This window comes from Pseudomonas putida (assembly GCF_001941965.1).
GTDB lineage: Bacteria > Pseudomonadota > Gammaproteobacteria > Pseudomonadales > Pseudomonadaceae > Aquipseudomonas > Aquipseudomonas putida_L.
Map to the genome: position 1 here is coordinate 284,272 of NZ_MKZO01000012.1, position 57,421 is coordinate 341,692.

At 64.1% G+C, this 57,421-nt stretch carries 53 protein-coding genes (2 of these 53 running past the window's edge); 5 read left to right on the forward strand and 48 right to left on the reverse strand.

Annotated elements, in window-relative coordinates; translation table 11 throughout:
- The 44 genes from PSEMO_RS08355 to flgB form a co-directional block, all read right to left on the reverse strand.
- Positions 1–701, reverse strand: partial view of an ATP-binding SpoIIE family protein phosphatase gene (locus tag PSEMO_RS08355; protein ID WP_075802642.1) — the 5' portion only. It extends 1,003 nt beyond the left edge of the window; 701 of the gene's 1,704 nt are visible here — the first part of the coding sequence; its start codon is at positions 699–701; its stop codon lies off the left edge, out of view.
- A gap of 8 nt (positions 702–709) precedes the next feature.
- A complete protein-coding gene (locus tag PSEMO_RS08360) occupies positions 710–1,015 on the reverse strand; it encodes an STAS domain-containing protein (protein WP_075802643.1) in 306 nt (101 codons plus the stop codon).
- A gap of 94 nt (positions 1,016–1,109) precedes the next feature.
- A complete protein-coding gene (fliJ, locus tag PSEMO_RS08365) occupies positions 1,110–1,562 on the reverse strand; it encodes a flagellar export protein FliJ (RefSeq protein ID WP_075802644.1) in 453 nt (150 codons plus the stop codon).
- Positions 1,563–1,568: 6 nt separating this feature from the next.
- Positions 1,569–2,927, reverse strand: a complete 1,359-nt coding sequence (gene fliI / locus PSEMO_RS08370) for a flagellar protein export ATPase FliI (RefSeq protein WP_075802645.1) — start codon at positions 2,925–2,927, stop codon at positions 1,569–1,571.
- A complete protein-coding gene (fliH, locus tag PSEMO_RS08375) occupies positions 2,917–3,708 on the reverse strand; it encodes a flagellar assembly protein FliH (RefSeq protein WP_075802646.1) in 792 nt (263 codons plus the stop codon). The genes fliI and fliH overlap by 11 nt, the downstream gene beginning before the upstream one ends.
- A 107-nt stretch (positions 3,709–3,815) precedes the next feature.
- Entirely contained in the window at positions 3,816–4,835 is a 1,020-nt protein-coding gene (gene fliG / locus PSEMO_RS08380) for a flagellar motor switch protein FliG (RefSeq protein ID WP_075802647.1), read from the reverse strand.
- Entirely contained in the window at positions 4,828–6,609 is a 1,782-nt protein-coding gene (gene fliF / locus PSEMO_RS08385; protein ID WP_075802648.1) for a flagellar basal-body MS-ring/collar protein FliF, read from the reverse strand. Before fliF ends, fliG begins: the two co-directional genes overlap by 8 nt.
- A gap of 15 nt (positions 6,610–6,624) precedes the next feature.
- Positions 6,625–6,954: a flagellar hook-basal body complex protein FliE gene (gene fliE, locus PSEMO_RS08390; protein ID WP_075802649.1), complete on the reverse strand. Its 330-nt coding sequence runs from the start codon at positions 6,952–6,954 to the stop codon at positions 6,625–6,627.
- Between the two features lie 118 nt (positions 6,955–7,072).
- Positions 7,073–8,470, reverse strand: a complete 1,398-nt coding sequence (locus tag PSEMO_RS08395) for a sigma-54-dependent transcriptional regulator (protein WP_075802650.1) — start codon at positions 8,468–8,470, stop codon at positions 7,073–7,075.
- Positions 8,467–9,660 (reverse strand): sensor histidine kinase, encoded by a 1,194-nt coding sequence (locus PSEMO_RS08400; RefSeq protein ID WP_075802651.1) that lies wholly within the window; start codon positions 9,658–9,660, stop codon positions 8,467–8,469. The genes PSEMO_RS08395 and PSEMO_RS08400 overlap by 4 nt, the downstream gene beginning before the upstream one ends.
- Positions 9,661–9,841: 181 nt before the next feature.
- Positions 9,842–11,317, reverse strand: coding sequence for a sigma-54 dependent transcriptional regulator (locus PSEMO_RS08405; RefSeq protein ID WP_075802652.1), 1,476 nt, complete (start codon positions 11,315–11,317; stop codon positions 9,842–9,844).
- Between the two features lie 169 nt (positions 11,318–11,486).
- Positions 11,487–11,783, reverse strand: coding sequence for a flagellar protein FliT (gene fliT / locus PSEMO_RS08410; protein WP_075802653.1), 297 nt, complete (start codon positions 11,781–11,783; stop codon positions 11,487–11,489).
- A 23-nt stretch (positions 11,784–11,806) separates the two neighbouring features.
- Positions 11,807–12,190: a flagellar export chaperone FliS gene (gene fliS, locus PSEMO_RS08415; protein ID WP_075802780.1), complete on the reverse strand. Its 384-nt coding sequence runs from the start codon at positions 12,188–12,190 to the stop codon at positions 11,807–11,809.
- Positions 12,191–12,315: 125 nt separating this feature from the next.
- A complete protein-coding gene (gene fliD / locus PSEMO_RS08420) occupies positions 12,316–13,722 on the reverse strand; it encodes a flagellar filament capping protein FliD (RefSeq protein WP_075802654.1) in 1,407 nt (468 codons plus the stop codon).
- Between the two features lie 79 nt (positions 13,723–13,801).
- The gene (locus PSEMO_RS08425; protein ID WP_075802655.1) at positions 13,802–14,173 is read right to left on the reverse strand and encodes a flagellar protein FlaG; all 372 of its coding nucleotides are present in this window, start codon (positions 14,171–14,173) and stop codon (positions 13,802–13,804) included.
- A gap of 67 nt (positions 14,174–14,240) precedes the next feature.
- A complete protein-coding gene (locus PSEMO_RS08430; protein ID WP_075802656.1) occupies positions 14,241–15,095 on the reverse strand; it encodes a flagellin domain-containing protein in 855 nt (284 codons plus the stop codon).
- A 218-nt stretch (positions 15,096–15,313) separates the two neighbouring features.
- A complete protein-coding gene (locus PSEMO_RS08435; RefSeq protein WP_075802657.1) occupies positions 15,314–15,574 on the reverse strand; it encodes a hypothetical protein in 261 nt (86 codons plus the stop codon).
- On the reverse strand, positions 15,571–16,860 hold the full coding sequence (locus PSEMO_RS08440) for a motility associated factor glycosyltransferase family protein (RefSeq protein WP_075802781.1): 1,290 nt from the start codon (positions 16,858–16,860) through the stop codon (positions 15,571–15,573). The genes PSEMO_RS08435 and PSEMO_RS08440 overlap by 4 nt, the downstream gene beginning before the upstream one ends.
- 55 nt (positions 16,861–16,915) lie before the next feature.
- On the reverse strand, positions 16,916–17,842 hold the full coding sequence (locus tag PSEMO_RS08445; protein WP_075802658.1) for a ketoacyl-ACP synthase III: 927 nt from the start codon (positions 17,840–17,842) through the stop codon (positions 16,916–16,918).
- 517 nt (positions 17,843–18,359) lie between these two features.
- On the reverse strand, positions 18,360–19,412 hold the full coding sequence (pseI, locus tag PSEMO_RS08450; protein WP_075802659.1) for a pseudaminic acid synthase: 1,053 nt from the start codon (positions 19,410–19,412) through the stop codon (positions 18,360–18,362).
- Between the two features lie 80 nt (positions 19,413–19,492).
- Positions 19,493–20,533: a UDP-2,4-diacetamido-2,4,6-trideoxy-beta-L-altropyranose hydrolase gene (gene pseG, locus PSEMO_RS08455; RefSeq protein ID WP_075802660.1), complete on the reverse strand. Its 1,041-nt coding sequence runs from the start codon at positions 20,531–20,533 to the stop codon at positions 19,493–19,495.
- On the reverse strand, positions 20,530–21,246 hold the full coding sequence (pseF, locus tag PSEMO_RS08460; protein WP_075802661.1) for a pseudaminic acid cytidylyltransferase: 717 nt from the start codon (positions 21,244–21,246) through the stop codon (positions 20,530–20,532). The genes pseG and pseF overlap by 4 nt, the downstream gene beginning before the upstream one ends.
- Positions 21,243–22,397, reverse strand: a complete 1,155-nt coding sequence (gene pseC, locus PSEMO_RS08465; RefSeq protein WP_075802662.1) for a UDP-4-amino-4,6-dideoxy-N-acetyl-beta-L-altrosamine transaminase — start codon at positions 22,395–22,397, stop codon at positions 21,243–21,245. Before pseC ends, pseF begins: the two co-directional genes overlap by 4 nt.
- Entirely contained in the window at positions 22,394–23,395 is a 1,002-nt protein-coding gene (pseB, locus tag PSEMO_RS08470; protein ID WP_075802663.1) for a UDP-N-acetylglucosamine 4,6-dehydratase (inverting), read from the reverse strand. Before pseB ends, pseC begins: the two co-directional genes overlap by 4 nt.
- Positions 23,396–23,605: 210 nt before the next feature.
- Complete coding sequence (locus tag PSEMO_RS08475; protein WP_075802664.1) at positions 23,606–26,491, reverse strand: TIGR00180 family glycosyltransferase; 2,886 nt, start codon at positions 26,489–26,491, stop codon at positions 23,606–23,608.
- A 42-nt stretch (positions 26,492–26,533) separates the two neighbouring features.
- The gene (locus PSEMO_RS08480; RefSeq protein ID WP_075802665.1) at positions 26,534–27,265 is read right to left on the reverse strand and encodes a cephalosporin hydroxylase family protein; all 732 of its coding nucleotides are present in this window, start codon (positions 27,263–27,265) and stop codon (positions 26,534–26,536) included.
- Positions 27,266–27,275: 10 nt separating this feature from the next.
- Complete coding sequence (locus PSEMO_RS08485; RefSeq protein ID WP_178391980.1) at positions 27,276–28,145, reverse strand: NAD-dependent epimerase/dehydratase family protein; 870 nt, start codon at positions 28,143–28,145, stop codon at positions 27,276–27,278.
- 5 nt (positions 28,146–28,150) lie between these two features.
- Positions 28,151–29,374 carry a class I SAM-dependent methyltransferase gene (locus PSEMO_RS08490; protein WP_075802667.1) on the reverse strand — a complete coding sequence of 408 codons (1,224 nt, stop codon included), beginning with the start codon at positions 29,372–29,374 and terminating at the stop codon, positions 28,151–28,153.
- Positions 29,371–29,931 carry a dTDP-4-dehydrorhamnose 3,5-epimerase family protein gene (locus PSEMO_RS08495; RefSeq protein WP_075802668.1) on the reverse strand — a complete coding sequence of 187 codons (561 nt, stop codon included), beginning with the start codon at positions 29,929–29,931 and terminating at the stop codon, positions 29,371–29,373. The genes PSEMO_RS08490 and PSEMO_RS08495 overlap by 4 nt, the downstream gene beginning before the upstream one ends.
- A complete protein-coding gene (rfbG, locus tag PSEMO_RS08500; protein ID WP_075802669.1) occupies positions 29,928–31,010 on the reverse strand; it encodes a CDP-glucose 4,6-dehydratase in 1,083 nt (360 codons plus the stop codon). Before rfbG ends, PSEMO_RS08495 begins: the two co-directional genes overlap by 4 nt.
- Complete coding sequence (gene rfbF, locus PSEMO_RS08505; RefSeq protein WP_075802670.1) at positions 30,992–31,765, reverse strand: glucose-1-phosphate cytidylyltransferase; 774 nt, start codon at positions 31,763–31,765, stop codon at positions 30,992–30,994. The genes rfbG and rfbF overlap by 19 nt, the downstream gene beginning before the upstream one ends.
- A 497-nt stretch (positions 31,766–32,262) precedes the next feature.
- A complete protein-coding gene (locus PSEMO_RS08510; protein WP_075802782.1) occupies positions 32,263–35,850 on the reverse strand; it encodes a glycosyltransferase in 3,588 nt (1,195 codons plus the stop codon).
- 115 nt (positions 35,851–35,965) lie between these two features.
- On the reverse strand, positions 35,966–37,537 hold the full coding sequence (locus tag PSEMO_RS08515; RefSeq protein WP_075802671.1) for a flagellar hook-associated protein 3: 1,572 nt from the start codon (positions 37,535–37,537) through the stop codon (positions 35,966–35,968).
- Positions 37,538–37,551: 14 nt separating this feature from the next.
- Positions 37,552–39,600: a flagellar hook-associated protein FlgK gene (gene flgK / locus PSEMO_RS08520; protein WP_075802672.1), complete on the reverse strand. Its 2,049-nt coding sequence runs from the start codon at positions 39,598–39,600 to the stop codon at positions 37,552–37,554.
- A gap of 10 nt (positions 39,601–39,610) precedes the next feature.
- Positions 39,611–40,813, reverse strand: a complete 1,203-nt coding sequence (gene flgJ / locus PSEMO_RS08525; RefSeq protein WP_075802673.1) for a flagellar assembly peptidoglycan hydrolase FlgJ — start codon at positions 40,811–40,813, stop codon at positions 39,611–39,613.
- A 12-nt stretch (positions 40,814–40,825) separates the two neighbouring features.
- A complete protein-coding gene (locus PSEMO_RS08530) occupies positions 40,826–41,935 on the reverse strand; it encodes a flagellar basal body P-ring protein FlgI (RefSeq protein ID WP_075802674.1) in 1,110 nt (369 codons plus the stop codon).
- A 12-nt stretch (positions 41,936–41,947) separates the two neighbouring features.
- Positions 41,948–42,643 (reverse strand): flagellar basal body L-ring protein FlgH, encoded by a 696-nt coding sequence (gene flgH / locus PSEMO_RS08535; protein WP_075802675.1) that lies wholly within the window; start codon positions 42,641–42,643, stop codon positions 41,948–41,950.
- Positions 42,644–42,695: 52 nt separating this feature from the next.
- Complete coding sequence (gene flgG, locus PSEMO_RS08540) at positions 42,696–43,481, reverse strand: flagellar basal-body rod protein FlgG (RefSeq protein ID WP_075802676.1); 786 nt, start codon at positions 43,479–43,481, stop codon at positions 42,696–42,698.
- 46 nt (positions 43,482–43,527) lie between these two features.
- Positions 43,528–44,268, reverse strand: coding sequence for a flagellar basal body rod protein FlgF (locus PSEMO_RS08545; protein ID WP_075802677.1), 741 nt, complete (start codon positions 44,266–44,268; stop codon positions 43,528–43,530).
- Between the two features lie 319 nt (positions 44,269–44,587).
- Positions 44,588–44,770 (reverse strand): hypothetical protein, encoded by a 183-nt coding sequence (locus PSEMO_RS08550; protein WP_075802678.1) that lies wholly within the window; start codon positions 44,768–44,770, stop codon positions 44,588–44,590.
- Between the two features lie 74 nt (positions 44,771–44,844).
- The gene (gene flgE, locus PSEMO_RS08555; protein WP_075802679.1) at positions 44,845–46,167 is read right to left on the reverse strand and encodes a flagellar hook protein FlgE; all 1,323 of its coding nucleotides are present in this window, start codon (positions 46,165–46,167) and stop codon (positions 44,845–44,847) included.
- Between the two features lie 27 nt (positions 46,168–46,194).
- Complete coding sequence (gene flgD / locus PSEMO_RS08560) at positions 46,195–46,917, reverse strand: flagellar hook assembly protein FlgD (RefSeq protein WP_075802680.1); 723 nt, start codon at positions 46,915–46,917, stop codon at positions 46,195–46,197.
- A gap of 15 nt (positions 46,918–46,932) precedes the next feature.
- On the reverse strand, positions 46,933–47,373 hold the full coding sequence (gene flgC / locus PSEMO_RS08565) for a flagellar basal body rod protein FlgC (RefSeq protein ID WP_009402938.1): 441 nt from the start codon (positions 47,371–47,373) through the stop codon (positions 46,933–46,935).
- A gap of 3 nt (positions 47,374–47,376) precedes the next feature.
- A complete protein-coding gene (flgB, locus tag PSEMO_RS08570; RefSeq protein ID WP_075802681.1) occupies positions 47,377–47,787 on the reverse strand; it encodes a flagellar basal body rod protein FlgB in 411 nt (136 codons plus the stop codon).
- 337 nt (positions 47,788–48,124) lie between these two features.
- Here flgB and PSEMO_RS08575 point away from each other — a divergent pair, with 337 nt between their 5' ends.
- A complete protein-coding gene (locus tag PSEMO_RS08575; protein ID WP_075802682.1) occupies positions 48,125–50,722 on the forward strand; it encodes an autotransporter family protein in 2,598 nt (865 codons plus the stop codon).
- A 184-nt stretch (positions 50,723–50,906) separates the two neighbouring features.
- Here the strand turns inward: PSEMO_RS08575 and cheR are convergent, their stop codons facing one another.
- Positions 50,907–51,734 carry a protein-glutamate O-methyltransferase CheR gene (gene cheR / locus PSEMO_RS08580; protein ID WP_075802683.1) on the reverse strand — a complete coding sequence of 276 codons (828 nt, stop codon included), beginning with the start codon at positions 51,732–51,734 and terminating at the stop codon, positions 50,907–50,909.
- 52 nt (positions 51,735–51,786) lie between these two features.
- The gene (locus PSEMO_RS08585) at positions 51,787–52,719 is read right to left on the reverse strand and encodes a chemotaxis protein CheV (RefSeq protein ID WP_075802684.1); all 933 of its coding nucleotides are present in this window, start codon (positions 52,717–52,719) and stop codon (positions 51,787–51,789) included.
- Positions 52,720–52,787: 68 nt separating this feature from the next.
- Here PSEMO_RS08585 and flgA point away from each other — a divergent pair, with 68 nt between their 5' ends.
- The 4 genes from flgA (at position 52,788) to PSEMO_RS08605 (ending at position 55,370) form a co-directional block, all read left to right on the forward strand.
- Positions 52,788–53,540, forward strand: a complete 753-nt coding sequence (gene flgA / locus PSEMO_RS08590) for a flagellar basal body P-ring formation chaperone FlgA (RefSeq protein ID WP_075802685.1) — start codon at positions 52,788–52,790, stop codon at positions 53,538–53,540.
- Positions 53,541–53,720: 180 nt separating this feature from the next.
- A complete protein-coding gene (gene flgM / locus PSEMO_RS08595) occupies positions 53,721–54,038 on the forward strand; it encodes a flagellar biosynthesis anti-sigma factor FlgM (protein ID WP_075802686.1) in 318 nt (105 codons plus the stop codon).
- A 45-nt stretch (positions 54,039–54,083) separates the two neighbouring features.
- The gene (locus tag PSEMO_RS08600) at positions 54,084–54,551 is read left to right on the forward strand and encodes a flagella synthesis protein FlgN (protein ID WP_075802687.1); all 468 of its coding nucleotides are present in this window, start codon (positions 54,084–54,086) and stop codon (positions 54,549–54,551) included.
- Positions 54,552–54,626: 75 nt separating this feature from the next.
- Positions 54,627–55,370, forward strand: coding sequence for a flagellar brake protein (locus tag PSEMO_RS08605; RefSeq protein ID WP_075802688.1), 744 nt, complete (start codon positions 54,627–54,629; stop codon positions 55,368–55,370).
- Between the two features lie 114 nt (positions 55,371–55,484).
- Here the strand turns inward: PSEMO_RS08605 and PSEMO_RS08610 are convergent, their stop codons facing one another.
- Positions 55,485–56,801 (reverse strand): MFS transporter, encoded by a 1,317-nt coding sequence (locus tag PSEMO_RS08610; RefSeq protein ID WP_075802689.1) that lies wholly within the window; start codon positions 56,799–56,801, stop codon positions 55,485–55,487.
- 151 nt (positions 56,802–56,952) lie between these two features.
- A protein-coding gene (locus PSEMO_RS08615; RefSeq protein ID WP_178391981.1) for a glutamine synthetase family protein crosses the window boundary here: on the reverse strand, positions 56,953–57,421 show its 3' end. The gene runs 773 nt beyond the window's last position; the window shows 469 of its 1,242 coding nt (coding positions 774–1,242); its start codon lies beyond the right edge, outside the window — the gene reads right to left on this strand; the stop codon is at positions 56,953–56,955.

The window sequence follows — 57,421 nt, forward strand, 5'->3', positions numbered from 1 at the left end:
GCCGGCAGGCCGTAGCCCTTGGCGGTCATGCCGTGGAACACCTCGGCCAGGGGCATGGCCCCCACCGCCGCCGGCAGGCCATGGCCGGTGAAATCGCCGAGCAGTACATGCATCTCCCCGGTCGGGGTATAGGCAGCCAGCAACAGGTCGCCGTTGAACAGCGCATAGGGCGATTGCAGGTAGCGGATATTCGGCGAGCCGAGGCAGCCGGCATGGGCGATCTGGTCGAACACCGCCTTGGCCACGCGCTGTTCGTTAAGCAGATGATTGTGATGCAAGGCGATCTGGTCGCGCTGCTCCAGCACCGTGGCCTGCAAGCGCCGCAGACGATCCATGGCCTTGATCTTGGCAGCCAGCACCACCGGGCTGTAGGGCTTGGCGAGAAAGTCGTCGCCGCCCGCCTCCAGGCAGCGTACCAGGGCGGCGTCTTCGGTCAGGGAGGTGAGGAAGATGATCGGCACCAGCTCTTCGCCGGCCAGCGCCTTGATTTGCCGCGCCGCCTCGAAACCGTCCATCACCGGCATGACCGCGTCCAGCAACACCAGTTGCGGGCGCTGCTCGGCGAACAGGGCCACGGCCAGCTTGCCGTTCTCCGCGGTCAGCACCTTGTGCCCCTGCTTGCGCACGATGGTCGCCAGCAACAGGCGGTCGGTGGCGCCATCCTCGGCGATCAGCACAGTCAGGGTATGCCCGTCGCTCATGCTGGCGCTCAAGTGATATCGAAGAGTTTTTCGAAGTTGGAGATCGCCAGGATCTTGCGCACATCGGAGTTGGTGTTGATCACCCGGATATCGGAATTGTCGCCGCCGGCATGGTCGCGCAGCAGCAGGAGCATGCCCAGGGCCGAGCTGTCGAGGTAGGTCGCGTCGCGAAGGTCGACATCGAAGCTGTCGGGGCGCACCGACGTGCGCTCGTAGGATTCGCGAAATTCCTGATGCTTGCCGAAATCGAAACGGCCCTTGATGCGGATCGTCAGCTTTTTCCCGTCCTGGGACAACTCGGTTTCAACAGCCATGTCGGCGCTTCCTTCGAAGGTGGCGAGTGCGGTCCTCTAGAAGGTTTAGCAGGCACTGCCAAGGGCGGCAAGGCGCGCCGACCAGTGCGCGGGGTCAGAAGCGGTCGTGCCGTGGCAGACGCTGCGAGAGCTCGTCGAGCAGCTTCTGCTCGCGCTTGTCCTCGAGCATCCGGGCTTCCTCGATATAGCGCTGGACCAGCTTGCGCAGGCCCTCGACCCGGGCATAGGCCTCCTGCCAGGTGCCACGGGCGCTGTTGAGATTGTTCTGGTGCCAGACCAGGCTCTGGTGCTGCTGCGCCACCGCCGTGTCGAGCTGGCCGAGAAAGCGCTGGAAACCCACCAGCCACTTGCCCGACACGCCCTGGCTGCCGCGCTGCATCCATTGCTGCTGGTAATCGCTGCGGAACTGGTCGAGTTCGGCGAGCTTGGCCTGGGCCTGGTTGACCTGCTGCTGGAAGTGCCCGAGGCGCTGGGCGGCCTTGCGCTCGGCGTCCTCGGCCATTTCCACTACCGGGGCCAGGCGGGCAGCACGACTGGGCTGGGCCATGGTCTATCAGCCCGCGGTCAGCGGGGTGAACACCGCTGCCAGTTGCTCGCGGCTCTGCTCCTGGCTGACGTTTTCGTTCAGCCCCTGGCGCAGGTAATGCACGAGGCGCGGTTGCAGGGAAATGGCCAGGTCGGTTTCCTTGTCGCCGCCGGCGACATAGGCGCCGACGCTGATCAGGTCGCGGCTCTGCGACAGGCGCGACCACAGCTGCTTGAACGACTGGGCCTGGGTCATCTGCTCGGGCGTGACCACCTGCGGCATGACCCGGCTGATGGACGCCTCGATGTCGATGGCCGGGTAATGCCCCTCCTCCGCCAGGCGCCGCGACAGGACGATATGGCCGTCGAGCACACCCCGCGCCGAGTCGGCGATCGGGTCCTGCTGGTCATCACCCTCGGACAGCACGGTATAGAAAGCGGTGATCGAACCACCACCGGCCTCGCCGTTACCGGCGCGCTCCACCAGCTTGGGCAGCTTGGCGAACACCGAAGGCGGATAACCCTTGGTCGCCGGCGGCTCGCCGATGGCCAGGGCGATTTCCCGCTGGGCCTGGGCAAACCGGGTCAGGGAGTCCATCAGCAACAGGACATTCTTGCCCTTGTCGCGGAAATACTCGGCGATCCGCGTGCAGTACATCGCCGCACGCAGGCGCATCAGCGGCGCATCATCCGCCGGCGAGGCCACCACCACCGAGCGCTTGAGGCCCTCGGTGCCGAGGATGTGCTCGATGAACTCCTTTACCTCGCGACCCCGTTCGCCGATCAGCCCGACCACGATGATGTCGGCCTCGGTAAAGCGGGTCATCATCCCCAGCAACACCGATTTACCCACACCGGTACCGGCGAACAGGCCGAGACGCTGGCCGCGGCCGACGGTGAGCAGGCCGTTGATGCTGCGGATGCCGACGTCGAGCGGCTGGCTGATGGGATCACGGTTCAGCGGGTTGATGGTCGGGCCGTCCATCGGCACCCAGTCCTCGGCCTTCATCCCGCCCTTGCCGTCGAGGGCGCGGCCGGCACCGTCCAGCACCCGGCCGAGCATGCTCATGCCCATGGGCAGGCGGCCGCTGTCATCCAGCGGCACCACCCGCGCCCCCGGGGCGATCCCGGCGACGCTGCCCACCGGCATCAGGAACACCTTGCCGCCGGCAAAGCCCATGACTTCGGCCTCGACTTCCACCGGGTGGTAGCTGTCGTCGTTGATGACCATGCAGCGGCTGCCAATGGCGGCGCGCAGGCCCTCGGCCTCCAGGGTCAGGCCGACCATGCGCAGCAGGCGGCCTTCCACCACCGGCTGGCCGGGCAGGCGGATGGCGTCGGCGTAGGTGCCCAGACGCTTGGCAAAACTGGTGCGATCAAGGCGCATCGCTGGTTTCCGTTTCCCCTGCCGGCACCTTGGGCGGGTCCTGCAGTTCGATATGCAGGTCCGGCTCGGCCGGGTGCAGGCCCTGGTCATGCAGTTGGTCGAACAGTTGCTTCACTGCCTTTTCGACACGGGTTTCCATGGTCGCGTCGATACGACTGTGGGCGGTTTCGATCCAGCAGCCACCCGGCTGCAGGGAATCGTCTTCGAGCAGGCGCCAGTTTTCCTCATGGCGGGCACGCAGGGCCTTGGCCAGTTCGAAATCCTGGGGATTGAGGTGAATGCGGATGTTCTCGGCGCCCATGGGCAGCAGTTTCAGGGCTTCACGCAGGACATGGGTGATCTGGCTGGAATCGGTTTTCAGCTCGCGACCGATGACTTCCCGGGCAATGTGGTTGACCAGGTGCACCAGGTGCTTCTCGATCTGCGCATCCTGCTCGGCAATAGGCTCCAGCAGATGCCCCATCAACTGCTCCAGGCTTTGCAGGCGGGCATTCAGGGCCACCTCGGCTTCCTGCCGGACCTTGAGCTGGGTGCTGTGGAAACCCTCGCGCTCGCCGGTGGCGAAGCCTTCGTTGTAGGCCTCCTGGCGGATGCTTTCGAGCTCTTCGAGGGTCAGTGGCTGGACTTCCTCCAGCGGGACTTCCTCGACCACTTCTTCCGGCTCGGGCTCGGGTTCCGGCGCAGGCTCCGGCTCCGGGTCGAAACTGGGCAGCGCCCAGCGATCGAACCCCTCGAGGTCGCGGGCGCGGATCAGTTCACTGAGATGTTCGTTGGTCGACATGATTCCATGCGCTCAAAAGTCGGTTTACGGATGATCCAAGCCCAGGCGGGCCACGGCAAGGGCTGCCTGGCAATCGGCGCCGGCCCGCAAGGGCCGGCGCCGATGCATCAGATCATCTCTTCGGCACCTTTGCCGCCCAGCACGATCTCGCCGGCTTCGGCCATGCGGCGGGCGATGGTGAGGATTTCCTTCTGCGCGGTCTCGACGTCGCTGACACGAACCGGGCCCTTGGCCTCCAGGTCGTCGCGCAGCAGCTCCGAGGCACGCTTGGACATGTTCTTGAAGATCTTGTCCTTGACCTTCTCGTCGGCGCCCTTGAGCGACACCACCAGCACATCGGAAGACACTTCGCGCAACAGCGCCTGGATACCGCGGTCGTCGACATCGGCCAGGTTGTTGAAGACGAACATGAGGTCTTCGATCTGCTCGGAGAGGTCGCCGTCGATCTCGCGGATCGAGTCCATGAGCTGGCCTTCGACCGAACTGTCGAGGAAGTTCATGATGTCTGCAGCGCGCTTGATACCGCCCAGGGTGGTACGGGCGGCATTCGAGTTGCCGGAGAACTGCTTCTCGAGGATCTGGTTGAGTTCCTTCAGCGCCGCCGGCTGCACGGTGTTCAGCGACGAGACGCGCAGGATGATGTCCAGGCGCACCTTGTGGTCGAAGTTGCCGAGGACTTCACCGGCCTGGTCCGGATCGAGGTACGCGACGACGATCGCCTGGATCTGCGGGTGCTCGTAACGAATCACGTCGGCGACGGCGCGGGGTTCCATCCACTTCAGGCTGTCCAGGCCGCTGGTGTTGCCACCCAGCAGGATCCGGTCGATCAGGCCGTTGGCCTTGTCCTCGCCGAGGGCCTGGGTCAGCATCTTGCGGATGTAGCCATCGGAGCCGACGCCCAGGCTGGTCTGGTCGCCGACGATCTCGACGAACTCGCTCATCACCTGCTCGACCTGCTCGCGATGGACGTTGCCCATCTGCGCCATGGCCACGCCTACGCGCTGGACCTCTTTCGGCCCCATGTGCCGCAGTACCTGCGCGGCGTCGGTCTCGCCCAGCGACAGCAACAGGATGGCTGCCTTGTCGACGCGGGTGAGCTTGGAAGTCAGGGCTCGATTGTCACTCATCGGCGTTGATCCACTCTTTCACGACCTGGGCCACGCGACCCGGGTCTTCTGCCACCAGACTCTTGATAGCGTTGAGCTGGGCGTCATAACCCTCGCTCGGACTAGGCAAGAGGATGCTTTGCGGACCACCCAGGCTGACACGGTCGCTCGGCATATCGCCGTCCAGACCGATCATGCCACCCAGCTCCATGTCGCTGTCGCTGCCACTCGACTGCCTGCCGCCGCCGGTGATGTTGTTGAGCACCGGACGCAGCACGCCGAACACCAGCACGAGGATGAACAGCACGCCGAGCACTTGCTTGACGATGTCCCAGAACCACGGCTGCGAATAGAACGGGATCTCGGCGATGGCCTCGCCACGGTCGGCGGCGAACGGCACGTTGATCACGCTGACGCTGTCGCCACGGCTGGCATCGAAGCCCACCGCGTCCTGGACCAGGCGGGTGAAGCGCGACAGGTCCTCGGCGCTCCACGGCACCGTGGTGGTGTTGCCGTTGGCCGGGTCGATCTTGACCTGGTCATCGACCACCACCGCCACCGACAGGCGGGTCAGGCGACCCTGCTGCTGGCGGGTGTGGCTGATGGAGCGGTCAAGCTCGAAGTTCTTGGTCGACTGCACGCGCTTGTCCGACGGATACGGCGCGAGCATCGGCTGGCCGGTGGCCGGGTCCATGACCTGCTGGCCATTGGCGTCGAGCAGTGGCTGGCCGGGCTGGATCGCTGCAGTTGCACCCGCAGCACCACCGGTGGTCTGCGGCGCAGTGGCCGGACCTGGCGGCTGATTGCTCAGGGCGCCCGGCACACCTTGCGGGCCGGAACTGCTGGAACGCTGTTCGTTGACCGACTGCTCGCTGCGCAGGGCCGGCTGGTCCGGGTTGAACTGCTCGGCGGTGGATTCGACGGCACTGAAGTCCACGTCGGCGGACACTTCGGCCTTGTAGCGGTCGTTGCCCAGCACCGGCTGCAGGATGTTGTGCACCCGTTGGGTCATCAGCCCTTCCATGCGCCGGGTGTAGTCGAACTGCTTGCCGGCGACGGTGAGCTCGGTGTTTTCCAGCTGGCTGGAGAGCAGGTTGCCCTTCTGGTCGACCACGGTGACCTGGGACTTGTCCAGTTCGGGAACGCTGGTCGCCACCAGGTTGACGATGGCCATGACCTGGCCGGCTTCGAGGGCGCGACCTGGATACAGCTCGACCAGAACCGAGGCACTCGGCTTGCGCTCGTCGCGCACGAACACCGAGCTTTTCGGGATGGCCAGGTGCACGCGGGCAGCCTTGACGTTGCTCAGGGAGGACACGGTACGCGCCAGCTCGCCTTCCAGGCCGCGACGGTAGCGGGTGGCTTCCATGAACTGGCTGGTGCCGAGACCCTGTTCCTTGTCGAGGATCTCGAAGCCGACGTTGCCGTCGCTCGGTGCCACACCGGCGGCGGCCAGCTTCAGGCGGGCACGGGAAATGTCCTCGGCCTTGACCAGCAATGCACCGGAATTGGGCTCGACGTTGTAGGGGATGTCTGCGGCGGCCAGGGTTTCCATGACCTGCTTGGTGTCCATGCCGGAGAGGCTGCCGTACAGCGGACGGTAGTCCGGCTGCTGCGACCAGAGGACCACGGCGAAGCCGATGGCCACGCTGGCGGCCAGGCCGACCAGCAGGCCGATCTGGCGCAGCATGGGCATCTGCGAAATGTTTTCCAGGAACGACATGCCGAACAGCGGCGGTTTGGGCGCTGGCGGGCTGCCCTTGGCGGGCACGTTATCGACGACTGCATCGGCCATGAATCAAATCCCGCCTTAAACCGGCATCTGCATGATGTCTTGATACGACTGGACCAGCTTGTTGCGCACCTGCGTCAGGGCCTGGAACGAGACGCTGGCTTTCTGCGAGGCGATCATCACGTCGGTCAGGTCGACGCCGCTCTTGCCGATTTCGAAGGCATTGGCCAGTTGGGTGGAGGCCTGCTGGGTCTCGCTGACCTTGTTGATCGCCTGGCCGAGCATATCGGCGAAGTTGCTCTGCCCCAGTTCCGCTGGCGCCTGCACGGCCTTCGGTGCCGACATGGCTTCCGCCTGCATGGCACGCATGTCCAGCATCAACCGATTGAATTCAACACCTTGGCTCATGAACTTCTCTCTCCGGGGGCCCGCATTTTTTTGACACTCACGCTGCGGCTGGTACAGGACATAGCAACAAGAGTGCCAGCTAGGCCCGACGATTATGCAAAACGATCAGCGACATCCTTCAAAGCCCCGTGGCATAAAGGCTGGCCTCGACATCCAGGCCCGCATCACGCATTTGTGCCAATTTGTAACGCAAGGTCCGCGGGCTGATGCCCAAACGCTCCGCGGCCTCCTTGCGGCGACCACGCTCGGCGCGAAGGGTGTCGATGATCATCTGGAATTCATGCCGGCGCAAGTCGTCTCCGAGCCCGCCAGCGTCCTCCGTTGCCGCCACCGCCGGCATCGCCGCAGGCCGCGCAGGCTGTGACGTTGGCGCCAGCGCGGGAAGCACACCGGCGAGGCAGAAATCCGCTGCCGCGATCACCCCGCCCTGCTGCAGGATCAGCGCCCGCTGGATCGCATTGTCCAGCTCGCGCACGTTGCCCGGCCATGGATAACCCTGCAGGCAGGCCTTGGCTTCATCGGAGAGCCTAACCGGTGCGTGCTTCATTTTATTGACGTGGCGCAAGAGCAGGCGCTCGGCCAATGGCAAAATATCGGCGCTCCGTTCTCTCAACGGCCGCCAGGCCAGGGGGAACACCGACAGGCGATAGAACAGGTCTTCACGGAAACGCCCTGCCGCCACTTCGCCAGCCAGGTCGCGGTTGGTGGTGGCGACCACCCGGATATCCAGGGGTATCGGCTTGCGCCCGCCGACCCGCTCCACTTCCCTCTCCTGCAGAACCCGCAGCAGCTTGGCCTGCAGGCCCAGGGGCATCTCGGAAATCTCGTCCAGCAGCAACGTGCCACCGTCGGCCTGCTCGAACTTGCCCGCCTGGGCGGCGATAGCCCCGGTGAACGAACCCTTTTCATGGCCGAACAGCGTGGCTTCGAGCATGTTGTCGGGGATCGCCGCGCAATTGATGGCGACGAAGGCCTGCTCGGCCCGTGGCGACTGCTGGTGAATGTAGCGGGCAAGGACTTCCTTGCCGGTGCCCGACTCGCCGGAAATCAACACCGTGGAATCACTGCGGGCGACCCGCGCGGCCAGTTCCAGCAACTGCGCGCTGGCCGGCTCCCGGGCTACCGGACCTTCGGCATCAGCGCCACTGGCAGCGCCGAGGGCGTGGCGGGCGACCAGCTCCAGCAGCGCCTTCGGCTCGAACGGCTTGACCAGGTAATCGGCGGCACCCTGACGGATCGCATCCACTGCCCGCTCTACGGCCGCGTGGGCGGTCATCAGCAGTACCGGCAAGTGCGGCTGGCTGGCACGCAGCCGGGCAAGCAACTGGTGGCCGTCCATGCCCGGCATGTTGACGTCGCTGACCACCAGGCTGAAGGACTCGCCGGCCACCATCTCCAGCGCTTGCTCGGCGGAGCCCGCAGCACGCCAGGTGAAACCGCCCAGTTCCAGGGTGTCACCCAGCGCCTCGCGTAGCGCACGGTCGTCCTCGACCAGCAGCACCTTGATCCGGCTCATGCGTCACCGCCAATCAGCGGCAGGCTGACGATGGCGCAGGTGCCGCGCCCCTTGCGCGAACGCAGGTGCAACTCGCCCTGATGGGCCCGGGCCACCGCCGTGACCACCGCCAGGCCAAGCCCGGTGCCGGTGGCCTTGGTGGTCAGAAACGGTTCGCCGAGCCGGCGCAGCAGGTCGGTGTCGATACCACTGCCGGCATCGCTGATGCACAGGCGCAACGTGGTACCACGACGGTACAGGTGGATCTTCAGACGGGCGCAACCGGCGCTGGCCTGCAAGGCGTTTTCCAGCAGATTGAGCAGCGCGCCAACCAGGGTGTCGCGGTTGCACAGCAACTCGCCCAGGTGACTGTCGCACTGCCAGCGCACATTGTGCCCATGAACCTGGGTCTGCGCCGCCTGCTGCAGGGCCTGGAACAACGCTTTCGGGGTCAGGCGGTCGGTCAGCGGCAGCTCGCCACGGGCGAACACCAGCATGTCGCGGACCTGGTGCTCCAGCTCGTGCAGGCGCTCCTTGAGGCTGCCGGCGAAACGCTGGCGGGTCTCCAGCGGCAGGTCCTGCTCGCTCAGATGACTGGCGTAGAGCATGGCGGTGGAGAGCGGCGTGCGGATCTGGTGGGCCAGCGACGCGACCATCCGGCCCAGGGTCGACAGGCGTTCGTGGCGGGCCAGTTGGTCCTGCAGACGGCGGGTTTCGGTCAGATCGTTGAGCAGCACCAACTGCCCCGGCTCGGCATCCAGCGAGCGCGTTGAAATCGACAGCCGGCGCCCATCGCGCAGGGAGATCTCGTGACCGTCATCTTCGCGGGGGGCAAAACTGCGGGCGATCACCTGCCGCCACAGCTCGCCGACCAGGGGCTCGCCCAGCAGCTCGCAGGCCGCCGGGTTGGCTTCACGCACCAGCCCGTGGCCATCGATCACGATGACGCCGCCAGGCAACAGGGCCAGCAGGTTCTGCAGACGGTTGGCCAGGCGCTCCTTCTCTGCCAGCTCGGTCATGCGCTGGGCACTGACCACTGCCAGCTCACCCTTGAGCTCGGTGACCCGGGCTTCGAGCAGGTTGTAGGACTGGCTGAGCTGGCTGGACATCTGGTCGAACAGGGCAAACGCCTGCTCCAGGCCGACACGGCTCTGCTGCTCGGCAGCGTCCGCGCGTTGCGGCTCGGGGGAATTGATGGCGGCGTGGGGCATCGTGCTCTCTCGCATGGCTTACCGTCATAAAACGGTATGTTGAGAGCGGTATAGCAATAGCCATGCCGGAAACTTTTCCGGCATACCCGCCGAAACCGACAAGGCCCGCAGATGCGGGCCTTTACCGGACAAAAAACAAGGGTTTTATGACAGCGAACGAACGGGCCGCCAACAGCAGGCGTCAATCCTCCGCCTGCTCATCCCCTTCGCGGCGGCTCATGCCGTACTTGCGCATCTTTTCCACCAGGGTGGTGCGACGGATGCGCAGGCGCTCGGCGGCGCGGGCGACGATGCCGTTGGCGTCGTCCAGCGCCTGCTGGATCAAGCCCTGCTCCAGGCTACCGAGGTAGTCCTTCAGGTCGAGGCCCTCGGGCGGCAGCATGGCGTTGGTCGGGAAGCTCGGCGCATGACCGTTGATCACCACCCGCTCTTCCAGGTCGGAACGCAGGCTGTCCACCAGTTGCTCGTCTTCATCGTCCACGTAGCGGAATTTCTTCGGCAGCTCGGCCACGCCGATCACGCCATAGGGATGCATGATCGCCATGCGCTCCACCAGGTTGGCCAGTTCACGGACGTTGCCCGGCCAGCCGTGGCGGCACAGCGACATGATCGCCGCCGAGTTGAAACGGATCGAGCCGCGTTTCTCGTGCTCCATGCGCGAAATCAGTTCGTTCATCAGCAGCGGGATGTCTTCCACGCGCTCACGCAGTGGCGCCATCTCGATGGGGAATACGTTGAGGCGGTAGTACAGGTCTTCGCGGAACGAACCCACCTCGATCATGCTTTCGAGGTTCTTGTGGGTCGCGGCGATGATGCGCACATCGATGCTCTGGGTCTTGTTGCTGCCGACCCGCTCGAAGGTGCGCTCCTGCAGCACGCGCAGCAGCTTGACCTGCATCGGCAGCGGCATGTCGCCGATCTCGTCGAGGAACAGGGTGCCGCCGTTGGCCAGCTCGAAACGCCCGGCACGGCTGGTAATGGCGCCGGTGAAGGCACCCTTCTCGTGGCCGAACAGCTCGCTTTCCAGCAGCTCTGCCGGAATCGCCCCGCAGTTGACCGGGACGAACGGCGCTTCGCGGCGCTTGGAGTGGTAGTGCAGGTTGCGCGCCACCACTTCCTTGCCGGTGCCGGACTCGCCGAGGATCAGCACGCTGGCGTCGGTGTCGGCGACCTGCTGCATCATCTGGCGCACGTGCTGGATGGCCCGGCTGGTACCGACCAGGCTGCGGAACAGGTTGGGCTCGCGCTGCCGGCCGCGCTCGCGGGCCTGGTCGTACATCTCGCGATAGACCTGGGCACGGTGCAGCGAATCCAGCAGGTTGCTGTAGCTCGGCGGCATTTCCAGGCTGGAAAGCACACGACGACGCAGCTCTTCCGGAAGTTCGAGCGAAGAAAATTCGCCAAAAAGCAGAACCGGAAGGAACTCATCCCAGGCAGCCACTGTCTTAAGCAAGCCCAGAACCCCGGACGGCGCATCGACAGTACCGATCAGGACACACAGGACTTCACGACTGGACGATAACGACCCGACAACCTGCTCCCAGTCATGACTGGAGCACGGCAGATTTTCTTCCCCAAGAAAATTCAACACCACCGCCAGGTCACGGCGGCGAGCACTATCGTCATCGATCAGGAGAATTTTGGTTTCACGCCACATGCAATAGCAACTTCCCTAGTCAACTCGAGGCCCTTCGAAGGGCATGCTCGACATCATTCCGACTGAACGGTCAGTGTTCCGACGTCTGAAATTAGAAAACAGCCACTAGTTAAGTCAAAAAACGCTTAATAGTCAAATTTATGGCGCGCGACTGATTTTCGATCAACCGTCAGCGGTACAGATGGTATACCTTTGTCGCCTGTTGCGCCTGTTTGATCTTTGACATCTCGTCGGCAATCGCCTGACGCTCTTCCGTCGCCACGTCGATCAATTGCCGGTAAACGCCCAGCAGGTCCTGCAGGTTGTCCCGCAGCGCCTCCTCGTCGAGCACTTCGGCATTCATCACTTCGTCCATGCAGGCGCGGCAAGCCTGGTCCAGCTCGCCCACCGCTTCCCAGTCGCGATTGGCCAATGCGCCAACCAGTGCCTCCCGGGTTTCCTCGATTCGCTTGAGTACCGCACTCATCACGAAATCCTCATCGCAACTGGTTATTGTGGAGCGACCGCGTCCCAGCCTTCCTTGACCGTGGTCAACAGATCGGTCACTTCATCGAGGGCAGCGATATCGTTCTTCATGTTGGCGTCGCTCAGGCGACGGGTCATGTACAGGTAGAGCGAGTCGAGACGCTCGAGTTCCGGAGTCATGTTGTCGCGATCCAGGCCTTCGCGCAGGCCACCGATGATGCCGATGGCCTTGCCGATAGCGATGCCCTTGCCGGCCAGGTCCTTGCGCTCCAGGGAGCCCTTGGCCTGGGCGACGCGGTCCAGGCCGCCTTCCATGAGCATCTGCACCAAGCGGTGCGGACTGGCTTCGGAGGTCTGCGCCTGGGCGCTGATCTTCTGGTACTGACGAAGGGCCAACATCGGATTCATGTTCATACCTCAACACAATTGCTGTATGACCGGGCTATCGACCCGGCGTCAAAAAACTTTAGGAACCATGAAAAAAGCCCGACATGCGGGGAAGGCACTGTCGGGCTTTTGGCGTCAGCAGAAAATCAGGAGTTCTTCTGCTGCGCAGCCATGGCACTGAAGATGGACGTGATGTTATCACGCTGGGCGTTCAGCTGACCCACCAGGGTATCCATGGTGTTGTACTTCTTGGTCAACGACGCCGTCATCGAGGTGATCCGCGCATCCAGGCTGGACTGCTGGGTCGCCAGGTTCTTCTTGGTGCTCTCGAGGATCTTCGAGCGGTCCGCCAGCACGCCATCGGTAGCGGTGAAGGGCTCCAGCGCTGTCGTCAGGCGCTTGGACAAGCCATTGTCACCGGAGAACAGGCTCTGGATTTCGCCACCCAGCTTCTGGGTATCCAGGGCCGCGGTGAACTTGGTGCTGTCGAGCTCCAGCAGGCCGGTACTCTGCACGGTGTTGATACCGAGCTGCGACAGGACCTTGAGCGAACCGTTGCCACCGGTGCTGGTCGTCACCAGTTCGTTGCGAACCGCCGTCAGCATCCCGCGGACCATCGAGTCGCCAGCCAGTGCGGGTGCGGTACCCAGGGTGCCGTCGGCATTCTTCGGCGTCTGGCTCAGGCCATTGATGGTGGTCACCAACGCGTTGTAGGCGTCGACGAAGCTCTGCACCGACTTCTTCAGGCCATCGTTGTTGGTGGTGACATTGACCGTGGCCTTGGAGTTTTCGGCAATCAGCTCGAAGGTCATGCCACTGACGGCATTCTCGACCTTGTTGGATTTGCTGGTCAGCGGCATGCCGTCAATCTTGAACTCGGCATCCTGGGCCAGGGCGGAAATGTATCCGGCGCCGGTACCCGCCATCGCGGTAGTGCCGTTGATTTCCAGCTCGCTGATGCCGCTGACGGAGATGTCCGAGCCCGCACCGGTGTTGGTCGAGGTCAGGACCAGACGCGAGCCGGTGCCATCGTTGATGATGTTGGCGGTGATGCCCTTGGCGGTCAGGGTGCTGTTGATCGAGTCACGCACCGACTGCAGGGTGGCGCCAGCGGCGATCTCGACCTTGAACTTTTCACCATTGACGCCCTGCGATATCTCCAGCGTGCCTTCGCTGATCGCTGCGGTGTTGTCGGCAAAACGCTGGCTGGCCACCTTGGAGGCTGTCGCCAGCTTCTGCACTTCGACGGAGTAGCTGCCATTCACCGCGAACTGGTTCGCCGTGGCCTTGACGTTCTTGTCGTCGGAGGAGGTCGCCGAATAGCCGATGAATTGCGGCGTAGTGGTGCTACCGAGCTTCTCCAGCGCAGTCTTGAAGGTCGCCAGCGCACTCTTCAGGCTGCCGACCGCCGAGATGGAGGCGGTGTTGGCCTTGGTCTGGCGATCGAGCTGGTTCTGCTTTGGCGTTTTTTCGGCGTCAACCAGGGCTTTGACGATCGCAGTGGTATCCAGACCACTGCCAAGGCCCAGGGCCGGTAGAATTGGACTTGCCATCACTCTCTCCTTTTCGGCTCACGCCAAACGCTTGACCATTACCGCACGAAGCGAAAATGTATCAATTTTCGTACCGCTTTCAGACTTTTTCGTCGAAAAGCAGACTGTTGACGTCCTGCAGGCTCTTCGCCAGCTCCAGGGCGGTTTCGGATGGAATCTGCCGAATCACTTCGCCACTGTCACGGGCGACCACCTTGACGACGGTCGTTCCGGTGGACTCGTCCACCGAAAATTCCAGGTTGCGCTGCAACGACTGGACATAATCCTGTAGACCCTTCACCGCGTCCTGAAGATCGGTGTCGGACCTTTTCTGATCCTGCTTGTCCACAGCCGCAAGGCTTGGCTTGCTGTAGACCTTGTCGGACGCACCCTGTTCAGCAGTTTTCTCCTGCTGGGCCGCAGCTGCCGCCGGAGCCGGGTAAGACGCGTTCAATCTGACGCTCATGTCCATCGTCCATCACCTCCAAAGTAAAAAGCGAGGGAATGCTCGCGCACGCCCTCGCTCTTCATCGTAGCTGTTACTGAAGCAGTTTCAGTACGGCGGATGGCAGTTGGTTGGCCTGGGCCAGAACTGCGGTCGAAGCTTGTTGCAGGGTCTGCTGCTTGGTCAGCTGAGCGGTTTCCGAGGCGAAGTCGGTATCCTGAACACGGCCCATGGCGGCAGCCGAGTTCTCGTTCATGCTCTGCAGGTTGTTGATGGTGGACTGGAAGCGGTTCTGGATAGCACCCAGCTCGGACTTCTTGTCGTCAACTTTTTGCAGTGCAGCGTCGATCGCGGTGATCGCGCCGTCAACAGCGGTGTGGACTGCGGAGTCCGAAGTACCGGAGATCGCCAGGGCGCCGGTACCAACAGCCAGGGCGGTCGCCACGAAGCTGGAGGTCATCGAAACGCTGAGGATCTGGCTGGTACCGGTCATCGCACCGACCTGGAACTCCATGGTGCCAGCGGAACCGTTCAGCAGTTGCTTGCTGGTGCCGTAGGTGGTGGAGGTAGCGATACGGGTGATTTCGTCGGACTTGGCCGCGAACTCTTTGTTCAGAGCAGCACGTTCAGTGGTGCCGTTCGAGTCGTTACGCGATTGCAGAGCCAGCTCACGCATACGCTGCAGGATGTTGGTGATTTCCGACAGAGCGCCTTCAGCGGTCTGGGTGATCGAGTTACCGTCGTTGGCGTTCTTGATCGCAACGGTGGTACCGGTGACCATGGTTTGCAGCTTGTTGGCGATCTGCTGACCAGCGGCGTCGTCTTTGGCGCTGTTGATACGCAGGCCGGACGACAGGCGGGACATCGAGGTGCTCAGTGCGTCGGAAGCTTTGTTCAGGTTCTTCTGCACGCCCAGCGAAGTGGTGTTGGTGTTAACGGTTAAAGCCATGACGAATTCCTCGTTGGATGGATACTTCGGCTTCCGGCCCTGGCATCCGCCGGGTGTGGCCTAGAGAACCTACGTAATGTTTATCGCCGGCTTCGAGGAATGCTTTAGGGATTTTTCAAAAAAAAATGCCATCACGCCGCCACCCCTTGTAATTCAGGCATTTGCCGGGAGAAAGCGCAGCGGCAAGGCTAAAGCCGGATGTGATGGCCATCACAGTTTCAGCGTGAAGCTGCCTGATCGATCAGCTTCACCAACTCATGCTCGAGGCTGTCGGCCAGACCGATCCAGTCCTGGCGCTGCTGGGCGGCGAGCATTTCCCCGAGCAGCGCGGCGAATTGCGCCTGCACGGCCCCGGGCGCCCCGGTGAACAGCCCGGGAGCCGCTTCGAACAGCTCGACCATGGCCACCGCCGCCTCGACATCCCTGCCCAGGCGAAACAATCCGGCACATTGGCGAGCGTTGTGCTGCAAGGTACTCATTGGCAGAACTCCCCATCGAACGTGGTACCGGCGATCAGCGCTCCGGCGCGGCTGGTGTTATGGAAGGTCACCTCGGGATGACGGGCGATAAAGCGCTCCAGCTCGATCAGGTAGCCGCGGAAATTCAGCTGGGTGCGCACCCGCTGGCCGCTGCCATCCAGCACCCAGTGCCGGGCCACGGACACCTGCGGTCCGAGCACGCCGTCATCCCAGCCGGTATGGGTGCGATTGCCGGGGAAGGCGAAATCGGCGCCGAACAGGGTGATGCGGCGCATGCCCATCTTCACTGCCAGGTCCGCCGCCGGATGAATGACGCTACCGCCGACGAACAGATGGCCTCGCGGGATATCGCCACGCACCCGATCGTACAGGGCGCTGTAGGAATAGGCGGCATAGCGAGGGCCACGCCAGCCCGCGACGGTCTCGACATCGAGCATCGGCATGTACACCAGCGCCGTATTCACCGAAGCCTCGGGCGGCAGGTGGTGCAGGCGGATCTTGTGGTCGACGCTGACCACGATATCCGGCTCGATACCCGCCGCCAGCAGCGGTTTGTAGGCGGTGTCCACGGCGATGAACAGCGGACGCCCGGGCTGCCCGTGAATACGCTTGAGGGCCGCCAGGTGACCTTGCAGGGTCGGCCCGGTAGCGATGACGAAGGCAGCCTGCCCTGCCCGGCTGCCGAACAGTTCGGCAACATCCCGGTCGGCCCGCAGCAGCGGCAGGCTCTTGTCCAGCAACTCCACCAGATGGGGATCGGTCACGTCGAAATGGGTGTTGTTGAAGGTCAGGTGGGTTTCGCTGACCAGGCGATCGCGGATCTTCGCGTTGAAGTCATCAGCCAGCACCAGCTCCGCCGGCAGGGCGAAATACGGCAAGGCGATTTCACCGGCATCACCAGCGTAGACCAGTTCGACCCGCGGGTCGGCCAGCCATTGCCCGTGGTCGAGCAGGTGCAGGACCAGGGCGAACAGGGCGCCATTGAGGATATGGACCTGCAGGCGCTGCAGATCGGAGCGCTGCAGCAGGGCGTCCTGCAGGTCGCCCAGGCCGGTACCGTAAAGGTTGAGACACGCGCTCCGTGGCAGGCTGTCGGCCTGGAACTGCGCTTCGGCCAGGCGATCATGCCGGCTGCTGAGCTGGATGCCGTCGACGCTCAGGGTCGAGCCCTGCCCTTCGACCAGCACCGCCTCGATAGCGCCGTGATCCTCCCGCGCGAGGCGCTCGAACAGCGCCGGCCAGCGGGCCTGGATAATCTGGGCGTTGCGCTGGAAAAACTCGCTCATGATGAGCATCCCTTGCCTGCGAAACGCCCGAGATTACCTCGGGATGCGCATCAGGTCACGGGCGATGGAGAATCGCCGAACCCCACGACAGGCCAACGCCGAAGCCGCTCACCGCTACCCGCTTCCAGGGGCTGTCCAGGGCGTGCTTCTCCAGCAGCAGCGGAATGCTCGACGACACGGTATTGCCAGTCTCGACCATGTCCTTGACGAACTTCTCCGGCTTGTCTTCGAAGCGCCGCGCCACGGCATCGACGATTGCCGCACTGCCCTGGTGGATGCAGAAGGCGTCGATATCGTCTGCCGCCAGGCCGGATTGCTCCAGCAGTTCGTGCAGATGCGCCGGCACCTTGAGCAGGGCGAAGTTGAACACCTGGCGACCGTTCATGAAGAACACGCCGTCGCTGACCTTCAGGTGCGGCGCGCCGGAACCGTCGGTGCCGAACGCCGACTTGCCCAGGGCCCAGACCGGGTCTTCGCCCATCCAGGTGGCGGTGGCGGCGTCGCCGAAGAGCATGGTGGTGTTGCGGTCTTCCGGATCGACGATCTTCGAGTACGGGTCGGCGGTGACCAGCAGGCCGTTCTTCAGGCCGGTGGCCTCCATGAAGCCTTTCAGCGCGTAGATGCCGTAGACGTAGCCGGAGCAGCCCAGGGAAATATCGAAGGCCGCGACATGGGTCGGCAGGCCAAGCTTGTCCTGGACGATGGCGGCGGTGTGCGGCAGGCCTTCGGCGTCGCCGTTCTGGGTGACCACGATCAGGGCGTCGATGGAGTCGCGGGACAGGCCGGGGTTGGCGGCGAACAGGGCGTTGACCGCTTCGACGCACAGGTCCGAAGTTTCCTGTTCGTCGGATTTGCGAGGCAGGAAGGCCGAGCCGATCTTGCCGAGGATGAATTCCTCATCCTTGCCGAATTTCGCGCCTTGTGCGTAGTTGTCCAGGCCGGCGGCCGGAACGTAGCTCGCAATGCTTTTTATGCCAATCATCATGGCTTCCCAATAAAAAACTGCTGAAGATCGCCGCTCGCATGATTCGAGGGGCGCCAGAAAACAGGGATTTCCGCCATCCGCTGAACTGGATGGCAGAGGCAGCGACGGTGACACGGCCCGTCACGCCCGGTAACGATAGAGACACAGATGCCCGTCATGACCGATAGGTCACGGATTTTCACAGACAATGGGACATTTTCCTAGGGCCCGGGCTGGATTGCGGGCCCTGTGGGGGCGGGTTTACCTGCGATTGCAGTGGTGAACTCGCTACAGCAATCGCGGGTGAACCCGCTCCCACAGGTTTCTCGGCCAGCCGTAGGGTTTGCGCCCGACACGGTCACTGTGGGAGCGGGTTTACCCGCGATTGCGGTGGTGAATTCACTAAAGCAATCGCTGGCAAGCCAGCTCCCACAGGGTTCTCGGCCAGCCGTAGGGTTTGCGGCCGACACGGTCACTGTGGGAGCTGGCTTGCCAGCGATAGCGGTGGTAAGGCCAACATCACTCTCGCAGTGCGCTACTCGACCAACGACCAATCCAGCGCCGTGCCACGCTTCAGCGGCCCCCGGGCCTTGCGCCCGAGCAGGGAATCGAGGTGCTTGGGCGCCAGGCCCAGCCCCGGACGAATGGCGCGCACATTGATCGCATCGAACACCTCGCCAGCGGCCATGTCGCGCACCACGTAGAGCGACCGGCGGAAGCGCTTCGACGCCTGTTCGGCCTGGGTCGCGCCATAGCGCACCTGGCCCAGGGACTGCCAGGCCCTCTCGCTCTCCACCACCAGGCTGGCCAGCTCCGCCGGCTCCAGGGAGAACGCGGCATCCACCCCGCCTTCAGCCCGATTCAAAGTGAAGTGCTTTTCCACCACGCTGGCTCCCAGCGCCACCGCCGCCACCGAAGCCCCGACCCCAAGGGTGTGATCGGACAAGCCCACCTCGCAGCCAAACAGCTCGCGCAGATGGGGAATGGTCCGCACATTGCTGTTCTCCGGGCTGGCCGGATAGGTGCTGGTGCACTTGAGCAGGACCAGATCACGGCAACCCGCCTCCCGTGCCGCGCGCACCGTCTCGTCCAGTTCGGCAAGGCTGGCCATGCCGGTGGAGATGATCATCGGCTTGCCCGTGGCCGCCACCTTGCGGATCAGCGGCAGGTCGGTGTTCTCGAAGCTGGCGATCTTGTAGGCCGGTACGTCGAGGCTTTCCAGGAAGTCCACCGCGCTCTCGTCGAACGGCGTGGAAAACGCCAGCATGCCCAACTCGCGGGCGCGGCGGAAAATCGGCGCGTGCCATTCCCAGGGGGTATGCGCCTTCTCGTACAACGAATACAGCGAGGAACCGGCCCACAGGCTGGCAGGGTCCTCGATGAAGAACTCACCATGGCTCAGGTCCAGGGTCATGGTGTCGGCAGTGTAGGTCTGCAGCTTCAGGGCATGGGCTCCGGCCCGCGCCGCCGCCTCGACGATCTCCAGGGCGCGGTCCAGCGACTGGTTGTGATTTCCACTCATCTCGGCGATCACGAAAGGCGCGGCATCGACGCCGATACGCCGACCACCCAGGTCAAAACTGCTCATGCTGCGAATCCTTCAATAACCGTTCGAAATGACACTCGGACTGCGTAGACCCGGCGCCACGAAAAAGCCCGAGGGAGACCTCATTGTCCGCCAGCAACTGCATCGCCCACGCCCTGCCCCGCCAGTGCCACGGCTACCCGTCGGGCACCCAGCCCATCCACCAGCTCGCGACTGCGGGCAGTGAACTGCTCGCGCAACGGCAGGTTGTCCAGCAGCAGGGCAATGGCCTGGCGCAACGCCTCGACGTCGACCTGCCCGGCAGCGCCCAGATACAGATGCACACCGGCCCGGGCCAGGGCCTCGGCATTGGCCACCTGGTTGTCGGCGACGCTCACGCACAGGCTGGGCACCCCTAGGGCGGCACGTTCCCAGGTGGTCCCGCCGCCCGCTCCGACGAACAGCGTGGCCTGGGCCATGCGCTGCGGCAGGTCCTCGACGAAGGGCAGCAAGGTCCAGCCCGGACGCTGCCCGACCAGGGCCTGCAAGACCGGCAGGTCCGGACTGGACTGCCCGGCGATGCACTGCACCTGGATATCATCGATAGCCAGCAGTGCCTGAAGGGTTTTCAGGGTCATGCCGGCCTGGTCGAAACCGCCAAAGCTGACCAGCACCCGGCGCGCAGTATCGGCCTGCGCCGCCCTGCCCTGGCAAAACGCCGGGCGCAGCAGGGCGTAGCGAGGCCCTGCCAGCAGGCGACAGGCAGAAGGCAGCAGCGGCTGGTACAGCGCCGCGCTGGCCGTGAAATTCTGGTCCAGCAGCAGATCGCAATCGTGGGCGCGATCGGCCAGGTCATCGATCACCATGACCCGCCGCGCCCATTGCCGCGCCGCGCTTTCCCAACGGACATCGAGGCCGTAATGGTCGACGATGACCCAGTCGAACAGCGTTCCGGCCGGCAACAACACAGCCAATGCAGCGATCTCGTCATCGGCCTCCGCCGGCAAGGCCAGCACCTCATGCCCCTCTGCGGCGATCCGGGCCATCTGATGTCCCGGCACATCACGGCAGGCAAAGGTCAGCGCAGCCCCCTGGCCCGCCAGTTGCTGCGCCAGGGTCAGGCAGCGCGCCACATGCCCGATGCCGATCACGGCACCGGAATCGGCCCGAACCAGCACCTTCACCCCCGCAACTCCCCGGCGGCGAGCAGCGCGGCATACAGGAACTCGGCGCGGCGCCAGTCCTCCTCGGTGTCGATGTCCTGCACCAGATGACGCGGCAGGATCACCGGCAGGCTGCACTCGGAAAAGATCACCTCCCCGCGCAACCAGGCTTCGGCACGCCCCCAGTAGAACTGGCCGGCGTCCTGGAAGGCGGCCGGCAGGTCCTGGGAGCGGGTCTGCCGATACTGCGGGTATAGCGCCGTGAGCGCGCCGCCCTCGGTCAGGCCGAGGGCGCGCTGCACCGGGAAGCCGAAGCCGCACACGGAAAATGCGAAGGAATGTCCGGGGTGGCTGCGCAACAGCTCGAAGCCCTCGCGCAGATAGCGCGCCTGCAACAGTGGCGCAGTGGCATAGATGCAGCAGGCCAGCTCGGCATGGAAACCCTGCTCCTGCAAGGCGCCCAGGGCATGCACGATCACCGCCGCAGTGCTGGCGTGATCGTCGGCCAACTGCGCCGGGCGCATGAACGGCACCTCGGCCCCCAGGGCCCGGGCCAGACCGGCGATCTCGTCATCATCGGTGCTGACGATCACCCGCTCGAACAGACCGCTGTCCAGGGCGGTGCGAATCGAATGGCGGATGATCGGCTCGCCATGGAACGGCTTGAGGTTCTTCCGGGCGATACGCTTGCTGCCGCCCCGGGCCGGGATGATCGCGACCGCGCCGCGGTTCATGCCAGCACCCGGCGCAACGTCTCGACGACCTGGTCCTGCTGGGCCTCGGTCAGGTCCGGGAACAGCGGCAGGCTGATGGCCTGGCGGTAATAGCGCTCGGCTTCGGGGAAGTCGCCATCCTTGAAACCGAGGTCACGGTAATAGGGCTGCAGATGGATCGGGATGTAGTGCAGGTTGACGCCGATGCCCGCGTCACGCAGGCCCTGGAAAATCTCGCGATGCCGTGCCTCCAGCCCCTCGTGCAGGCGCACCACGTACAGGTGCCAGGCCGAAACGGCCTGCTCCTGCGCAGCAGGCAATTGCAGTGGCAGGTCGCTCAACAGCTGCTGGTAGCGGGCCGCCAGCTGGCGACGCCGGCCAAGGAAATCATCCAGCCGCTGCAACTGCGACAGCCCCAGGGCTGCCTGGATATCGCACATGCGGTAGTTGAAGCCCAGCTCGGTCTGCTGGTAGTACCAGCCGCCGTGGCTCGCCTCGGTCATGCGCGCCGGGTCGCGGGTGATGCCGTGACTGCGCAGGTCGCGCAGGCGCTGGGCCATCTCCGGCGAATTGCACAGCACCATGCCACCCTCGCCGCTGGTGATGATTTTCACCGGATGAAAACTGAACACCGTCAGGTCGGCATAACGACCACTGCCCACCGGCTCGCCGGCATAGCTGGCGCCAAACGCATGGGCGGCGTCCTCGATGACCCGGAAGCCATACTCCCGGGCCAGCCGGGCGATCTCGCGCATAGCGCAGCTCTGCCCTGAAAACGCCACTGCCACCAGCACCTTGGGCAGGCGTCCGGCGGCCCGCGCACGCTCCAGCTTGTCGGCCAGGGCGCGGACGTCGAGGTTCCAGGTCAGTGAATCGATATCGACGAAATCCACGTCGGCGCCGCAATAGCGCGCGCAGTTGGCCGAGGCAACGAAGCTGTTGGGGCTGGTCCAGAGCAGATCGCCCTCGCCCAGCCCGGCAGCCAGGCAAGCCAGGTGCAGGCCGGCGGTGGCATTGCACACTGCGACGGCGTGGACCGCGTGGCAGCGCTCGGCCACGGCGCGCTCGAAGCGTTCCAGGGTCGGGCCCTGGGTCAGCCAGTCGGAACGCAACACCTCGACCACCGCGTCGATATCGGCCTGGTCGACGTTCTGCCGGCCATAGGGAATCATACCGGCAGCCGCGCGTGCAGCTCGGCGATCCCTTCGACGGACAGGAACTCCGGGTTGGTATCGGAGCGGTACTCGAAGTCCTCGGCCACCCGCCGGCCCTGCTCGCCCACACCATCGATGGCGAAATCGGCATCGACATTGTTGAAGCGGATCGACGGCTGGATGGTGAAGTGGTCGGCGAATTCCAGGGTCATCCGTGCATCGTCCAGAGGGATCATCAGCTCGTGCAGCTTCTCGCCCGGGCGAATGCCCACCACCTTGTGCGGCAGCTCCGGGGCCATGCCACTAGCGAGGTCGACAATGCGGATCGACGGAATCTTCGGTACGAAGACCTCCCCGCCGTGCATGCGCGCGAAGCTGTCGAGAACGAACTGCACGCCATGGTCGAGGGTGATCCAGAAGCGGGTCATGCGCGGGTCGGTGATCGGCAGCTCGTCGGCGCCCTCGCCGATCAGCTTGCTGAAGAACGGCACCACCGAACCTCGCGAGCCGGCCACGTTGCCATAGCGGACCACGGCAAAGCGGGTCTGCTGGCTGCCGGCGACATTGTTGGCGGCGACGAACAGCTTGTCCGACAGCAGTTTGGTCGCGCCGTACAGATTGATCGGGCTGGCGGCCTTGTCGGTGGACAGGGCGACGACCTTTTCCACGCCATTCTCGATGGCGGCGGCAATGATGTTCTCCGCGCCGTTGACGTTGGTGCGGATGCATTCGGTGGGGTTGTATTCGGCGGCGGGCACCTGCTTCAGCGCAGCGGCGTGGACCACGTAGTCGATGCCGCGCATGGCCTGGCGCAGACGCTCGGCGTCGCGCACATCGCCAAGGAACCAGCGCATGCAGGGGGCGGTGAAGCTCTGCTGCATCTCGTACTGCTTGAGCTCGTCGCGGGAAAACACCACCACGCGGCGCGGCGTGTACTGACTCAGCAGACGCGTGATGAACGCGCGACCGAAGGAGCCGGTACCGCCGGAGATGAAGATGGACTTGTCGTCGAACATGCCTGGATCCTGGAACTCGCCGTGGGTGGGGTCGGGAAACCAACGGATTTCTGACCCCGGCCCTGTTTAGGCAAGCTCGAAGCAAGATGCAGGCCAGTGGCGGCCTCATCGCTGGCAATGCCAGCTCCCACGGCGTAATCCCTGAGGGAGCGAGCTTGTCGGAGCGCCGAACCGTCGCGAAGGGCCGCACGGCGGCCCCCCAGCGGCGCCCTAGCCGATCAGGGCCGTCCAGTCGAACGTCGCCTTCGCTGGCTCCAGGCGCCGCCCGTGCGCCGCACTGCCCCACAGGCCGGCCCACTTGCTGCGCAAGGCCGCGAGGGCAGCCTCGTCTTCCGGCAACTGCCCCGGATGCACCACCTGCACCTGCGGCGTCCACACCGTCAGCAGACCGGCTTCAGCCACCTTCAGGCACAGGTCGACATCGGCCCAGGCATTGGCGAAGTCGCCTTCGTCCAGGCCGCCCAGGGCACGGAAGACTTCGGTACGAACCATCAGGCAGACTCCCGATACCGCCGGGTAGCCCTGCTCGACCAAGGCCTGGCCAAGATAGCCGCCCTCGTCCTTGCCCAGCCCGACATGGGCCGCCTGCACCCGACCATCGGCGCCGAGCATCAAGCCGCCCTGGCTGACCTTGCCGGCAGCATCCAGCAGCTTGGCACCGACCACACCGACTTCCGGCCGCTGCGCCTGGTTGAGCAACAGCTCCAGCCAGTTGGCGTTGACCACTTCGGCATCGGCATCCAGCAGCACCAGGTACTCACCCGCGGCCTCGGCACTGGCGGCGTTGATCAGGGCCGCCTCGCTCAGGCGCTGCGGGCTTTGCAGGACACGCACGCGCCCGCCGAGTTGCTGCAGTTGCTCCAGCCATTGAAGGTGCTCAGGCGCCTGGCTGGCGTTGTCCGCGATCAGCACTTCATAACGCAAGTAGCGGGTGCGCTGGAGAATGCTTTCCAGGCAACGCTGCAGCACCGCCTGGTTATCCTCGCTGCGCAGGATGATCGACACCTGCGGACGCTCCAGGTGGCGGTAGTCGATGCGCAGGGCACCCGGCTGCGGCGTGCTGACCTGGGCCTTGTAGCCACGGGCCGAGAGGTGCCGGGCCAGGGCCTGGCGCGCGTGATCGTTGTGTTCCAGTTCCGGGGTACGGCTGATCAGCACGGGCTCGTCGAGGTGGGCCAGGCCGTTCAGGCCACCCTTCTCGACCAGGCGCAGGAGCAGTTCGTATTCCAGGGCCTGGCTGAACTCGCTGGCGTAGCCACCGGCCTCCACCAGCACTTCGCGGCGCACCAGCCAGTGCCGCGCCATCAGCGCCGGCAGGCTTTGCAAAAGGTCCAGGTTGATCCCCGGGCGCAGCATTTCGCGCCAGGCACCACCGGCCACCTGCTGGATTTCATCCACGGCCACCGCGCGGCACTCTGGCGCGTCCAGCAATTCCAGGCCGGCACGCAGCAGGCCGGTAGCGGTGAACTCATCACCGGCCTCGGCCAGCATCAGCCAGTCGCAGGCGGTCTGGCGGGCGATCTGGTTGAGCTTGTCGACATAGTCGTCCTCGCTGACCCGCACGAAGTGCAAGGTGTTCTGCAAGGTCGTCGTCGCTGGCAGAGGCCCGGTGGTGAAGACGATGATGCGGAACGAACGGCTGATGCCGGACAGCAGGCTGTCGAAGGTCGCTTGCAGCTTGCTTTCGTCATTCTTCAGGTTGAGCAGGAGGATGCCGATCTGCGGCCCGCCCTGGTGCTGTTGCAGGTGCGCCAGGGCCGCCTCGCGGCTGGCTTCGTCAGGCTGGCGTGCCTGCAGCCAGTCGAGCAGGCGCCCGGACGGCTGGGCAGCGAGCAACTTCCGCCCGCCGTCGCTGTGCACGGCTTCCAGGCGACGTATCCATGCCTGCAGGATGGCAACGGCCTCGGATTCGTCCTGCTCATCCAGCAGGCCGGCGAGACGCTTGACCGCGGCAAGGTTGAACGGTGCCAGTTGCACCGCTTCGCGAGCCCGGGCGAGCTGGCTGCGCGGGGTGTCGTCGACCCGCCCTTCCAGCAGGCGCTCCTGCTTGAGCCAGATCGATTCCAGCTCCTCCAGTTGCAGGCGCCCCGCCGGCATGGCGTGCAGGAGAAACTCGATGTCATCCAGGTGATCGAAGAACGGCTTGTTGTAGAACGGCAGTTCGACGTACTGGTTGGCCAGGAACGAACGCTTCGGCGTTGCGCCCGGCGCGCTGATGGTGGACGAGAACAGTTGCTCGGCGGTCAGCGAGCGGCCGGCAGCCAGGCCTTCGTACATGAGCGCGAAGCACTGGTGGGCGAAGGCGCGCAAGTCCTCGTGCTCGCCCTTGAGCGGGGTGTCCAGCCCGGCCAGCACACTGGCGAACTTCTCGCGGCCGGCCACCGACTCGGGGTCCGGCATGGCCAGGGCGAAGGTCACTTCGGTGTTGTGCTCGGAGGCCCCGTAGTTGGCCTCGCGCACCACGTAGGGAATCGCCAGCATGCGCGCCTTGGCGCTGGCCAGCAGGAAGTACACATGGCTGACTTCCAGCCACTCGAAACTCAGTTCGTCGGGAATCTGCCGGGCCCAGTCCTGCAGCAGCGCGGTGCGGGTCACGGCGTAGAACGGCGGGATGAAGGCATAGAGGTAATCGAGCACGCGCTGGCGCGGGTCGTCGCTGCCGAAGTCCTCGCGTTCGAGCTTCTTGTCACGGCGGTAGTAGCTGGTGAACCGGCCGGTCGCCAGGTACATCAGGTTGTAGCCGTGGCACATGCCGTAGTCCGGGTTCGCCTCGAGGAAGTCCAGGGACTGCCCGATGCCATCGGCCAGGATGAAATCGTCATCGGCCGCGAGGACCACGTAGGGCGTTGTGACCAGGCCCAGGCCATGCTTGATCTTGGCCTGGAAGCCGCGGTAGTTGAACTGCGGCAGGTGCCGGTAATCGACGTTCGGGAAGCGCGCGGCGATATCGCTGGCAGGCTCGGGCGACGAATCCAGGACCAGCAGCGTGCCGGGGAAGTCCTGGTAGTACTGCAGGGCACGACGCAGGAAGGCCGGGCGCTTGTGGGTCAGCATGACCAGGGTGAACTGGGGATTCGGGGCAGTGCTTGCGTGCATGGGGGTACCTGACAGGGAATTCTCGGTAAAGGTCGAAGGGCTTCAGCGCACCCGGCGCAGATAACCGTCCCGCGCCACGGTGATCAGCAGCTTGTCCTGCATCTGCTGGTCGATCTCGAAGTCGCTGGTTTCCTTCAGGTAGGCCCAGACCGCGGTTTTCGGGTTGTCACCGACGCCCCATGGACGATCCGGGAAGGCATCGGCCGGCATGTCCTCGACCACGGTGTCCATGACCACGCAGTAGCTGCCCTGCGACACCAGCGGCGCGTAGGCGCGCAGCTCGGCGAGCACGTGCTCGTGGGTGTGGTTGGAGTCCAGTACCACGATGACCTTCTTGCCCTCGGCCAGCGCGCGCACCTGCTCGATGATCGCCGGGTCGATGCTGGAACCCTGGATCATGCTGACGCGCTTGAACATCGGGTGGCTCTCGATGGCCTCGCGGTTGTGCGGGCGGATATCCAGGTCGATGCCCAGCACTTCGCCGTGGCCCTGCAATTCCAGCAGCGAGGCGTAGTAGAGGATCGAACCGCCGTGGGCGATGCCGCACTCGATGACCAGGTCCGGCTTGACCTGCCAGATGATTTCCTGCATCGCCAGCATGTCCTGGGGCAGCTGGATGATCGGCCGGCCCATCCAGGAGAAGTGGTAGGTGTACTTGTGTTTGGCCGACTTGTTGTAGAAGTCCTGGGCCAGATCCTTGAGCTGCTCGTCCTGGCCCTGGGCGGCGATTCCGGCCTGGCATTCGGCTTCGAAGGCTTTGATAACGTCAGTCATGATGCAGTCTCTATGGAAAGTCTTTGGAAAGCGTTGCGTCTGCCAGCAACGCCTGCAGGCGCCGGGCATCACCCCAGAACGCCATCGGCTCGTGGGTCGGATAAGGGTAGTGACCGAGGTTCAGGGCAATCGCCGAATGCCGGGCGGCGCAATGGCGCTCCACCAGGCTACGAACCGCTATCGGCTGGCCGCTGCAAATGTTGACCACGCCGCTGAAATCCGCGTGCTGCAACAGGGTCGCGAGATGGCCGGCGGCGGTCTCGATCGGCAGGAAGTCCCGCAGTTGCTCGCCACCGGACATGTCGAAGCGTTCCTGCCCGCCATCGATGGCCCGGTCCAGCGCCGCCAGCAAGCTGTTGGGGTTTTGCCCCTCGCCGTACAGGTAGAACAGGCGCGCCCACTGCAAGCGGAACGGCAACTGCTGGCGCAGGGTGTCGAGGAACAGGTGCAGGCTGTGCTTGGCCAGGCCGTAGGCGTTGGCAGGCCGGCAGTGCAGATCCTCGCCCAGCGGACCGCTCTGCATGCCGTACTCGAAGCAGGTACCGGTGACCTGCACCCGCCCTACCCCGGCCTCGACGGCACGCTTGATGAAGGCGTAGTCGGCCATCAGGTTGTGTTCAAGGTGGAACAGGCCCTGGTAGTTGGGCAGGCCCGGCCAGGCCAGGTGGACCAGGGCGTCGATACCCTCGCACAGGGCGGCGACATCGGTGGCCGGGTCATGGATATCGGCCGCGACGAACTCGACCCGGTCGAACCACGGCAGGGCCCGCGCCGGTTCTTCACGCCGGGCGACTGCACGTACCTGGCAGCCCCGGTCCAGCAATGCGGCGACCAGATGCCGGCCGACGAAGCCGGTGGCGCCGGTGACCAGCACATTCAGAGCGCTCACAGGACGGTCAGCTCTGGCACGGCGATCACGAAGCGTCCGCCCCACTCACGCACCAATGCCTGTTGCTCGCTGACTTCCTTGAGCAGGTTCCACGGCAGCACCAGCACGTAGTCAGGCTGCTCGATGGCCAGGCGCTCCGGCGCCACCACCGGAATGCGGCTGCCCGGGAGGAACTTGCCCTGCTTGTGCGGGTTGGCGTCGGCGACCCAGGCCAGCAGGTCTTCGCGTACACCGGCGTAGTTGAGCAGGGTATTGCCCTTGGCTGCGGCACCGTAGCCGACCACGCGCTTGCCCTCGGCTTTGGCCTGAAGCAGGAAGCGCAGCAAACCGTGCTTGATCCGCTCGGCCGCCGGAGCCAGGGTCGAGTAGAAGTCGGCACGGGTCACGCCGATCCTGTCTTCCATCTCCAGCAAGGCCTGAACCGCCGGCAGCAGGGTTTGCGGACCGCCGTCACGCTGGACGAAGACCCGCAACGAGCCACCATGGGTCGGCAGTTCCTGGACGTCGAAGATTTCCAGGCCGTTGCGCTGGCACAGGGTGCGCACCGCGGTCAGCGACAGGTAGGAATAATGCTCGTGGTACAGGGTGTCGAACTGGTTCTCGGCCATCAGGCTGAGCAGATGGGGGAACTCGAAGGTGGCCACGCCGGTGGGCTTGAGCAGCGTGGCAAAACCACGGAGGAAATCGTTGGTATCCGGCACATGGGCGAGCACGTTGTTGGCCGCCATCAGGTCGGCGCTCCAGCCCTCCGCCACCAGTTGCGCGGCGCTCTGCTCGCCGAAGAACACCTCGCGGATCTCCAGGCCCTTGTCCCGCGCCGCCTGGGCGGTGCTGCGGGTTGGCTCGACACCGAGGCAGGGAATGCCGCGCCCGGCCACGTACTGCAACAAGTAGCCATCGTTGGCGGCAATCTCCACCACCCGGCTGTGCCCGTCCAGGCCGAAGCGCGCGCTCATCTCCTCGACGTACTGGCGGGCATGGGCCAGCCAGGAACTGGAGTAGGAGCTGAAATAGGCGTAGTCGGCATCGAACAGCGTGTCGGCGCGGGTGTAGTCCTCGGTCTGCACCAGCCAGCACTGCTGGCAGACGCCGACCTTGAGCGGCACCCAGGCCTCGGCGGCGGCCAACTGGTCGGCACGCAGGTAGGCGTTGGAAGGCGGCGCGGTGCCCAGGTCAATCAGGGGCAGGCTCAGCGCTGCGCCACAGCCACGGCAATTCATGCAGGCACTCCGGTGAAATGATGATCCAGCAAGGGATGGCTTTCATCCCGGGCCGACAGATTCTTGACAGGCAGCGGCCAGGCAATCGCCAGGCGCGGGTCGTGCACCGACAGCCCGCCCTCGCGACCCGGCGCATAGTCGGCGCTGTGCAGGTAGAGCAGCTCGGCCTCCTCGCTCAGCACCTGGAAGCCGTGGGCGAAACCGGCGGGGATCAGCAGGCTGCGACCGTCACCTTCCTTGAGGTGTTCGGCATGCCAGTGCAGGAAGGTCGGCGAGCCGGCGCGCAGGTCCACCGCCACATCCCAGACCTCGCCACGCAGGCAGGTGATCAGCTTGGCTTCCGGCTGCTCGCCCTGCTGGTAGTGCAGGCCGCGGACCGAGCCTGCGCCGAGGGTGCGCGAGTGGTTGATCTGGCGGATATGGAACGGCGTACCGAGGCCGTCCAGGCTGCCTTCGCAGAACAGCCGGGAAAACTGCCCGCGGGCATCGCCATGGCGCTTGTGCTGCACGTTGAACAGGCCGGCCAGCGGCAGGGCCTGGAGTTGCAGGTCGCTCACGACAGCTCCGCGTACAGGTTCAACTGATCGAGGGTGACCGCGCGCAGGTCGTCGCCGCGCTTCCACGCCAGATGCCATTGCAGGGTGTGCTCCAGGCATTCGCGCAGCGACCAGCGGGTGCGCCAGCCGAGCAATTGCCGGGCGCGGCCGCTGTCCAGGCGCAGCACGCCGGCTTCATGCAGGTCGCTTGGCTCGACGCGCATGCCCGGCGAATCCGGCCACTGCCGCGACAGGTGGGAGACCACATCGCCGACGCTGCACATATCGCCTTCGGCCGGACCGAAGTTCCACGCCCCGGAGAACGCCGGGCCTTCGGTGTACAAGCGGTGCGCCAGCAACAGGTAACCGGCCAGCGGCTCCAGGGCGTGCTGCCAGGGGCGCACGGCCTGTGGATAACGCAGGGTCACCGGGTGCCCGGCATCCCAGGCCTTGAGGACGTCGGGAATCAGCCGTTCGGCAGCGAAATCGCCACCGCCGAGCACGTTGCCGGCCCGCGCCGTGGCCAGGGCCAGACCGTGCTCGCCGTGGCTGGCCGGCGGGAAGAAGGATGCGGTATAGGACTGCGCCAGCAGCTCGCAACAGGCCTTGCTGCTGCTGTACGGATCGTGGCCACCCAGCGCCTCGTTCTCACGGTATGGCCATGGCCATTCCTGGTTGGCGTAGACCTTGTCGGTGGTGACCAGCACCACCGCACGCACGCCGCCGACCTGGCGGATCGCTTCGAGCAGGTTGAGGGTGCCCATCACGTTGCTGGAATAGGTGCCCAGCGGGTCGCGATAAGCCTCGCGTACCAGCGGTTGGGCGGCCAGGTGCAGGACGATTTCCGGCTGCGCCTCGGCGACCACTTCGAGCAGGGCGCCGAGGTCGCGCAGGTCGCCGCGGGCGTCCTTGATATCGCGACCGACCTGGGCCAGTTCATAGAGGTTCGGGCCCGCTTGCGGATCGAGGGCGAAGCCGGTGACTTCGGCGCCCATCTCGCGCAGCCAGAGGGCCAGCCAACTGCCCTTGAAACCGGTATGGCCGGTCAGCAGGACGCGCTTGCCTTCCCAGAAATCGGCGTTCAGTCCCACTGTTTCCATGGAGCCTCCCCACTCTGCCAGAGTTGTTCGAGATGGTTCTTGTCGCGCAGGGTATCCATCGGATGCCAGAAGCCATCGTGCTGGAAGGCGTTCAACTGGTCTTCGGACGCCAGTTGCGCCAGGGGCTCGGACTCCCAGGAGGTCTGGTCGTCGGCGATATAGGGCAGCACTTTGGGCGAGAGGACGAAGAAGCCGCCATTGATCCAGCCGCCGTCGCCGCGGGGTTTCTCGATGAAGCCGGTGACCTTGTCGCCGTCACGCTGCAGGGCGCCGTAGCGGCCGGGCGGCTGCACGGCGGTGACCGTGGCGAGCTTGCCGTGGGCCATGTGGAAGTCCACCAGGGCACCGATATTCAGGTCGGAAACGCCGTCACCGTAGGTGAAGCAGAAGGCCTTTTCGTCCTCGACATAGCGAGCGGCGCGGCGCAGGCGGCCACCGGTCATGGTTTCCTCGCCGGTGTCGATCAGGGTCACGCGCCACGGCTCGCTGTAGTTCTGGTGGACGTCCATGCGATTGGCACGCATGTCGAAGGTGACGTCGGAGGTATGCAGGAAGTAGTTGGCGAAGAAATCCTTGATCGCGTAGCCCTTGTAGCCGAGGCAGATCACGAAGTCGTGGATCCCGTGGGCCGAGTACTGCTTCATGATGTGCCAGAGAATTGGCTTCCCGCCGATTTCGATCATCGGCTTCGGCTTCAGGTGCGACTCCTCGCTGATGCGGGTGCCCAGTCCACCGGCCAGAATTACTGCCTTCATGTCCTTCCCTCTCGTCGCGCCAGGCTACAGCGCGGGATTTATGGCGATGGGAGGGGGACTTGCAGGAAACGCGCCAGATTTGTAGCGACTTTTCGGGCCTCATCGCTGGCAAGCCAGCTCCCACAGCTCAACCGCGCCAGGCACAAATCCTGCGGCTGACTGAGGAACCTGTGGGAGCTGGCTTGCAAGCGATGAGGCCGGCACAGGCAATGCAAGTGCCCGCTCAGGCCAATCGCTGGCAACGCCAGCTCCCACAAGGTCCGTGTCGGGCGCAAATCCTATGGTCGACTCAGCTCCCACAAGGTCCGCGCCGGGCGCAAATCCTGTGGCCGACTCAGTAACCTGTGGGAGCCGGCGTTGCCGGCGATGAGGCCGGCACAGGCGATGCAAGTGTCAGCTCGGGCCAATCGCTGGCAAGCCAGCTCCCACAAGGTCCGTGTCGGGCACAAATCCTGTGACCGGCTCAGTACGGCAATAAGGCCATCAACAGCACCCCATCACCCCGGCATCCAGCCGTCATACCAGACCTGCACATGCTCCGGCCGCAACACATAGTTGCGCATCACCTCGTCATGCAACTGGTCACCCATGCGGTAGCTGGCCTCGGGGTCGGCCAGGTGCATGCGGATCGCCTCCAGCCATTCCTCGGTGGAGTTGCTCTTGACCCGCGTACACGGCAGGTAGCCCCGATAGGCCGCGGTGTCGGTGACGATCACCGGATAGCCGCAGGCACCATACTCCAGCAGCCGCAGGTTGCTCTTGCAGTCGTTGAAGATGTGGAATTCCAGCGGCGCCAGCGCCAGGTCCAGGTTGAGGCTGGACAGCTTGGCCGGATAGGCACCCAGGCCCACCGGCGCGTGGAACTCATGGATATACGGACGCAACGCCGGCGGGCACATGCCGAAAAAGACCCACTCCACTTCGTTGGCCAGGGTCTTGATCACCTCGGCAATCACTTCCAGGTCACCGGTGTGGCTGGTCCCGCCACCCCAGCCGACCCGCGGCTTGCTGGACGTGCGGCGCTGGGCACGGCGCCCGACCCAAAGCTCCTCGGCGAGCATGTTGGGCAGTACGCGGATGTCCTTGTGGGTATCGCTCAAGGCGTCGGCCAGCGGCTCGGTCGAGACGACGAGACGGTCACAACGGGCGATACCGCGACGCAACGAGCCTTCGAGATCGCGCGGGGTGTGCTTGAGGTGGCCGTTCTTCTTCGGCACCTTGATCACGTAGTCGTCCAGCTCGTAGATCACGAAGCCCTTGGAATACGTCTTGAGCCGCTCGATCTCCTTGATGAAGCCTTCGGTGTAGCGCCCCTGCAGAATCGCCACGTCCGGCGCGCTGCGGGCCAGCTCGACGTTGCTGGGAATCTCGAAGTATTGCTGCTGGGTCACCCAGCCCGCCGCTTCCAGCTCGGTCAGCGGCTTGATCACCCGGTAATGCCCGACCGCGGTCTTGTTCATCGGCAAGGCGAGGATATGCGGCAGCGAACGGCCGACGAAAGGCATCCAGCCCTCCCTGAGCCCCGGCTCCAGGCGGAAAGCCGATTCCTTCAGCGACAGGTTGACGTTGTACGCCGGGTCGCGGGCAATCATCGGCATCCACGCCTGCTGGAAGGCCTGGTGCTGCTCGACCAGTTGCACCTGGCGCTGCGCCTCCTCCTCCGCGTCCGGGGCCGGCCCGGCCGGGCGGTCCAGGACCAGGCGCGCGCGGGGCGTCCAGACACTGAGATAACCGGCCTGACGCATGCGCAGGCCCAGGTCGACATCGCTGAACGCGATGCTGAAGGCGGCGTCATCGAGGCCGCCCAGTTCGAGGAACAGTTGCCTGCGCACCAGCAGGCAGTCGGCACCCAAGGCGGAATAGCTCTGCGCCACCTGCAACCGTTGCATATAGCCGCCGGCCTCGGTCGGCTCGCCCATGAACGGCGAATGGACCGCGCCGCGCAGGCCGAGAATGCCGCCGGCATTGACCACCAGGCCGTGGGCGTTGATCAGTTCGCCGCCGACCATGCCGACCTCCGGGCGCTGGCCATGGGCAAGCAGTTCGTCCAGCCAGTGGCCATCGGTGACCACGGTGAAGACGTCGAGCATCAGCAGGTAGTCGCCCGCAGCTTCCCGGGCAGCCAGGTTCTGCTGGGCCGCGAAGGAGGTTTGCGCCTCCAGCGTCAACACCCGCAGGCGCGCCCCCATCTGCGCCATGGCCGCCAGCCAGGCACGGGATTCCTCGCGCTGGCTGGCATTGTCGATCACCAGCACCTCGTAGTTGGCGTACGCGGTGTTGCCGAACACGCTTTCCAGGCAGCGTTCGAGCGCTGCGACCTGGTCGCGGAAGCTGAACACCAGGGTCACCAGTGGCCGGGTCGGGTGCAGGTAGCGAATCTGGTTGATCGCACTGCCCGCCTCGTTTTCCAGGCGGTAATCGCGGCCCAGGCGCCGCAGATGCGCGTCCAGCACCCGAGGGTTTTCCGCAATCACCGCCGGCGAGGACAACCATGCGGCAAAGCCGAAGGCCGATTCCACCAGCACCTCGGGCACATGCTCGATCACCTGCGGACCGTGGCTTTCGACCAGGCGCCAGAGCAGGTCGTGGGGCGCCAGCTCCTGGTAACCACCAGCAAAACCGCCCGCCGCCAGGTAGTGGTCACGGGAGAAGGCCAGAGCGCGACCGGTGAACGGATAAGCGCGCTGCAGATCGAGGTTGAAATCGGGCTTGAACACCGGCCCGCTGGAAACCCCTTCATCATCCAGACAGCCCTCGTCACCATACAGGCAGGCGATATCGCCGATCCGCACGATGCGCTCGGCCATCAGCATGAGGCTGAACTCGCTGAGACGATCACCCGCCCGCAGCAGATAGAACCAGTCGATGCCCTCCAGTTCGGGGAGCAGTTCGTTGAGCTGCTGCGCCCAGTCGTCGTGGAGCTGGCGACTGATCAGGCGTTCGTCGAGGTCCGCCGGCAGCCGGCCGGTGCCCAGCAACAGGGTACTGGCGGCGCCATAGCTTTGACGCTGAATGCTGCCGAGGGTGCGCTGGCGTGCCTGGCTGTCGCTCTCGGCGTCGAGCACCACCACGGCGATGCGCGGACGCGATGGCCAGTGCTCGCTGAGGCGCATCAGGCGCGCCAGTACCAGCGGATCCTGACGGCAACCGAGCCACTCCTGGTACAGCTCGCCGAAGGTATCGCTGTTGTTGCCGACATGGGATTCCTGGATCGCCTGCAGGCTACGCAGGACATGGACCAGGTACAGGTTTTCCCAAACCCGCTCGGCCCGCTGGCCGTCCACCGGCAGCACATGGATCCTGACCCAGCCGGAGAAGGTCTCGGTCGCTGGCGGACGCGCGGCGAACATGCTGCGCAGCCATTGCATTTCGGTGGCACGGGCCGTTTGCAGATCGGCCTGGCGGCTCAACTGGTCCGGATGGATGCGCTCGATGCAGTTGACCTGGGCGGTCACCGCCAGGTTGCCGCGCCGCAGCAGGCAGACGAACAGGGCGAAGTGGATATGGCCATGGAAACCCGCCTCGACCAGCGCCGGCAGCAGTTCGCCAAGGTCCTTGGCGCGCATCAGGGTATTGCTGAACCCGCCGATGAAATTCAGCGGGTTGCTTTCGAAGAAGTCCAGCAGGTCATTGCCGTGATAGACCGTGGCGCCCAGGGTGAACCAGCTGTTTTCCAGGCGCTGGGACAGGGAGAAATCCTCGCCGTCGAGCAGACTGCGGCGCGTGGTGACCAGGCTCACATCGTCGTTGGCGAGGAACAGTTGCAGCTCGCTGCTGACGCAGTCGGCCATCAGCCGGTCGTCATCGCAAAGGAACTGCACATACTCGCCCCGCGCCAGCTCCAGCCCCGCCAGCAGGTTGCGTGGCAGGCCCAGGGGCTGCGGGTTGCGCTGGTAGTACAGCGGGCAACGGGCCAGGGGCTCCAGTTCGTCGACGATGGCCTTGATCTCGTCGTCACGGCCTTCGTCGCAGACGATGACTTCGAGGTTTTCATGGTTCTGCGCCATGGCGCTGACCAGGGCCGCACGGAAATAACGGGCGTTGTTGGCGAGGAGGACGAGGCTGACAAGGGGCGCTGGATTCACGATCAAGACTCTCGACCAGTGACTGCCCTCGGTTGGATCGGAACAGCCTGGCACGTGGGGAATGGCGGCTGTGCCGCGCCGCGCACGTCAGGGCGTGCGCGGCGCCAGCGCAGGTTTACAGGCTGTTGAACAGGCTCAGCTGGCTGATCCGGCTGAAGGCCATCTGCGAGGCCTGGAGCATGGTTTGTTGCAGGGTCAGGCGGGTCATCACCTCGGCCGGATCCGAGTCCCGGATCGACGACTGGGTGCTGGAGTTGGCGATGCTCAGGCTTTCGTTGGCCAGCTCCTGCAGGTCCAGGGCCTTGCCCCGGGCACCGATGGAGGTGACGGTGTAGCCCAGCTGGTCCTGGCCACTGGTGATGTTGGCGAGGGCCGAATCGAGGCTGGCGCGCAACTGCTGCTGGGCCACCGGGTTGCCGTCCACGGGTGTCGACAGGGCCTGGCGCAACTGGCTGACGGTGTCCAGGATGTTCTGGGTCTGGTGCTTGTTCACCGTGACGCTGTACTGGTCGCTGTCACTCGGGGTGGCGTTGAAGTTGAAGGTGACGCCGGCCGCGGTAAGGCTGGTGGCCCCCGCGGCCAGGGTACCTTCGGCCACCGGACGGCTGTCGGCGCTCATCGGCTGGGCATACAGCGCGTAGGCGCCACCGGTGCCGAACTTGATGACCGCGCCGTTTTCCGGGAAGGCCTTGGCGTACAGCGCCGGGTCAGCCACCGAAGTGCCGGTGATCTGGGTGCTGGAAGTGTTGCCCGGGCTGCGGGTGCCGTTGACCTCGTCAGGCTTGGAGGCCAGGGTGAAGCTGTGCCCGGTCAGCAGCGCGGTGCTCTCGCCATCCTTGAGGTTGACGTTGAGCTTGAGGTCGACACCACGGAAGGTCACGGCGATGCTACCGGTGGTGTTCGGATCGATCACCCCGGCGGCGGTGGCTTCACTGGTGTAGTCGTTGCCGGCCGCGTCTTTGATCGAAAACTGGGTCGGGCTGACCATAGTGATGGTGTACGGCTCGTTGGCGCGGAACGCGTCGTTGTACCCGGTGTTGGCCGAGACCTGGCCATTGGACAGGGTCATGCGCACGTCGGCGGCATTGGCCGGGGCGGTCAGGGTGGTCTGGGTACGACTGGTGTTGATCGCCTGCTGGAAGGTCGAGAAGCCGGTGTCGTTGCTGGCCATGGTCAGCATGTCACCGACCTGCAGTTGCAGCTGGGTGTTGTCGCCCTGGTAGGCGTAGGTGCCATCGCCATTGCGCACGAACGGCTGGGTCTCGCCCTTGGACCCGGAGAACAGGTACTGGCCGTTCTCGTCGCGGGTGTTCATCAGGCTGAACAGCTGTTCTTCCAGCTTGCCCAGCTCGGTGGCGGTGGCCTTGCGCTCGGTGTCGCCGTAGGTGGCGTTACCGGCCGCCAGCGCCAGCTCGTTGACGCGCTGGAGAATGGTGTTGATCGAGCCCAGGGTGGTCTCGGCCTGGCTCAGGCTGTTGCGCACCGAGGTGGTGTTGGTCGCGTACTGGCCAAGCAGCGAGCTCTGGTGTTCGAGCTGCAACAGGCGCGCCGCGCCCACTGGATCGTCGGCGGCGGTGCGCACGCGGATCAGGTCGCTGGCTTCCTCGCCGGTCTTGACGACGTTGGAATAGTTGCGCGAGTAGTTGGCGGTACTGGATTCGTAGTACTGGGAAGTGGAAATACGCACGGTCTACGTCTCCTTTAAAGTGAACCGATCAAGGTGTCGAACATTTGCTGCGCCGCCTTGATGATCTGCGACGATGCCGTGTAGTACTGCTGGTACTTGACCAGGTTGGCGGCCTCTTCATCCAGCTGCACACCGGACAGGGAATCGCGGGAAGCCTTGGCCTGGGTCAGGATGGCCGAAGTGGCCGCGCTGTCCATTTGCGCCTGCTGGGTCTTGGCACCGACGCTTTCCACCAGCTTGCCGTAGGCATCGGTGAGGCTGACGCCCTTGGTGGCGCTGCCGACGTCGACGGTCTGCTTGTTCTGCAGCTCCAGCAGGCTCAGGCCGTTGCGGTTATCCGAAGACGCCGCGCCGGTCAGGGCCACGCTGAAGCTGTCGTTGGTCTTCGGCGCGCCGCTGACCTCCATGGTGAAGCTGAAGGTCTTCTGCACATTGTTGCCGTCGAGCACGGGTGCGCCGCTGGCATCGACCATCGGCACATTGATCTGCAGCTTGTTGCTCTGCCCCGGCAGGAAGGTACCGTTGCCGATGGAGTTACCCTTGGAATCCACCACCTGGTAGGTCTGCGGGGTGACACTGCTGTCGCCGAAGACCAGGCGTACCGGGCTCGAATACTTGATGCCGTTCTGCAGCTCCAGGCGCTGGGCCGGGTCGGCAACGTCGAGGACCGAGGTCAGCACCGGCTGGGTGATGACGCCGGTGCCGGTGTTGCTGCCGCCAGCGGTGGCGGTCAGCGGCGCGGCCATGGCCAGTTTCTTCGAGTCGGTCATGACCACGTCGAGTTTGGCCGCGCCATTGCGGGTCGGGGTGATCTTGAAGCTGTCACCGGCACTCAGCGCGCCGCCGTTGAGATTGAGGCTGAAGCCGTCGATCACCGGGGCCGGGTCGGTAGTCAGGTCGAAGGTGCCCATGCTGGTGTTGTCCGGCAGCTTGCGCACGGTGTAGCTGGTGGCGCTGGTGAAGGTCACCTGGTAGTCGCTGGTGCTGAGCAGGCCGGTGTCCTTGATCACCACATTGAGGTTGCCCGAACCGGCGCTGTTGCCGGCCATGGCCAGGCTGCGCCCGGCCATGTCGGCGGCGCTGTTGATATCGTTGAACAGGGCCGAGCCGAACTCGCCGTTCTTGTCGATACCCTGGGCCAGCTGGGTATTCATCCTGTCGGCCATGACCAGGGCCAGGCGACCGATCTCGTTCTGCGCCGGGATCAGGGTTTCCTTGCGATAGCGCAGCAGGCCGCCGATCTCGCCACCGGTGAGGGAGTTGGTCACGTCCACGGTGGTGTTGTTGTAGGCCAGCTTGATCGACACCTGGGTCGGGTCGGTAGTGCTGGTCACCACACTCAGGGCGTTGACGCTGGTGCCAAGGACCAGCGACTGGCCGTTGGCCAGGGTCACGTCGATATTGCCGTTGCGGTTGGTGGTCTGCACCCCGACCAGCTCGTTGAGCTGGCGGATGGTTTCGTCACGCTGGTCCATCAGGTCGTTGGGCTGGCCATTGACCGCGCCGACCTTGGCAATCTGTTCGTTCAACGAGGCAACGGTCTTGGCCAGATTGTTGACCTGCTCGCTCATCGACTTGAGGTTGCCGTTGATGTTCGCGTTCTGTTCCTTGAACTGCGCGCTGATGGTGTTGAAGCGGTTGGCCAGGGCTTCGGCGTTGGTCAGCAGCAGTTGGCGCGAGGCATCGTCGTTGGGCTTGGCGGACAGGCCCTGCAACGCCGTGAAGAAGTTCTTCAGGGCTCCGGTGACGCCGGTGTTGGCGTCGGACAGCAAGTTGTCCACCGAGGTGATCTGGCTCAGGTAGGACGCGGCGTCGCTGTTCAGCGAGGTGCTGGTCTGCAACTGGTTGTCGAGGAAGGCGTTGTACACCCGGCGCACGTCGGCCAGGGTGGTACCCGAGCCAATGAACACCTGGCCATAGCGGATCGAGCCGGCCGTGGTCTGGACGTTCTGCTGGCGCGAGTAGCCGGCAACATCGGCGTTGGCAATGTTGTTACCCGTGGTATGCAGGCCCGACTGGGCGGCCCCAAGTCCCGACATCCCGATGCTGATCAAACTGGCCATGGTTCAAACCTTATAGTTTCGTCGTTGGGCTGATCGCCGCGTAGCTTTCGTACGACTTCATCTGTTTTGCGATCTGCGAGATCTTGCTGGCGTAGTTCGGGTCGGTGGCGTACCCGGCTTTTTGCAGCTCTCGCACAAACTGTTCCGGGTTATCGGCAGACTTCACCGCTTCTTGATAGCGACTGTTGTTCTGCAACAGGCTGACCAGGTCGTGGAAGCTGTCCTGGTAGGAATCGTAGGAACGGAACGCTGCCGTCTCCTTGACGAACTGGCCGTCGCGGAACTCGCTGGTGATCGCCCGCGCCGAATCCCCTTCCCAGTTGCCGGTGGCCTTGATGCCGAACAGGTTGTGGCTGCTGCTGCCGTCGGAGGCGCGCATGACCGACTTGCCCCAGCCGGTTTCCAGGGCGGCCTGGGCCACCAGGTAGCGCGGATCGATACCGATCCGCCTGGCCGCCTGCTCGGCCATCGGCAGCATGGTGGCGACGAAGTCGTCGCTGGAGTCGAAGGCTTTCTTCGCCGGGGCCAGCGGTGGCTGGGCCACGGCACGGCCGTAGATGCGCGTGGACGAGCCGGCGCCGAAGCTCTGCGCCGGCTCCCAGTCGCCCTTCACCACGGCGTCGGTCATGGCCGTGGTACGGCCCGGAATCGCGGCCGTGTTGGTGGTCGCGGCATTGACGTTGGCCGACGGCACGATGCCCGCCAGCAGGCGGTCGGTGAGCTTGCCCGGCAAGGCCAGGCGCCGTGAGTTCAGTGCGGCGACATCGTTGCGCGTGCTGGCGGTGGACTCGCCGTTGCGCGCAGGCTCGGCGACCTTGCTCGCCCACAGGGCCTTCTGCTCGGTGTCGATGCGTGGGAACGGACTGGTGTTCGGCGTGCTGGATTTCTGCTTGGACAACTGGCGCATCAGCACGTCCTGCAGGCCGATACCCCCACCCTCGCGGGACAGGCTCACCGCCAGTTGCTGGTCGTACATCGACTGGTACTGCTTGGTGGTCTCGGTATTGAGCGGGTTGTCCTTGGCCAGCACGTCGGTGGCCGAACGCACCGACTTGAGCATTTCGTTGAGGAACAGCGACTCGAATTCCTGGGCCACCTTGCGCAGGTTGGCCTCGCTGTCGCGGTCACCGACCTTCAGCGAGTTGAGGCGATTGAGGTCGGTGTAGGCACCGCTGTCGGTGGCGCTGAACTGGGTGCTCTTCGGCAGATCCATGGCTGGCCGTCCTCAGATCACGATGAGGTCGGCTTGCAACGCGCCGGCCTGCTTCAGTGCTTCGAGGATCGCCATCAGGTCGCTGGGCGCAGCGCCCACCTGGTTGACAGCACGGACGATCTCGTCAAGCGTGGTGCCCGGGCCGAACTTGAACATCGGCTTGGCTTCCTGCTGGGCGTTGACCCGGGAACGCGGGACCACGGCGGTCTGGCCGCCCGAGAAGGCGCCCGGCTGGCTGACGATCGGGTCTTCGGTGATGGTCACGGTCAGGCTGCCGTGGGTCACTGCCGCCGGCGAAACCTTGACGTTCTGACCGATGACGATGGTCCCGGTACGCGAGTTGATGATGACCTTGGCCACCGCCTGGCCCGGATCGATCTCGAGGTTCTCGAGGATCGACAGGTAGTCGACGCGCTGGCCCGGATCCATCGGCGCGGTGACCCGCACCGAACCGCCGTCCACCGCCTGGGCAACACCCGGGCCGAGCAGCTCGTTGACCTTGTCGACGATACGCTTGGCGGTGGTGAAGTCCGGACGGTTGAGGTTCAGGGTCAGGCTGTTGCCCTGGTTGAAGCCACTGGGTACGGCGCGCTCCACCGAGGCACCGCCGGGAATCCGCCCAGCCGACGGAACGTTGACGGTGATCTTCGAACCGTCACGCCCCTCGGCGTCGAAGCCGCCCACCACCAGGTTGCCCTGGGCGATGGCGTAGACGTTGCCGTCGATGCCCTTGAGCGGGGTCATCAGCAGGCTGCCGCCGCGCAGGCTTTTCGAGTTGCCGATGGACGAGACGGTGATATCCACCACCTGGCCCGGCTTGGCGAACGCTGGCAGGTCGGCATGCACCGAGACCGCCGCGACGTTTTTCAGCTGCACGTTGCCCGAACCCGCCGGCACCTTGATGCCGAACTGCGAGAGCATGTTGTTGAAGGTCTGCAGGGTGAACGGAGTCTGGGTGGTCTGGTCACCCGTACCGTTGAGCCCCACCACCAGGCCGTAGCCGATCAACTGGTTGGAACGCACGCCGGAAATGCTGGCGATGTCCTTCAGGCGCTCGGCCTGGGCACTGAGTGCCGCGCCCAGGAGAAGGGTCGCGACAACGATCTGCTTGAACTTGAGCATGGTCACCCGAACCTAGAACGGGAACAGCGGACTGAGGAAGAAGCGGTCGAACCAGCCGGGCTGGCTGGCATCGGCGAAGGCCCCGGTTCCGGAATAGGTGATGCGCGCATCGGCGACCCGGGTCGACGGCACGGTGTTGTCGGTGCTGATGTCATCGGCACGGACCAGGCCGGCGATGCGCACCAGCTCGTCGCCGGTATTCAGGGTCATCCACTTCTCGCCGCGCACGGCGATGATGCCGTTGGGCAGCACGTCGGCCACGGTCACGGTGATCGAGCCGGTCAGGGTGTTGCTCTGCGCCGACTTGGCGTCGCCCTTGGTGCCGCGCTCGCCACTGTAGCCGGCGCTGAGGCTGAGGTCGTTGCTGCCGAGCGGGTTGTTGGTGGTCAGGCTGGAGCCGAACAGCGAGGTCAGGCCGATATTCGCGTTGCTGTCCTTGTCGATCTGCGAGTTGGCATTCTTGCTCGCCTGGGTCCGCTCGTTGAGGGTGATGGTGATGATGTCACCGACCCGGAACGCCTTGCGGTCGCTATACAGGTTCTGGTCGAACCCGGCCTGGTAGATCGAACCGTTGTTGGCGGCCGCCGGCAGGGGCGTACGCGGCAACACTGGCGCGTAATACGGATCGTTGGGCTTGGGCGTCGGCGCGACGCAACCAGCCAGCAACACCACCCCCCCCAGGGCGACAACGGACAACAAACGGCTCATGACTCTGACCTCACGGTGTATCGATTGAAGCGAAATGACCTTGGCTACCCGGTTACAGGTTCTGGGTAACGTACGAGAGCATCTGGTCGGCGGTGGAAATCACCTTGGAGTTCATCTCGTAGGCACGCTGGGTCGTGATCATGTTGACCAGCTCTTCCACGGTGCTGACGTTGGAGTTCTCCAGGGTCTGCTGCATGGTGGTACCGAAGCCGTTGAGGCCCGGGGTGCCAATCTGCGGCGCGCCGCTGGCGGCGGTTTCCAGGAACAGGTTGCCGCCCTGGGCCTGCAGGCCGGCCGGGTTGATGAAGTCGGCGGTCTGGATGTTGCCGATGATCTGCGCGGCCGGGTTGCCGGCGGTGGTGATCGACACGGTGCCGTCCTGGCCGACGGTGAAGGTCTGCGCATCCGGCGGCACGACGATGGCCGGCTCCAGGGCGAAACCGTTGGCAGTCACGATCTGGCCGTCGGAGTTCAGGTGGAAGGTACCGTCACGGGTGTAGGAGACGGTGCCGTCCGGCTGCAGGACCTGGAAGAAGCCACGACCGTTGACCGCGAGGTCCAGCGGGTTCTCGGTGGTCTGCAGGCTGCCGGTCATGAAGTTTTTCTGGGTACCGACGATGCGCACACCGGTACCGACCTGCAGACCCGACGGCAATTCGCTGTCCTGGGTCGACTGGGCGCCGGGCTGGCGTTTCACCTGGTAGAGCAGGTCCTGGAACTCGGCGCGATCACGCTTGAAGCCGGTGGTCGAGACGTTGGCCAGGTTGTTGGAAATGACGGTCAGGTTGGTGTCCTGGGCGGACAGACCGGTTTTACTGACCCAAAGAGCCGGAAGCATGCTGTTCTCCTCGTACGCCTGTTTTACGGCGCAACGCCTAAGTCAATTAGCTGATTTGCAAAACCCGAGCCATGGCTTCATCGCCTTCCTTGGCCGTGTTCATCATCTTTACGTGCAATTCGAACTGCCGGGCCAGGGCCAGCACCGAGGTCATTTCTTCCACGGCGTTGACGTTGCTGGCCTCCAGGAAACCGGACACCACCTGCACGTTGGCATCGGCATCGGCGGGCTGGCCGCTGCGGGTGTGGATCATCCCGTCCAGGCCCTTGGTCATGGTCTTCAGGTCGGGGTTGACCAGCTTGATCCGGTCGACCTCGGCCATCACCCGCGGGCCTTCGCCCATGGCGCGGATGGTGATGGTGCCGTCCTGGCCGACTTCGATCTTCTGCTCCGGCGGCACGGCGATCGGACCGCCGTTGCCCATGACCGGCATGCCGTTGCCGGCGCGCAGGACACCGAGCGCGTCGATGTTCAGGCTGGCGGTGCGCACGTAGGCTTCGCTGCCGTCCGGCGCCTGCACGGCAATGAAGCCGTCGCCGCCGATGGCGATATCCAGGTCGCGACCGGTTTCCTGCAGGGCACCGGGGCTGAAATCGGTAGCCGGACGCTCGGTCATGGCATAGGCCCGCGCCGGAAAGCTGTCACCGAACACCGGCATCGAACGCGCCTGCTCAAGGTCGCGCTGGAAACCGCTGGTGGAAATGTTCGCCAGGTTGTTGGCATGGGCCTTCTGCGCCAGCGCGTTCTGGCTGGCGCCGGTCATGGCCACGTAAAGCATCTTGTCCACAGTCTTCCTCCGCTGGGCCTGGCGAACACTTGCCGTTCACCGCTGCTGTCGTGCGATGGAAGCAATTTTCGAACCAGATTTTGAGGAGACGGGGAAAGGCCTGTATTTTCGGGGTTTTGCTGGTTTTGCGGAGGGGCGAGGCGGAGGGAGAAGACAAATTATCGGCGGTGGATTTGCCGGGTGGCGGCAAGATCCCGCCCCTTGCATAGCTCTTTCGGGCCCTATCGCTGGCAAGCCAGCTCCCACAGGTTTGGCGGTGCACGCGATCCCTGTGGGAGCTGGCTTGCCAGCGATGAGGCCCGAGAGAACACAGCAAGGCTCAAGGCCGGCACCCGGCATTGTTGAACGGCCCGGCAAACCGTCGCCAGCCCTCACCCGGCGCATGCTGGGAACAGACCAGGCGCCCGTCGGCCTGGCTTTCCCAGCGGTACCACGGCGCCATCGCCGCCACCGCCTGGCTTGCCAGCACGAACACCATTCCAGCCAGCACAAAACGCTTCATTTCCACCTCACTGAAACCACAAGCCCCCGCCCGGATCGGGAAGGGGCTCGCGTGATCACACTATCCAGCCAGCATCAGGTCATCTGGATGATGGTCTGCATGATGGAGCTCTGGGTGGAGATGGTCTTGGCGTTGGCCTGGTAGTTGGACTGCGCCTTGACCAGCTCGACCAGTTCCTGGGTCAGGTTGACGTTCGACTCTTCCAGGGAGTTGGAGGAGATCGAGCCCAGGGTGCCGGTCTTCGGCGTGTCGATGCCCGCACTCCCCGAAGAGAAGGTTTCCTTCCAGCGCGTCCCGCCCATCTGCTCCAGCCCCTGCTCGTTGGCGAAGCTGGCGATCGCCACCTGGCCAATGGCACGGGACTGCTGGTTACTGAAGCTGGCGAACATCACGCCACTGGAGTCGATGCTCAGGCTGGACAGCAGGCCGGTGGCATAACCGTCCTGGGTTGGCGGCAGGCGGGCGGTATCGGTGTTGTAGGACGTGGTCGAGCTCATGTCCAGGCGCACACCGCCAGGATTGGCAGCGGATCCATTGGAACCCCAGGTGCCGGTCGTGGCGTTGTAGGTCGCCGGAATCCAGCCCTTCACGGTGAAGACGTTGTTGACCACGGAGAAACTGTCGTCCGGAGCCACCGAGCCAGTCATGGTGTTGATGCTGCCGTCGGACTTGAAGGTCATGCTGCCGACCAGCGGCGCATCACTGGCCGGGTTTTGCGGATTGCGACCGTCGATCAGGGAGTACATGGTCCAGGTGTTCTGGTCGGTCTTGCGATAGTACTGCTCCAGGGTGTGTTTGTTGCCCTGGGTATCGTAGATCTCGGTCGAGAACTTCTTGGTGTAGGTGGTTTCGTCGGTCGGAACGAAGGTCGGACCTGCCGGGGCCAATGGAATCGGGGTCGCCTCGGAGTTCAGGTTGATCCCCTGGGTGACCAGGCTGGTGGCCTTCGGCGGCTGCGACAGAGTGTCGATCTTCAGGTCGGTCAGGCTGGACGTCAGGATCTTGCCGTTTTCGTCGGCGGCGTAGCCCTGCAGGCGCAGGCCGTCGGAGGTTACGACATAGCTGTCCTTGCTGGTCTGGAACGCACCGGCGCGGGTGTAGCTGAGCGAGCCGTTGTCGCTGAGCACGAAGAAGCCCTGACCCTGGATCGCCATGTCCAGCACGTTGCCGGTGTTGTTCACGTCACCCTGGCCGAACTGCTGGGAAATCGCCGCCAGGCTCACGCCGTTGCCGACGGTCTTGCTGCCCACGCCCAGCTTGCTCGCCGAGTACACGTCCTGGAATTCCGCACGGGAAGACTTGAAGCCGTTGGTGGCAACGTTGGCGATGTTGTTGCCGGTAACGTCCAGCTGCTTGCTGGCTGCATAGAGACCGCTAAGGCCGATATTGAAGGACATCTTTCACTCCTGTGCCGTTAGCCGGCTCTATATACCGATGGTTTGCACTTTGGACAGCGCGACGCTGCCCAGACCGGCGAGGTTGAGCATCATCTCGCCCCCTGTCTGACTGATGGTGACGCTGCTGACCGTGGCCGGCAGCAGGGTGTACATCTCCGCCTCCTTGCCATCGACCGTGGTGGTGGCCTTGAACGAGTAAGTGCCCGGCTCCATGACCTCGCCTTTCTCGTTCTTGCCGTCCCAGACGAAGGCGGCGTTGCCGGCTTTCTGCTCGCCCAGTTGCAGGGTACGCACGGCATTGCCGTCCTTGTCCTTGATGGTTACGGTGACGCTGCTCACCGACTGCGGCACCACCACGGAGCCGTTCAGGCTTTTCGACGTATCGACCACCGCCTTTTCGCTCTGCGCGATCACCGAGCGACCGACCAGGGACGAGGCCTGCAGGGCCTGGGACGATTTGTAGTTGCTGGAAATCGCAGTGACCGACTCGTTCAGCGAGGTAATGCCTTCCAGGCTGCTGAACTGCGCCAGCTGGGCGACGAATTCGCTGTTGTCCTGCGGATCCAGGGGGTTCTGGTGCTGCATTTGGGTGACCAGCAGCTGCAGGAACGCATCCTTGCCCAGGGTCTGGCCACCGGTGGAACTGTTGGTGGCGGAGGCGACGCCGGATTGCGAGGCGTTCTTGACCCCGGACGCCTTGATGACGTCGTTGAGGTTCACCGCTGCTGTCGTATCGTTGACGCTAGCCATTGGCGTGGTCCCTTATCACTGACCCAGGGTCAGGACTTTCTGCATCATGGTCTTGGCCGTGTTCATCAACTCGGCGTTGGTCTGGAACGAGCGGCTGGCCGAGATCATGTCGGCCATTTCCTCGACCACGTTGACGTTCGGGTAGTAGACGTAGCCGTCCTTGTTCGCCGCCGGGTGATTCGGCTCATAGCGGGCTTCGAGGTTGCTCTGGTCCTCGACCACGCCGAGTACCTGCACGCCCTGCCCCGCCGCGTCCTGGTCCTGGAACAGCGACTGGCTGCCGTTCTGCGCCTGCTGGAAGGTGGTGGCGAACACCGGGTGACGGGCACGGTAGGTCTGGTCGATGCTCGACGAGACGGTCTCGGCGTTGGCGATGTTCGAAGCGACGGTGTTCAGACGGGTGGTCTGGGCGCTCATGCCGCTACCGGCGATGTTGAAAACACTGGCGAGGGACATGGATTACTCTCCGCGCAGGGCTGACACCAGCCCTTTGAATTTACTGTTGAGCAGCGTGAAGCTGGCCTGGAAACCCACGGCGTTTTCCGCGTAGTTCGATTGCTCGAGCTGGGCATCCACGGTGTTCTGGTCGATCGACGGCTGCATCGGCGTGCGGTATTGCAGCGACTCGTCGCTGAGGGTCACGCCCTCGGCGTCGATATGCCGGGCATTGGTGCGGTCCAGGGCGAAATGGCCGCCCTTCTGGGTCTTCTCGGTTTCGGCGGCAAGCACCTTGGAGAAGTCCATGTCCCGCGCCTTGAAGTTCGGCGTGTCGGCGTTGGCAATGTTGTTGGCCAGCACCTCGGCGCGCTGGGCGCGGAAGCTCAGGGCCTTTTCGTGGATACCGAGCGCTTTGTCGAAACTGATGCTCATGTCGGGGAAACCTTCGGAGGTTGACCGGATATTCTGTTGGCAATGGGAGAGCAAGTCCCATGCCAACAAGCAAAACCCCAGTAAAACCGGGGTTTGCGCTTTTTTGCCGGGGGCGGCAATGACGGAAAAGCGGCAATGGCTTTCCGCTGGGTGCCGCTGGCGGCAGAAAAAAGCGGCAGAGCGCAGGAAAAACCGGCGCCAAAAAGATGCCATTTTGACATTGAGTCCGTTAACATCCGCTCGCTTCGTGGCACTTGGCCATTACTCGAATTGCCTCGTGCCGCGCAAGGACCTCATCGTGATATCTACGACGTTTAAGGACTGAACCGTGGCTTCCATGCTTTTCCGCAAGACCCTGCTCGCCCTGGCGGTCACCGCCACCGCCCTCCCCGCCCAGGCCCAGACCGTGCAACTGACCAATGCCGGTTTCAAGAGCGAAAACCAGACCTACGCCGAAGCGCTGGAGATCACCGGGAGCTTCACCGGCACCAACAAGGACGACCCTGTCGAGTTCAATGGCAGCCATCTGCAAAAGGACCTGATCCTCAACGCGACGATCAATAGCACCGGCAACTTTGCCGGCGGCGTGGACATGGATGTCTACGAGACTCCGACGACCTGGGTCAACAACCGCATCGACGGCAACCTGATCAACAAGGGCAGCATCAGCGCGGTGGGTGGTGGCGCCAACGCCCTGCGCATCGACCCGGCGATCATCGGCGGCAGCGTCATCAACGAAGGCCTGCTCTCGGCCAAGGGCGAACCGCTACAGGACGGCAACTCGGTCGATATCGCCACCGGCCTCGACATGAGTGGCTCGACCCGTATCAAGGGCGACCTGATCAACGCTGCCAGCGGCAGGATCATCGTGGAAGGCGAAGACGCTACGGGCATCTACCTGACCGGCGGCGAGATCGTCGGAAACGTCATCAACAACGGCGAGATTCAAGCCCACGGCGAAGACGCGGTCGGCCTGGAAGTCGCGGGTGGCTTCAACGGTAGCAACTATGCCGCTACCAAACTGCTCGGCATCGAAAACAACGGCACCATCACTGCCTCCGGCGCGGATGCCAACGGTATCCGCATCACGAGCGCCAGCTTCAAAACCATCGGCAACCATATCGTCAACACCGGCACCATTCAGGCCACCGACGCAGCTATTCACATCACTGCGACTGATGTGGACGGACAGCCAGGCGAGTTCGCAGGCATGCGCATCATAAACAGCGGCACGCTGATTTCCGATGACGAAGCGATTGACGCCAGCGACAGCAAAAGCAGGGTGTATGTACGCTTGCTGGACGGCAGCAAGGTGACCGGCAACCTGATCAACCTGCATGACCTCTACATCACTGGCAATGTGGAGTTCACCGGCACCGACAGCCAGGCCGACGGCGCGAATATCCGCCTCTATAACGAATACAGCTCCGTCGATCTCGGTAACCCGACCTTCGGCCACACCCAACTCAACCTGCTCAGCCCACACACCAGTATCGACGGCAGGGTTTATGTGGCGAACGACACCACCCTGGTCCTCAATCTCTCCAGTGCCACCAAGCCTGAAACGCCGATACTCAGCGTTTCCGACTTCATTAAATTCAACAAGGATTCGCAGATCCAGCTGGCCGCCCAGGGCAGCGATTTCTCCGCCAACGCTGTGCAGTACAAGCTGATCCAGGCCGGAGAACTGGTTGTCGTGGACGACAAACTGGAAGTCGACCCGAACGGCAAGCTCAACCTGACGAGCTCGTCAGCCCTGCTCAACATCGACAGCTACAAGCTGGAAGACAACACGCTGGTCGCCACCGTGACTGCCAAAGGCCAGGAAGAGGCCGAGGAAGTCGTGGTCGGCAACGGCGGCTCCGCCAACGGCCAGAAAGCCATCGGCCGCCTGATCAACGACGGCGTGATCAACCGCATCCGCGAGCAGAACCCGAACGATCCGTTCCTGCAGGCCCTGCTCAACACCAGCGAAGCCGACCTGGCCCGCATTGCCGAGCAACTGGCCCCGGAAACCAACGGCGGCGCCACCCAGGCGGCCACCACCAGCCAGAACCTGGTCAGCAGCGTCACCGGCAGCCGTACCAGCAGCCTGCGCGGTGCTTCGTCGGGCGAAGCCTTCAAGGAAGCCGGCGTCTGGGTCCAGAGCCTGTACAGCGACGCCACCCAGGACCTGCGTGACGGCGTGGCCGGCTACAACGCCTACAGCCGCGGTATCGCCGTGGGTGCCGACGGCAAGCTGAATGACCAGCTGACCCTGGGCCTGGCCTACAGCTTCATCAACACCGACGTGAACGGCAAAAGCGGCAACAAGACCGAAGTCGACAGCCACGCCTTCACCCTGTACGGCGGCTACGAGCTGGGTAACTACTTCGTCGACGGCAGCCTGACCTACGGCGTCAACGACAACGACAGCAAGCGCCAGATTGCCGGCACCCAGGCCAAGGCCAGCTATGACAGTGACCTGCTCGGCCTGAACCTGGTCGGTGGCTACAGCTGGAAGATCAACCCGCAGGTCCTGGTGGAACCACGCCTGGCGGCGCGCTACAGCCTGGTGAACATCGACGGCTACCGCGAGAAGGGTTCTTCGGCGGCATTGAAAGTCGAAGACCAGCGCTACGAAGCCATCGAACTGGGCGCCGGTGTGCGCGTGGCCGGCAGCTTCAACCTCGGCGCCGGGACACTGGAACCGCAGGTCAAGCTGATGGCGTACCACGACTTCGCTGCGGACCAGGCCAGCAGCACCTCGACCTTCCTGCTGGGCAACACCCCGTTCGTCACCAGCGGCGCCAAGGCCGTGCGCAACAGCTATGAGGCCGGTATCGGTACCGACTACAAGCTGGGTGCGGTGACCCTGGGCGTGAACTATGACTACATCGGCAAATCGGGCTTCGATGCGGATGTGTTCAGTGCCAAGGTGCGGTACGACTTCTGATTGCGGTCTGATCGGATAGCGTGAAATGAAAAGCCCCCGGTCGTGAGATCGGGGGCTTTTTTATGGCTCTTGCAGTGTTCTTGAGGGCCTCATCGCTGGCAAGCCAGCTCCCACAGGTATTGCGTGCGCCGCCGAACCTGTGGGAGCTGGCTTGCCAGCGATAGGGCCCCCAAGGGCACCGGAGTCATTTGGCCTGGTAGATGATCCCCGGACTGCACTGAACCATCTGGTACAGATCAGGCAACCCGTTCAGCGCCTCGGAAGCCCCGAGGAACAGATACCCGCCCGGCTTCAGCGTGGCATGGATGCGGGTGAGGATGTCCTTCTTGACCTGCGCCGAGAAATAGATCAGCACGTTGCGACAGAACACGATGTCGAACTTGCCGAGCGCCGCATAGCTGTCCAGCAGGTTGAACGAACGGAACTCGACACGGCTGCGGATCGGCGCCTTGATCGCCCAGCGCCCCGGCCCCTTCGGCTCGAAGTAGCGCTGCAGACGCTCCTGCGACAGGCCACGGGCAATCGCCAGGCTGTCGTACTCGCCGGTCTTGCAGTTGGCCAGCATCGCCCCGGAAAGATCGGTAGCGACGATCTGCGCCCCCATCTTCAACTGGCCGATATTGCTCCGCTCGTACTCGTCGAGGGTCATGGAAATCGAATAGGGCTCCTGGCCGGACGAACAGGCCGCCGACCAGATGCGCAGGCGCTGCCCCGGACTGTTGCGCAGCATCTCCGGCAAGACCTTGCTCTTGAGCACCTCGAAAGGATAGGTATCGCGGAACCAGAGGGTTTCGTTGGTGGTCATGGCGTCCACCACCTGCTCGCGCAAACCGCTGCGCGGCTGGCTCTGGATGCGCTGGACCAGTTCGGTCAGCGTCTTGATACCCTGCTGTTCCATCAGCTTGTTGAGACGGCTGGAAACCAGGTACTGCTTATTTTCGCCCAGCAGGATGCCACAGGCTTTTTCCAGGAAGACCCGGAACTGTTCGAAATCCAAATTACCCGTAGACAATGCTGCCGCCTCTTAAATCGTGTGCAACGCCAGGGGCCTGCGCCCCCGGCCATTAGTGTGTGGCATTGATCCGGTCAACCACCCGCTGTGCCAGGTCGTCCGGCCTGAACTTGGCCAGGAAGTCGTCGGCCCCGACCTTCTTGACCATGGCCTGGTTGAACACCCCGGACAGCGAAGTATGCAGGATGATATGCAGGTTTTGCATGCGCGGGTCGTTGCGGATCTCCGCGGTCAGCGTGTAACCGTCCATCTCCGGCATCTCGATGTCGGAGATCATCATCAGGAACTCCTCTTCCGGACGCTTGCCCTCATCGACCAGATTCCTAAGGTAGTCCAGCGCCTGGCGTCCGTCATTGAGCGCGATCACCTCGACGCCGACGGTCTGCAGGCAGCGACTCACCTGCTTGCGCGCCACCGACGAGTCATCCACGGTCAATACCCGCAGCGAAACCGCCTTGCTGTGCACCTCGGCATTGACCACGCCGGTGGACACCGACTCGGACGCCGGGGCCACCTCGGCGAGGATCTTCTCGACGTCGATGATCTCGACCATCTTGTTGTCGACCCGGGTCACTGCCGTGAGGTAGTGATCGCGTCCGGTCCCCTTGGGTGGCGGATGGATCTCTTCCCAGTTCATGTTGACGATGCGTTCCACCGAGTGCACCAGGAAACCCTGGGTCTTGGTGTTGTACTCGGTAATGATGACGAAACTCTTGCTCGGGTCCTGGTTCTCCAGGGGAGGCAGACCCGTCGCCATCGCCAGATCCAGGATCGGGATGGTCGCCCCACGAATATTCGCGACACCGCGCACGACCCGACTGGCCTTGGGCAGAAGTGTCAGGCTCGGGCATTGCAGCACTTCCCGTACCTTGAACACGTTGATCCCGTACAGCTGCTCGCCGCGCAGGCGGAACAACAGCAGTTCGAGACGATTCTGTCCTACCAGTTGCGTGCGCTGGTTCACCGAATCCATTACACCAGCCATGCCAGACTCCTCAAACGAAGCTTTTGGGCAGCGCGCTCGATCGGCACGCGCCTTGCTTTTCAACTTTCATGATTACGAAAACGACATTTTTCCGACGCCTGCACCGCCATCTGCCCGGCTTCCTTGCTGCGCTGTGCCTGTTGACTCCCGGCGCTCGAACTCTGGCTGACACATTCACCTTGCCTGAAGTGCTTATCGGTGTCACCCAGGGCTTTCTTGAGTTCTCCGTCGAAGACTATTTGCAAAAGACCCAGACCGAAGGCCGCTACGAGATCCAGGTCAACAACCTTGACCCGCGCCTGCGCATGCCGCTGTGCAGCGAGCAGCTCGGCGCCAGCCTGGAAAGCCCGGCCCAGCCACTGGGCCGGGTGACCGTGCGGGTGCGCTGCGATGGCAGCTCGCCATGGACGGTCTTCGTACCGGCCCAGGTCAAGCTGTTCCGCGACGTGGTGGTGGTCAGCCGGCCGCTCAAGCGTGATGCCGTGGTCGAGGAACAGGACGTGGCGCTGCGCGAGCGTGACGTCGGCCTCCTCAACCAGGGCTTTCTCGCCAGCCTTGACCAGGCGGTAGGACAAAAAGTCGTCCGACCGATGGTCATCGACCAGATCATAACGCCCGTTCATCTGGAACAGGCGGAGGTGATCCGCAAAGGCGATCACGTGGTGATCATCGCCCGCAGCGGCTCGCTGGCCGTGCGCATGCCCGGTGAAGCACTGAGCAAGGGCGGGATGAGCGAGCAGATCAGGGTACGCAACCTGAATTCCAAACGCGTGGTCAAGGCCAGGGTAACCGGTCCTGGCGAAGTGGAGGTTTCCATGTGACCTTGTGACACAGCCCACCGGATCGACGATGAAAGGTGGCGATCAGGAAGCGCATTTTCTAGACTATGCGTATTACGGAATGACGACCTTGTCACGAATGTCTGCTAATTCGTGTCTAAAGTTTTTTTCGGAATGGCCGAAAAAAGGGCAAGCGTCCTATTTCCGAGAGGTTTTCTGATCATGGTCATCGACTTCAGTCGTTTGAATAACTCCCCGTCCGTGACGGGTGGCCTGCGCACTGGCACCAGCCAGGAAAGCGCGGCCAGCAACCGCAGCGGCCAGTCCGAAGCGGCGGCGGCCACCACCCAGAGCGGGGAGACCGTACACCTCAGCCATGAGGCCCAGCAGTTGCAACAGGTCAGCGACAAGCTGCGCGACCAGCCCATCGTCAACAGCGACCGCGTGGCCGCGTTGAAGCAGGCGATCGCCGACGGTAGCTACCAGGTCGACGCCAACCGCGTGGCCAGCAAACTGCTCAATTTCGAAGCCCAGCGCTAGCCCTCGGCGCGCTGACTTCAAGGACGCTTAGACCAAGAGCCAGCCATGCACGACACGACCCTGCTGCAACTGATCGAAGAAGATATCGGCCCGGCCGAGCAACTGCTGCAGCTGCTGCGGGACGAATACGTCGCCCTGCACGGCCGTGACATGCCGGCGCTGGAAGACATCCTGGCCTACAAGCAATCGCTGGTAGTCCTGCTCGATCAGCACGGGCGTCGGCGCAGCGAGCTGCTCGCCAGCCTCGGCCTGACCCCGGATCGCGCCGGTGTCGAGGTCCTGGCCAGCCAGTCGCACCTTGGCCCGCAAATCCGCCAGCAACTCGACGTGCTGGGCAACCTGCTCAACGAGTGCAGGGCTGTCAACGAACGCAACGGCGAATCCATCGTGCTGCAGCAGGCCACCACGGCCAACCAGATCCGGATCCTCAACGGCGGCGAAGCGCCTTCGCTGTACGACAGCCGCGGCTCGACCTCGCCGCTCTCCAAGCCTCGTGCACTCAGCCAGGCGTGACCCTCTATCAAGCCACAGCGCATACTGGCAGAATGCCGGCTGCGTGTGTCGTTTTTGCCTGGAGATTCATCAACCGTGTTCAATGACGTAGAAGCTCCGCAGCCTCCGAAGGTGTTCACCACACCTCTGGAAATTGCCGCCAACCTGCGGATGCTGCAAGAGAGCCATGATCCGCTGATCATTACCTTCCATGAGCGCAGTCAGCGTTTCCAGAGTTACGTGGTCGAGGTCGACCGTGACAACAACGTCCTGGCCCTGGATGAAATGATCCCTCGCGACGGCGAGCGCTTCCTGGAAAACGGCGAACCCTTCCGCGTCGAAGGTTTCCATGACGGCGTGCGGATCGCCTGGGAATGCAACCAGCCACTGACCGTCGACTCCTCCGGTGACGTGCGCTGCTACCGTGGCACCCTGCCCACCGAAGTCACCTACCACCAGCGTCGCAATGCCTTCCGTGCCGCCCTCAAGCTCTCGCAACTGGTCGATGTCGTGCTCGACGGCGACAAGCTCAAGGGTGCCGGCGGGATTCGCGGCAAGCTCCTGGATATCTCCGCCACCGGCTGCAAGCTGCGCTTCGAGGGCGATATCGAAGAGCGGCTGCAACTGGGCCAGGTCTACGACAAGTTCGCCGCCAGCAACCCGCTGGGCCTGAGCCAGATGTCGGTCGAGCTGCGCCACCTGCACTTCGAGGAGCGCCTGGGCGCCACCTTCGCCGGCGTGCGCTTCCACAACCTGACCGGGCAGATGCAGCGCAAGATCGAGAGTTTCGTCTATCAGTTGCAGCGTGAAGCGCGGCGCTTCGACAAAGACGATTACTAAGCTCCAAGCTTCTTTTGAGCTTCAAGCTTTAAGCCATAAGCGGCAAGAAAAAGCAGCGGCGACGCGGACTGCTCTTTCTTGCCGCTTATAGCTTGTGGCTTGAAGCTGGGAAAATCAGAGCGGCTTGGCCGCTTCCTCGACGACTTCCTCGGCCTCGGTGTCCTCGGCCGCCACCGGCGCCTGCATCTGGTCCTGCACCACCTGCTCGGCGACCCGCGGGTCGAGGGCCGCCGCCAATGGCGAACTGGCTGCCGGCATGGCGACGTGGGACAGTGGCGCATCTTCCACCTGGTGCAGCCCGGTGACCGCATCCGGACGAATGCGCCAGACCAGCACCAGGGCGAAGAAGGTGAAGAAGGCATAGAGCATCTGGTCGCCGAACACCTTCATCAGCACCCCTGCCGCCAGCGGCCCGATACTCGCGCCCACGCCGTAGGTGACCAGCAGCATCGCCGTCAGTGACACCCGCCGCTCGCTTTCCACGTGGTCGTTGGAGAAGGCCACCGCCAATGGGTACAGGCAGAACTGCAACAGCGACACCAGGAACCCGGCCGCGAACAGCACCAGCATCGGCACCCCGGGGAGGATCGCCAGGGGCAGCGAGGCGATCGCCAGGCCGATGGCCACGCTGCGGATCAGCACGGCCCGATCGTAGCGGTCGGAGAGCCAGCCCAGCGGCCATTGCACCAGCAGGCCGGCGAAGATGCACACGCCCATGAAGATACCCACCTGCTCGGTGCTCAGGCCCTGCTTCGAGGCGTACAGCGGCGCCAGGCCGTAGAACGAACCGACGATCAGCCCGGAACCGAGCACCGTACTCAGCGACTGCGGCACGCGCTTGATGAAGAAGCGTGGCTCCATCGGCGCCGGACGCAGCGGCGCCGGGTGGATGCGCCGGGTCAGGGCCACCGGCACCAGGCACAGGGCGAAGCACATGGCGACCAGCATCAGCAGTTCAGGGCCGAGCTGCGGATGCACCACCAGGATCAACTGCCCGAGCACCAGGCCCAGGTAGGACGCGATCATGTAGCCGCTGAACACCGCCCCACGCTGCTTGGCGTCGGCCTGCTCGTTGAGCCAGCTCTCGATGACCATGTACTGGCACATCATCCCGAGGCCGACGATCACCCGCAGGAACAGCCAGGCCGGGAGGAAACTCACCAAGCCGTGCCCGAGCACCGCCGCCCCGACGATCCCGGCGCAGGTGGCGTAGGCGCGGATATGCCCGACCCGGGCAATCAGGCGGTGGCCGATCTTGCCGCCCAGGGCCAGGCCGAAGTAGTTGGCGGCCATCAAGGCACCGACCCACAGGCTGTCGACCTGGTCGGCACTCAGGCGCAGGGCCAGGTAGGTACTCAACAGGCCGGAGCCGATCAACATCATCAAAGCGGCGAAGTACAGCGCGCGAAAAGACTTCCAGATAGTGCGCATCAGCGTCCCGAACGGCCTCTTGAGCTGGTGGAAAAACTGCCTGAAAGCATAAGTGATTATTCCCGCCGCGCGGCCGGCCGGAAGGAAAAAAACAAAAGGCCGATTACGCCATGAAACAGCGCAATCGGCCTTCTATTCCGCGGTTTGCCGATCAGGCCTGGGCCGCCAGCACACGACGCTCCCAGGGCGTGATCTCATCGAAGAAGCTCGTCAGCTCCTGGGTCTTGGTAGCGATGTAGCCCGAGATGAACTCGTCGCCGAACAGTTCCCGGGCCAGGTTGCTGCGCTTGAGCCGGTCAATGGCCGCATGCAGGGTGCAGGGCAGCGACAGGTGATCCGGCACCTCGAACTCGCCCTGGATCGCCGCGGTGGGTTGCAGGCCCTGTTCGATTCCGTACAGGCCGGCAGCGAGGCTGGCGGCAATGGCCAGGTACGGGTTGGCGTCGGCGCCCGGCAGACGGTTTTCCACCCGTCGCGCCACCGGCGAACTGGCCGGGATGCGCAGGCCGGCGGCGCGGTTGTCCTCGGACCAGCAGGCATTGTTCGGCGATGCGTAGGGATGGCACAGGCGCTGGTAGGAATTGACGTTGGGCGCGAACAGCGCGGTGAAGTCCGCCATG

Coding starts and splice junctions, on each gene's coding strand:
- PSEMO_RS08360 (WP_075802643.1), bottom strand. CDS start 1,015: ATGGCTGTTGAAACCGAGTTGTCCCAGGACGGGAAAAAGCTGACGATC.
- fliJ (WP_075802644.1), bottom strand. CDS start 1,562: ATGGCCCAGCCCAGTCGTGCTGCCCGCCTGGCCCCGGTAGTGGAAATG.
- fliI (WP_075802645.1), bottom strand. CDS start 2,927: ATGCGCCTTGATCGCACCAGTTTTGCCAAGCGTCTGGGCACCTACGCC.
- fliH (WP_075802646.1), bottom strand. CDS start 3,708: ATGTCGACCAACGAACATCTCAGTGAACTGATCCGCGCCCGCGACCTC.
- fliG (WP_075802647.1), bottom strand. CDS start 4,835: ATGAGTGACAATCGAGCCCTGACTTCCAAGCTCACCCGCGTCGACAAG.
- fliF (WP_075802648.1), bottom strand. CDS start 6,609: ATGGCCGATGCAGTCGTCGATAACGTGCCCGCCAAGGGCAGCCCGCCA.
- fliE (WP_075802649.1), bottom strand. CDS start 6,954: ATGAGCCAAGGTGTTGAATTCAATCGGTTGATGCTGGACATGCGTGCC.
- PSEMO_RS08395 (WP_075802650.1), bottom strand. CDS start 8,470: ATGAGCCGGATCAAGGTGCTGCTGGTCGAGGACGACCGTGCGCTACGC.
- PSEMO_RS08400 (WP_075802651.1), bottom strand. CDS start 9,660: ATGCCCCACGCCGCCATCAATTCCCCCGAGCCGCAACGCGCGGACGCT.
- PSEMO_RS08405 (WP_075802652.1), bottom strand. CDS start 11,317: ATGTGGCGTGAAACCAAAATTCTCCTGATCGATGACGATAGTGCTCGC.
- fliT (WP_075802653.1), bottom strand. CDS start 11,783: ATGAGTGCGGTACTCAAGCGAATCGAGGAAACCCGGGAGGCACTGGTT.
- fliS (WP_075802780.1), bottom strand. CDS start 12,190: ATGAATCCGATGTTGGCCCTTCGTCAGTACCAGAAGATCAGCGCCCAG.
- fliD (WP_075802654.1), bottom strand. CDS start 13,722: ATGGCAAGTCCAATTCTACCGGCCCTGGGCCTTGGCAGTGGTCTGGAT.
- PSEMO_RS08425 (WP_075802655.1), bottom strand. CDS start 14,173: ATGGACATGAGCGTCAGATTGAACGCGTCTTACCCGGCTCCGGCGGCA.
- PSEMO_RS08430 (WP_075802656.1), bottom strand. CDS start 15,095: ATGGCTTTAACCGTTAACACCAACACCACTTCGCTGGGCGTGCAGAAG.
- PSEMO_RS08435 (WP_075802657.1), bottom strand. CDS start 15,574: ATGAGTACCTTGCAGCACAACGCTCGCCAATGTGCCGGATTGTTTCGC.
- PSEMO_RS08440 (WP_075802781.1), bottom strand. CDS start 16,860: ATGAGCGAGTTTTTCCAGCGCAACGCCCAGATTATCCAGGCCCGCTGG.
- PSEMO_RS08445 (WP_075802658.1), bottom strand. CDS start 17,842: ATGATTGGCATAAAAAGCATTGCGAGCTACGTTCCGGCCGCCGGCCTG.
- pseI (WP_075802659.1), bottom strand. CDS start 19,412: ATGAGCAGTTTTGACCTGGGTGGTCGGCGTATCGGCGTCGATGCCGCG.
- pseF (WP_075802661.1), bottom strand. CDS start 21,246: ATGAACCGCGGCGCGGTCGCGATCATCCCGGCCCGGGGCGGCAGCAAG.
- pseC (WP_075802662.1), bottom strand. CDS start 22,397: ATGATTCCCTATGGCCGGCAGAACGTCGACCAGGCCGATATCGACGCG.
- pseB (WP_075802663.1), bottom strand. CDS start 23,395: ATGTTCGACGACAAGTCCATCTTCATCTCCGGCGGTACCGGCTCCTTC.
- PSEMO_RS08475 (WP_075802664.1), bottom strand. CDS start 26,491: ATGCACGCAAGCACTGCCCCGAATCCCCAGTTCACCCTGGTCATGCTG.
- PSEMO_RS08480 (WP_075802665.1), bottom strand. CDS start 27,265: ATGACTGACGTTATCAAAGCCTTCGAAGCCGAATGCCAGGCCGGAATC.
- PSEMO_RS08490 (WP_075802667.1), bottom strand. CDS start 29,374: ATGAATTGCCGTGGCTGTGGCGCAGCGCTGAGCCTGCCCCTGATTGAC.
- rfbG (WP_075802669.1), bottom strand. CDS start 31,010: ATGGAAACAGTGGGACTGAACGCCGATTTCTGGGAAGGCAAGCGCGTC.
- rfbF (WP_075802670.1), bottom strand. CDS start 31,765: ATGAAGGCAGTAATTCTGGCCGGTGGACTGGGCACCCGCATCAGCGAG.
- flgK (WP_075802672.1), bottom strand. CDS start 39,600: ATGGCCAGTTTGATCAGCATCGGGATGTCGGGACTTGGGGCCGCCCAG.
- flgJ (WP_075802673.1), bottom strand. CDS start 40,813: ATGGATCTGCCGAAGAGCACCCAGTTCAGCGCCACCGACAGCGGTGCC.
- PSEMO_RS08530 (WP_075802674.1), bottom strand. CDS start 41,935: ATGCTCAAGTTCAAGCAGATCGTTGTCGCGACCCTTCTCCTGGGCGCG.
- flgH (WP_075802675.1), bottom strand. CDS start 42,643: ATGAGCCGTTTGTTGTCCGTTGTCGCCCTGGGGGGGGTGGTGTTGCTG.
- flgG (WP_075802676.1), bottom strand. CDS start 43,481: ATGCTTCCGGCTCTTTGGGTCAGTAAAACCGGTCTGTCCGCCCAGGAC.
- PSEMO_RS08550 (WP_075802678.1), bottom strand. CDS start 44,770: ATGAAGCGTTTTGTGCTGGCTGGAATGGTGTTCGTGCTGGCAAGCCAG.
- flgE (WP_075802679.1), bottom strand. CDS start 46,167: ATGTCCTTCAATATCGGCCTTAGCGGTCTCTATGCAGCCAGCAAGCAG.
- flgD (WP_075802680.1), bottom strand. CDS start 46,917: ATGGCTAGCGTCAACGATACGACAGCAGCGGTGAACCTCAACGACGTC.
- flgC (WP_009402938.1), bottom strand. CDS start 47,373: ATGTCCCTCGCCAGTGTTTTCAACATCGCCGGTAGCGGCATGAGCGCC.
- flgB (WP_075802681.1), bottom strand. CDS start 47,787: ATGAGCATCAGTTTCGACAAAGCGCTCGGTATCCACGAAAAGGCCCTG.
- PSEMO_RS08575 (WP_075802682.1), top strand. CDS start 48,125: ATGCTTTTCCGCAAGACCCTGCTCGCCCTGGCGGTCACCGCCACCGCC.
- PSEMO_RS08585 (WP_075802684.1), bottom strand. CDS start 52,719: ATGGCTGGTGTAATGGATTCGGTGAACCAGCGCACGCAACTGGTAGGA.
- flgA (WP_075802685.1), top strand. CDS start 52,788: ATGATTACGAAAACGACATTTTTCCGACGCCTGCACCGCCATCTGCCC.
- flgM (WP_075802686.1), top strand. CDS start 53,721: ATGGTCATCGACTTCAGTCGTTTGAATAACTCCCCGTCCGTGACGGGT.
- PSEMO_RS08600 (WP_075802687.1), top strand. CDS start 54,084: ATGCACGACACGACCCTGCTGCAACTGATCGAAGAAGATATCGGCCCG.
- PSEMO_RS08610 (WP_075802689.1), bottom strand. CDS start 56,801: ATGCGCACTATCTGGAAGTCTTTTCGCGCGCTGTACTTCGCCGCTTTG.